The sequence below is a fragment of the Streptomyces sp. NPDC107765 genome, assembly GCF_055657085.1.
Genome location: NZ_JBVKBL010000023.1, coordinates 1 through 56474, shown reverse-complemented (window position 1 = coordinate 56474; position 56474 = coordinate 1). Strand labels below are relative to the sequence as shown.

The following is a 56474-nucleotide window of genomic DNA, read 5'->3' as shown; positions in this document are numbered from 1 at the left end:
CGGTCAATGCCTGGAACGACGAGCGGGTCCGCAAGGCCATCGAGACCACCGGCCGACGGAAGCTGATCTTCGCCGGAGTGTCTCTCGAAGTGTGCGCGGCACTTCCCGCGATCTCCGCGACGGCCGCCGGGTACGACGCGTACGTCGCCGTGGACGCCTCCGGCACCTTCAACCAGACCAAGCGCGAGGCAGGCCTGCTGCGCATGCAGCAGGCCGGTGTCATCGTGAGCGACTACGCCACTCTCCTGGTCGAGGCACTCGCCGACAATGCCCTCCCGGAGGCCGGCGACCTCTATGCCGCCCTCGACATGCCGTTCGCTGTCCTGGTCGGCCAGATCTCCGCGGCCTACCGGGCCTAGAAGCTCGTTCCGGTCGGCAGCACGGCGTGGGCGATGCCGGTGAGGTCGCCCTGTGCGACCAGGACCTCCTGCCGGTCCGATCCGTCAAGGCCGGCCACGTAGATGCTGCCGCCCAGGTCGGTCACGTACATGCGCCCGCCGTCAGTCGAGGGCGATACCGATGCCTTCGTGCCGCTCCGGACCGCTGCCCATGCGACCGCGCAGGCCGGTCTGGCGGCCGACTGCGGCCAGTGCCGTGCCGGTCTGGCGACTCGATGTTCTCGGCAAGAAGGACACCTGAGGGGAGCCCGGTTTGAACCGGACCTGGACCTCACCTCGTCGGCTTCGACAGCGCGGCCCTGCCGCGTGCGCGCTCTCGCCGACCTCATGCCTGAGGTCGTCCCATTTCGCTGTTCATCTTGTCCCGACTGGTCGCCAGAAGCTCTTGTGTCTGCCGCTCGATCTCTTCAGGATCCAGTCCCAGGGCGCGTCCCAGGTTCGTTGACCAGACCTCTGAGCGCACGCTGGCTTCGAAGTTGAGATCGGCGCGGATGGTGTCTCGTGCGGCCTGGCGATTCTGGCTGACCATGACGAATGTCGACAGGAAGATCGCCTCGAGACTGACGATCATGGTGAGCAGCCCGAATGGGAAGGGATCAAAGACCGCGGCCGGTCCGAAGATCCCCTCGTTGATCATGATCCAGCCGGCGAACCACACCAGGTGCACGTAGACGAAGCGCATCGATCCCGCGAAGGCGGTGATCGTGTCCGCAATGTGGTCCTGCACACCGCGCCCATGGGCGAAGAGTTCCTGCTCATGCGGGAGGCGGACGACGGGGTGCGGCCATTGGCCCCCTGCCGGACCGCCGCGATGCGACGTCATGCCGTCATACTGCATGCGCCGCAGGCGCCGGCCAGGCAAGAGCGCGCCCCTCGGCGCGTTGATACCCCCGGCCGGCGGACCGGGATTCCGCCGTCGACTCGTGCTCATCGGGGTGGGCAGTCCGTGCCGTGCCGATGCGGCTGCTGACCGCGAAGACCTATGGGGGAGCGCAGGCCGTGTCCGTGCTCACCGGGACTCGCGACCGCCTGGTGCCGTGGCAGGGATGTACCGCGAGGATCTGCGTCTGGACGCGGTGCAGCACATCGAGGACCGCCTGGGGATGGTCACCCCGCTCGATCCGTGCGCGCACCGAGTCGAGTGTGGCGAGACATGACAGCGGGACCTTCCGGCCTGCCTGTCAGGTCCTGGCGCATCGACCCCCACGCGGTGCGCGAAGAGGGCGTAGGCCAGAACGTGCCGATCCGACTGGGGATTCTCCATGCGCTCTGAGACCTTCGAAGCACCCTCGGCCGGTGCCACGTCAGGCAGCGTGCGGTGACTTTTTCAGCTGGCCCTTCCGGCTGATGCACCAGTCGTTCCTGGAAGCTGCCTACACAACAGCCTCAAGTGCACCGTTGAGCCAACTGCCTGAAGTACGTGCGTGGTGTCCACGCACCGTTGCCGGAAAGCAGGACTCTCAGGGCGGGCACTATTCGTTGCGTGCCCATCGTCCCGGCCACTCTCACCGGCCGGCGACCCTGTGCCCGCCCCACCCCGGGGCGCCATCGGCACAGGGCCGACGACAGCCTTAGTACTGCAACGGTGTTTGTGCTGATGGCTGGGCAGTTCTATGGGCTGTGTCCGCGTCGTGTGTAGTGACTGATGCGGGCTTGGTGTTGTCGCTTTCGGCGCCAGTGTGACCAGTGAAGGATGTGGTCGACGGGTGGGGGTTGGCGGTTGGTAGGCGGGTGATCAGTCGTCTGATCTCGGCGAGGCTGAGGTGGATGAACTGGGAGGATCCGTTTCTGCTTTCCCGGTATCGAGTTCACGGGCCCGCAGGACGGTCAGGCAGGCGTGTGCGGCCATGGCCAGGGTGATGTGGTGGTGCCAGCCCGGGTAGCGGCGTACCTGGTAGTCGTCCAGGCCGCACTCCTGCTTCGCGGTCTGGAAGCATTCCTCGACGGCCCAATGGCTGCCGGCGATATGGATCAACTCGTCCAGGGTGGTGCCGGCCGGGCAGTAGGCGACGTAGTAGGAGATCTCCTCGGGCCGCCTGACGCTGCGACGGGCAACGACCCAGTGTCGGCGGTCCTCACAGTGCCAGGGACGGTGTGCGACACAGGGTTGATCCAGTACAGTATGCGCGCATTACTAATCTATTGCGCAAAATGCCCGCTTTCCGCAAATCTGCCGCCCTGCCCAGGAGCGATGACATGCCGAACCAGAGCCTCGTCCCGGAGGCAACACTCACCTTGCGGGTCAACGGGACGACCACGCAGGTGACGTGCGATGCGCGCACGACCCTCCTCGACCTCCTGCGCGAGCGGCTTCGGCTGACCGGGACGAAAAAGGGATGCAACCGGGGCGAGTGCGGCGCCTGCACCGTCCACCTCGACGGGCGTCGGGTCAACGCCTGCATGGTGCTGGCCGCAAGCGCCGACGACTGCGAGGTGACAACCGTCGAGGGGCTCGCCCGGGACGGTGAACTACACCCTGTCCAGCAGGCCTTCATCGACGCGGACGCCTTCCAGTGCGGGTTCTGCACACCTGGTCAGATCATGTCGGCCGTCGGCTGCATTCAGGAGGGCCGTATCGGGTCGAACGAGGAGATCCGTGAATGGATGAGCGGGAACATCTGCCGTTGTTCCGCATACCCGCAGATCACCGCCGCCGTCGAGGCAGCAGCCGGAAAGGGGCGGTGACATGCGCCCGTTCACCTACGTACGGGCCGAGTCCCTGGCCGGCGCCCTGGACAGCGCGCATACCAAGGACACCATGTTCCTCGCCGGCGGCACGGAACTGCTCAACTGGGCCCGGACCGGCATCGAGTCGCCGAGCCACCTGGTCGACATCGGTCGCCTGCCGCGGCTGCACGAGATCGCCTCCGTCGGCGACGGCCTGCACATCGGCGCGCTGGCCCGGCTCAATGACGTGGCCCAGGACCCGCGTGTCGAGACCTCGTACCCGGTGCTCTCCCAGTCCATCCTCAGCGCGGCCTCCGCACAGCTGCGCAACCTGGCCACCATCGGCGGCAACCCGGTGCAGCGCACCCGGTGTCCCTACTTCCGCTCGGGCGGCCCGGTGGCCTGCAACAAGCGTGTCCCCGGCTCCGGTTGCGCGGCTCTGCACGGCGCGAACGAGCGGCTGGCCATCTTCGGGTGGACCGATGACTGCGTGGCCGTACAGCCCTCGGACCCCGCCGTCGCCCTCGCCTGCCTGGACGCGGAGATCATCACCGAGCACGTCGACGGCGGACGCAGGATTCCGGCGACCGAATTTCACACCCTGCCTGCCGAGGACCCCTCGGTGCACAACGTGCTGCGCCCCGGTGAGCTGATCACCGGCATGAAGATCGGCGCGCCCGCGCCCAAGTCGGCATACGTCAAGGTGCGCGAGCGCCAGAGCTACGAGTTCGCCCTCGTGTCGGCCGCCGCCGCCGTGGAGGTCCAGGACGGCGTTATCTCCCGCGCACGGCTGGCCCTTGGCTCCGTGGCGCTGCGTCCCTGGCGCCTGTACGACGCGGAACAGGCACTGGTCGGCGCGCGCCCCGGTAGCCCCGAGGTGATGGACGCCGTGACCTCCGGATTCTCGGCGGGCCGCCCGCTGTCCTCGAACGCGTACAAGATCCCTCTCGCCCGCAACACTGCACTGCGTGCCCTCGAACTGGCCCTGGAGGCATCATGACCGGCATGCGTGGCGTGACCAGGCAGGACGGCCCCGCCAAGGTCACTGGGGCAGCGATGTACGCGGCCGACCACAACGCCGCCGACCAGCTGTATGCGGTCCTGGTCGGCGCGACGATCACCGCAGGCCGGGTCTCCGGCTACTCCGTCGAGGAGGCGCGGCGGGAGCCGGGGGTCGTCCACGTGCTGACCGAGCTGGCGGTCGTCGACAAGGCGTTCGACGGCCTGCCGAGCCCTCCGCTCGCGACCCGTTTCCTCCCTCTGCAGGGGGATGTCGTCCACTACTGGGGCCAACCGGTGGCCATGGTCCTGGCCGAGTCCCTGGAAGCGGCAGAGGGCGCGGCGGCGCGGGTGGGGGTGTCGTACGAGGAGAAGCCATTCATCAACCCGGACACGGCCCTGGCCGTACCGCCATCGCCGGAGAGCGGTTACGGCATGCTCGACGCGCTGGAGTTCCGTAAGGGCGACGCGGCCGGCGCGTTCGCCAAGGCACCCGTGCACGCGGTCGGCACCTACACACAGCCGTCCCGGCACGGTAACCCGATGGAACCGAGCGCGGTCGTCGCCGAGTGGCACGACGGCCGACTGACCGTCCACGACTCTGTCCAGCACGTGTACGCGGTGCGGGACGCCCTGGCCGCGACCTTTGGTATCGCCTCCGACAAGGTGCGGGTGATCGCTCGGCACACCGGCGGCGGCTTCGGGACGAAGGCGTTCATCTGGCCGCACGAGATTCTCGCCGCCCAGGCTGCCAGGGCCGTCGGCCGACCGGTGAAGCTGGTGCTCACCCGCCAGGACATGTACTGCATCGTCGGCTACCAGCCGCTGATGGAGCACCGCGTCCGCCTGGGCGCCAGCGCAGACGGCGAACTCCAGGCGGTCGTCCACGAAGTCGACAACGTCACCGCCCTCACCGACGACTACGTCGAGTTCGGTTCCGTGCCTTCCAAAGCCCTGTACGCCTCCCCGCACATCTCCACCAGCCAGCGGGTGCAGCGCGGCCACATCAACCTGCCGTCGTTCATGCGCTCCCCCATCGACGGCCCCGGCACCTGGGCGCTCGGCTCCGCGATGGACGAACTGGCCCAAACCCTGTCCATGGACCCGCTGACACTGCGCCTTGTCAACTACGCCGAGAGCCACCCCGCCGACGGCACACCCTGGTCCTCGAAGAAGCTCAGGGAGGCCTACGAAGAGGGCGCTCGCCGCTTCGGCTGGTGGGACCGGCCCAGGGGCGGCAGCCGCGACGGGCACTGGCTCATCGGCTGTGGCATGGCCGACTGCACGCAGGGTCAGTTCCGGTTCACCTCCCATGCCCGGGTGCGGTTGCGGGCCGACGGCACTGCCACGGTCGAGGCCGGCTACACAGACATTGGCGCGGGTTCCACCACGATCTTCCCGCAGATCGCCGCGCAGACCCTCGGTATCGGCATCAGCTCCGTCAAGGGAATCTCCGGCGATACGGACCTGCCGTACGCCGGTCCTGCCTACGGGTCGGGCACCACGATCGCCATGGGCACCGCTGTCCACCTGGCCGCCCACGACGTCCTGCGCCAACTCGCCGACGTGATGGCCTGGCCGGCCGATGAGGTGTGCGCCGACTCCGGCGCCCTCACCTGGCACGACCGGCGCCGGTCCTACGCCGACATCCTGCGCGCGGCCGAGCGCGACGAGGTCGTCGGCAACGGCGAGATGGTGCTCCCCGGCGGCGCATCCGCCGACGCGGGAGCACCCGGTGTCGCCTCCCGCACCTTCGGCGCCATGTTCATCGAAGTAGGTGTCGACCCGGACCTCGGCCTGCTGCGGCTGCGCCGCGCGACCGGTGTCTACAGCGTCGGCGCGGTCGTCAACGAGCGCACCGCCCGATCCCAGATGATCGGCGGCCTGGTGTGGGGCTGGGGCATGGCAGCCATGGAGGCCAGCCGCTTCGAGCCGAACCTGGGCCGCTGGCTGTCCCAGGACCTCGCCGGGGTACCGCTACCGGTGAACGCCGACATCCCGCCGCACATCGACGTGTCCTTCGTCGATGAATTCGATCCGCACGCCGGGCCGCTCGGCGCCAAGGGAATCGGAGAGCTGTCCGCCACGGGTACCGCAGCGGCCGTCGCCAACGCAGTGTTCCACGCGACAGGGCGACGGGTACGGGACCTCCCCATCACACCCGAAAAACTCCTCGATCCCCGCATGTGAGCTCCCGGCACGACCCGCGTGAGACACCTGGACCGAACGAAGACCGTTGCCGCAGCAGCAGCAGGCACTGGCCTGCTGCCCCTCAGCAGACAGCAGGGCCCGGGCAGTCGCCCGTCCGGGCCCTGCACAGGTGGACTGCACTGCATCCGTCGCCCTAGAGGAACACCCCCCGTCGACTGGACGCCCAGTGTGGCCGCCGACATCCAGCGGTGGCCATACCCGTTCCCCGCCAAGTCCGCAACAAGATCACGAAGTCAGGCCGCGTACGCCCCGCCGCCGAGAAGTTCGCGCCCGGTCGGCTGCGGTACCACCCTTCCATGGCGGTGATCGGCTGGTGCATCCCCATCGCGAACCTCTTCCTGCCCAAGCAGATCGCCAACGACGTCTGGCCCGCCTCCAGCCCCGGCCACAGCCCCGCATCGGCCCGCGTGCTGAACGCCTGGTGGGCGCTGTGGCTGCCCACCTTCCTGACCTGGCCCCTCTTCTGGACCCCGTGGACAGCGCTTCTCAGTGAGCGCCCCGTGGACGCGGCCGACGGCACGAGCGATTACGCGTACGAGGCGGAGCGCAAGGCTCATCCCGCGGACGGGGTTGCGCCTGCGCCAAAGGCCGGTACATCCGCGGCGGTGAAGGGCCGGAACCCCACGAGGTGGTGAACCGGACGCCTTCCCAGGGATGACCTGGCCCGGCCGGCGCGAGCTGCGCGGCCAGCCGGCGTGCGGCGTCGGGGCGCAACGGCGTGCTCCGGCCGAGTGATGACGTTGGCCACCCACCAGTTTCCGGCCCTCATCAAGCAACTCAACGGCCACGGACAGCTGTTGAGCGACCCCAATCACTGGGACGGCCCGCTGGCGCAGAGGTTCCGGGGCGAGGTCTGGCCGCAGGTCCACTCGGACATGGAGAAGATGCGCGGTTCCCTGGAGCACCTGCAGCAGCAGGTGCAGAAGATCCTGACCGCCATCTCCCGCGCCGGCGGCGCGGGAGCCGTATCCGTATCCATGCGGCCGCGGCGCAGACCGTCCGCCGCCGCGGCCGCAGCTCCGCCCGCCCTGGGGCGGCGGAGCCGTCGCACGGTGTCTGCCGAGGGAAGTCCCATGTCTGAGCCGGAGCTGCCCCCCACCACGGCAGCGGAGTTGTCCGCCGCCGACCTCGACCGGCTCGGCGCGCAACCGTCGCGCAGGTCGGACCCCGCGGTGATCGGCCCGTACCGGGTGCTGGCCCGGTTGGGCGGCGGCGGCATGGGCCGGCTCTACCTCGCCCGGCACGAGGACGTCGGAGCGGGGCGAACCTACCGGGCCGACGGCCTGGTCGCGGTGAAGGTGATCAGGTCGGAGTACGCCGAGGACCCACGCTTCCGCCGCCGTTTCGAGCGGGAGATCGAGGCGGTGCGCCGGGTGCACGGCAAGTACACGGCCGGGCTGCTCGGTTCGGGTACCGATGCCGAGGACCGTCTGTGGATGGCGACCTCCTACGTACCCGGGGTCGGTCTGGACGAGGCGGTACGCCGCTACGGGCCGCTGCCGGCGCCCGTGGTGTGGCGGCTGGCGGGCGAGGCCGGGCAGGCGCTCGCCTCCATAGCCGCCGCCGGAATGGTCCATCGGGACGTCAAACCCTCCAATGTCCTGCTGGGCGCGGACGGTGCGCGGGTCATCGACTTCGGCGTGGCCCACACCGTCGACTCCAGCGCGCTGACCCTGACGGGCCAGCAGATCGGGACCCCCTCGTTCATGTCGCCCGAACAGGCCGACGGCAAGAAGGTGGGGATCGCCTCGGACGTGTTCGCCCTGGGGTCGGTCCTCGCCCTGGCGGCAACCGGCCGGGCGCCGTTCGGCGACGGGTCGACCGGAGAGATCATCCACCGGGTGATCTACGCCGAGCCCGAGGCCGAAGTCCTCGACCGGGTGGCCGAGAACGATCCGGCACTGGCCGCGCTGATCGCCCGCTGCCTGGCCAAGACGACGGCTGACCGTCCCACGCCCCGGGAGGTCGCCGAGGCGGCGCGCAAGCAGAGCCGGGCCCGCAAGTGGCCCGCACCCTTGGCGGAGCTGATCGAGTCCCGGGCCGGGTGGAGCGGTCGCGCGGTGGTGGTCCCGGTGACCGACCAACTCACCGTGCTGCGCCGCCGGGCCCCCAGGCCCACCCTGGAGGAGCCACCGACCCGGCCACGGCGCCGGCTCCTCGCGGGCGCCGTGGCGCTGCTCGCCGTGGCGTCCGCCGCTGTGGCCGCGGTCCTTTGGCCCGGCAGCTCCCCGCAGGCCCGGCAGGCCGCCTGGGCCCCGAACCGTCCGCACGCCTCCGCCCCGGCCGCGCCGTCCCGCACCGGGACCACGGGCCGACCGTCCGCCGCCCCGACCACGAGGGCCCCGGGCACCGGCGGCCGGGGAGACGCGGGCGAACGCGGAGGCGGAGGCGAACGAGGCGGCAAGGGCCAAGCCCCGGCCCCACCGGCGGATACCGGGCAGCGCCCTCCCGCCCCGGTGGTCACCGTCACCGCGAAGCCCCATCCGGGGCCGACGCAGACCCGGACCTCCACCACGCGAACCTGTAACGCCTACTTGGGCACTGCGCTCACTGTGTACGGCGACTCCGGGCCTCGGGTGGTGGAGGTGCAGTGCCTGCTCAGGAGCCATGGATACAGCGTTGGTTCGCACGGGATCGACGGCAGGTTCGGCAAGGACACCCGGTCGTCGGTGGAGGACTTCCAGCGTGCCCACCGCCTCAGGGTCGACGGCGAGGTGGGCGCGCACACCTGGGCGGCCCTGCGCACCTGACAGCGGTTCCTTCGTGAGCGTCCTCGCCAGGGGTGTCGCTCCTCGGCGAAGAAGCCCGGCTTGTGCAAGAACTCCAGCTTGTTCGCCGAGGACGGCACCGGCAGGTTCTTTGTCTGTTGGTGGTACAGCGCTCACAGCCGGGAAGAGATCCGGGCCGGCTGCCGGGCGGCTTGGAGCATTCGGTGTGGTTTACGGACCCGCTGGCGACCACCCTGAGTTGAGGGCGCTACAGGGACATCTCCACGATCGGCTGGACTGCTTCTGGCGCGCCGCACCGGAACGGCGTGCCGAGGCAGTGCGGTGATCGATACGGTGGGTTCAACTCAGCTGATTTTTGAGCTCTTTGTGATCCTGTGGAGGGAAGACGGCACATGTCTGAGAACAACGTCGCGGGTGGGGTGGTTTCGGTGCCGGTGGGCCGGGTGGTCGGTGGTCGGGCGGAGGTGAGGGATGACGACTGGGGCGGGGAGACGGCGATCATCCGTCTGGACGCCGGCCAGTTCGGCCCGGACGTGGTGGCGGGCCTGGATGCCTTCTCCCACCTGGAAGTCGTCTACCACTTCGACCGCGTTCCCGAGGACAAGGTGCAGACCGGGGCCCGGCATCCGCGTGGCAACACCGACTGGCCGTTGGTCGGCATCTTCGCCCAGCGCGGCAAGAACCGCCCCAACCGGCTCGGCGTCTCCCGCTGCCGCCTACTCAAGGTCGACGGCCTCGACCTGCACGTCCAGGGCCTCGACGCCGTCGACAACACCCCCGTCCTCGACGTCAAACCCTACATGGCCGAGTTCGGCCCGCAGGGCGACACCACCCAGCCCGACTGGGCCACCACCCTCATGCGCCACTACTACTGACTGGCGCCGGCGACGGAAGCTGAGCCGCAAATCCACGATGGCTGCTGTTGATTGAGACGAAAATCCCGGTGCTCTCCTTGTCGGCGGTGCGGGTCTTGACGTGGCGGGTCGATGGGTGTGGCGCCGGCCGCTGGGCGCTGCGGGCGGCGGTGGCCGGGGGTCACCACCTCAGCGTTGACCGACGATGGCGGGCCGGGATTCGCGGTACCCGGCTTACCTCCGCTCGCGCGGAGAGCACAGCGTGTGCCCGAGCTCGTGGAGCAGGATGTTCGGTTCACCTCCGCTCGCGCAGAGAGCACGCCGTCGGAGCAGCCGCCATCGCCGGCATCGGCGGTTCACCTCCGCTCGCGCAGAGAGCACGCTCCTTGGGGGAGGGGAGGGGCGGCATGTCGTGGTTCACCTCCGCTCGCGCGGAGAGCGCCCTTCGCGGCCTGCGAGGTTAGGAGTGCTTTGCCGGTTCGTGATTCAAGGAACGTGTGGTGTACACCCGTCCGAATGTACCGGAGTGTCAAGGCGTTCGTGGTTCCGGTCCGGATGGCGTTGTGGTGGCACGGGTTTCGCGCCCGTTGTTCAGTGTGGGATGGCGTGGTATCTCGGGCGGGGCGGGGGGCTGTGGGGAGCGTCGGGGTGGGCTCTTGTCCGGGGTTGGTGGGGTGTGGTGTTCGTGGGTTGGGGTGCGGATCGTCGGTGAGCAGGAGGTTCAGCAGCAGCCCGGCTGAGCGTTGTGCGGTTTGACTCTGGCCGGCACAGCGAGGTAGCGATCAGCGCTTCCACCCGCGCTCTGAACGTCCGCCTGTGAGCAGTCGTGACCGTGCTCACCACCCGGTGGCGAGGTCGTGCATGCCTTGATAGCAATGGAAGAAGGCGGACGCCGCCAGACCAGTGGCTTGGTGGACTAGTCCCGGAGCGGAAGGGGGTCGCCTACCGGCTGCAGGCGGTGTCGTTAGCCAGTCCCCTCCGACGCCACTGGGTGCTGGTATGCACGATGAACACAAAGGTCAGCGTTCTTCATAAGGCGATGAGCGATCCCCTGCACCTACGTGTCTGCCGAGAGGCATGGAGGCGCCTGCGATGGCCGGTCGCAACCGCTGTTCGGCGCATGCGCACCGGGTGGCTGCTTCGCGCAACTTCCACGAAGCGATGGTGGAACCCCTTCTGGACCACCCTCGGGATCGCCGTCCTTTGTGTTCTCGCTCTCGTGCTTTTCGTATGGGGTGGCAGAGGGCTACTGGTCGCGCTCTTCCATCGCGGCACCAAGGACTACCCAGGATGGTGGTGGGGCCCGTTCAATCCGGATAGAGGATGCAGCAATGTCGCCTCTTCCTGTGGGGCGGTCAACGGCGTCGTCCTGCCCTTGCTGCTGCTGGCAGCCTCGACCTTGCTCTTCCTGGCCTGGCGGTTGAGGTCGATCCATCGGTTTTGTACCCGCCGGTCCCGAAGAGAGCTCAGCCGGTTCGTGGCAGTGACAGGCAGTTCCACGGACGAACTGGCGGGGAGGGACGAACTGTGCAACGTGATCATGACCAGGCTGCACGACAGGACACAACGACGGGCCCAGGTGATTGTCGGGAGAGCCGGGATAGGCAAGACAGCACTACTGGTCCGCCTCGCCGAAAGACTCGCGGGCAAGGGAGCCGTACCCGTAGCGGTAAACCTGCGGGCAGCCCAAGAAGGGCTCAATTTCTCTCACCTGGCGCGCAAGTCCTTCGAGGAGATTGTGCAGCCGAAGCTTAGATCGGAAGCCGAGCTCGACAGAATCTGGCGGTGGTTGCGGCAGCGTGCAGACCGCATCGTGGTCCTCGCGGACGGTCTGGAGGACGCCCTGAGCAATGAAAACGCGAGGAGCCGGCGCGACAGCATGATCCGGGAAGCCATACGCGTGGCCGGAGAAGAGAAGCTACCGCTGGTCATCACCGCACGTCCTCATACCCCGCTGCGCTCCGCGCAGTGCACGATCACCGAGTTGCAGCCATTGCGGCTGAGCCCGGGCGTGACCCTTCACTCCCTCCTCCGAATCAGCAGTTGGCATACGGATCCGAGAAGGCTGAATTGGGTCGTAGAGAACGCGGACAGCGTGGGATCCTTGCAGTATCTTCCCATCGCCCAGGATCTTTTTAGCCACGGCCTTCTGGAGCACCTGCTATGGGAAAGCCCCGATTCCATCAGCCGTAGTGACGATGGCTGGGGGTTGTGGGCACGCCTCCTGTGCGCGTGGACCGAGGTACTGATTGAGGGCGTCTTCCACCCAGAGCTGCCCATCGACCAGGACTCCAGACAGGCGGTGGTCGAGAACCTGTCCGCCTTGGCCTGCATCGGACTGGCGTCGGGGCGTACCGAAGTCTTCCTCAGAGAACTGGACCCTCTGGCCGACCCGGGGCAAGGCAGCGCCTCGCAAGCTGCCGGCGAAGATGCTGTGCCCACCAACGCGGAGTGGAACCATCGCGTCGCCGCAGCACTCGATGAACGGATGAACCTCCTGAAGGAGGACATCACAGGCCCCCGAATCGACGTCCGAAGCGCCGCAACGTGGGGAACGCGGATGGGTCTGGTCGACGAACACGGTGAATCGGTACGGTTCCACCGCAGCGCCATGCAGGCATACCTAGGCTCCCGCTACCTCGCTAGGGTCCTCGACAACTCATACGGTGATGTCCTACCTATCTCAAGAGGGCTGCGCCTCGGGGGTCCTGATCTCCTCATGGCTCTGACCCTGCATTCCCGGTCACGCGAAGGGCGCTGCACATGTCGCCAGGGGCACCAGACCGCCGGGTGTCCGGTCCTTACTCTGCGAGAAATGCTGCTGGACGAGGCGGAAGCGGCTCTGGACGAAGCGGAACAGTCAGAGCAGGTGTCGGGGCGGCCTGCGGTCGGCCAGGTCGGGGCGCGACAGGCGAAGGGCGAGGACAGCCTACGTGTGAGAGCTCTGGAGCTTTACCGCGCTGCCGTGGAGATCGACACCGCTGACACCAACCCTGACCCACAGCGCGTGATAAGCGCCGCGCTGAGGAACTGGGGGCGTATCGGGCGCGGAGAGGAACCCGGCGAGCTGCGTGCAGCGAAGCTTGCCCTCGTGCGCCAGTGCGGAGCCGCGGCAGGCCGCATGACCGCGGCCAGTGACCGAGGCGTCCCCGCGTACGACTCGCTGTTCGGCATCGGCCGCCATGAAGCCGACCATCGAGTGCGCACCGCGATCGCGGAGCAGGTGGGAGCTGGCGGCGAGCGAGCGTTCCAGGCGCTGTACCGCCACCTCTCCAAACCCGCCACGATCAGCAGTACCGTCCTCCCACCGCAGCCCGAAAACGACAAGGCTGGGACGGAACCGCCGCTACCAGTTAACGACACAGAACGGCACCGGGAGCGCCGCCGAGGCCACCATGAGGGCGAACGGGGAAGCCGCGAGGAGCGGAGGCAGGCCCGAAACGAGGTGCTTCGGGAAGTCGAGATGTGGCGCTCCAACTCGATGGGTGCCTGGGTCCTGCCCATGCTCATCCAATCGAACAGGGCGACCCACCTCGGCAGCCCCGGCCAGGCCCTTGAGGAATGGGTTTCCTTCGCGGGCACGGAGGACACAGCCAGACGCCGCGGTGTGATGCCTGGCTACCGCCCCGCCCTGGACGTGTCCCTGGCTCAGGGATTCAAGTACGCCGCCAACCAGAAGCCCAGTGCCGACACCAACATGGACGCCCGGGAGTTCTTGAGGAAGCAAGCCGTGGAGATGTTGAAGCACAGCACCTTCTGGTACACCCGCCTCACGCTGCTGCACGCCCTTGCTTTGTGGGAGCTGCCAGACGGCGTCGCCGAGCACGAGTCGATCGTCCGCGGGCCCGATCCGGACCCCAGGGGCCAAGTCGACGCTTGGCTCGCGCTGGGCCGGCATCAGCAAGAGCACCCGCTGGTGAGGGCCGCAGCCGACCTGGCGGTCCGTGCGCTGCGGACCGGGCAGCCCGCGCGGTTCCTCTGGATCGACGACGTCGGCGTGGCCGCCGAGATCGGTACAGTGATGGAGCAGCCCCTGAAACAGGTCCGCCAGGATCTATGGATCCCCCTGTCCATCGGCTGGACCACCCTCGACGCCGATGCCCAGCAGCTACTCGCTGACGTGCTGCTATTGGTGATGCTGAGTGAGCGCGGGTACCGGCCGAAGGACCTGTTCTCTGCCCTAGCGCATTCTGCGGCGGATCCCTTCCTTCGCCTTCCGCTCTGCCTGAGCAAGGACAGGAGGCGACTGGACGTTCTGAGAGCGGTAGGTTTCGCCCAACAACCAGGCTCCAACTGCACGGACGATTGCAGGCTGATGATGTGCCCGTATCCGGCCAAGGTAGAGAATTTGCGGCTGGAGTTCAGTGAGGCCTTCTGCCTACACCAGCGCGACCTGCTCAGGACGTGGCAGCCCCGGGCATGGCTGCACATGCGGTTCCGGCGGCAGGCATGGTGGCAGCGCGAGATTCCGATCTCCAAGATGCGCCAGTTCTGGGAAGATCTGTGCTATCGCGCGCGCGACGTCGGCCAAGAGGACCACACGAATCCTTCCGATCCCCGCCAGCTGCATCGGGTGTAGCGCGGTGATGCCGTGCGGCCTTGTTAATGATCAGTGAGGTCCACTACGCGTGAGTAAGGCGGATCAGCAGTGCCGGTCACGGTGAGCCGCTGTTCGTCAAGCAGCGACGGCAGGACCGCCAGCGGGACGGTGAGCGGGCCACCAGGGCGTACGTCGGCGGCTGTCATCCCGAGAAGGGCTCAACGTCCAGATACAGACGGAGCCGGTCGGGCGCCAGGAACAGGAAACCGCACAGGCAAGTTTGTGGACGTTGCTCCGTAGAGCGGGAGGCGGCCAGGCAGCGCAGGAGTGTGAGAGTCCAGTCGTCATTGGTGAAGGGGGCCGGCTCCACGGTAGCCGGATCCACGCTGAACAAGGTCATTCCCATGACGGAGCTGACCTTGTCCCGGGGGTAAATGTCGGTGCCCGGGTGGACGGTGCGCAGCACGTGCACGCGCACGATTAGGCTGGGCCCGGGAGCGTGCTCGACATCTCTGAGACGAGCACGCTCGTGGTGCTCACGCAAGAGTAATTGTCGAATTCTGTGGATTGGTTCAGGGCGCCCTTGGGTCGGCCCAACCTGCCGTACCGATGCTTAATGGAGGTTGTGGAGGAAGGTCTGGAGGTCGGTGAGGAGGAGGGCGGGGGTCTCCAGGCCCGGGAAGTGACCGCCGCGGGTGAGTTCTTTCCAGTGGACGATGTTGTCGGTCCGTTCGGCGAGATGGCGTACGGGCACGGAGGTGTCGGCCGGGAAGGACGCCAGGCCGGTGGGGGTGGAGGAAGGCTCGGTGGCGCCTGCGAAGCCCGTACGCGCATGGGCGGTTTCGTAGTAGAGCCGGGCTGAGGATGTAGCGGTGCCGGTGAGCCAGTAGAGCATGACGTTGGTCAGCAGGGTGTCGCGGCTGATGACCTCCTCGGGGGAATCACGGCAGTCGGAGAATGCCTTGAACTTCTCGATGATCCAGGCGAGTTGGCCGACCGGGGAGTCGGTGAGGGCAAACCCGAGGGTCTGCGGGCGTGTGGACTGGAGGATGCCATAGCCCATCTCCTCACACTGGTTGTGGGCACGGCTGGCGGCCGACGCGCGCATGCGATCGATCTCCGCTTCGGTCAGACCGGCCGCCTCTTGCTCAGTCGGCTCGGTGGTGGCCGTGGCGGACAGGAGCATAGTCACGTGGACCCCGGCCTGACCGGCCGCCTCGCCTTCGGTGCCGCCTCCTTCGGAGCGGGCGCGGGCACCTGGGCCTGGTACGGCACCGCCTTCGTGCTGGGTGCCGCCGTAGCTGCCGGAGCCGTCCTCGTCCCCGCCCTGCGCGACCTGCGTACGGTGACCGTCGCCGAGACCCGCAAGGAGTCCGGTGCCCGCAGCACCAGGAACCCGTGGTGGATGCGGTACGGCCTGGACTTTGCCCTTTCGATCGGCTCCTGGCTCGTCTTCCGTGCCTCTTCTGGCAACCAGTACGCCCTCGTCCTCGCCCCGGAAGGCGTGCCCAGCATCTCCGTGTCGTACTGGGCCTTCCTGGGCCCCGCCCTCCTGTGGATCGGCGCCGCCCTGCTGCTGTGGCGACTCACCCTCCTCGCCCTCACCCACGGCCGCCCCGCCCTGGCCCGGCTGGCCCGCCCGCTGACCGCGACCCTCGCCGGCACCACCGCCGCCACCCTGTCCCGGCGCCGCCGCCCCCTGGCCCGCTCGGTGGTGCTGCTCGCCCTCGCCGTGTCCTTCGCGCTCTCCACTGCCGTCTTCAACGCCAACTACCGGCAGCAGGCCGAGGTCGACGCCCGCCTGACCAACGGTGCCGACGTCACCGTCACCGAACCACCCGGCGCCCGAGTCTCACCCAGTGCAGCCGGCTCGCTGAAAGTCCCCGGCGTACGGCACGTCGAACCCCTCCAGCACCGCTTCGCCTACGTTGGCTCCGACCTGCAGGACCTCTACGGCGTCCGTCCCGACACCATCGCCCGGGCCACCTCACTCCAGGACGCCTACTTTGCCGGCGGCACCGCCCAGCAGCTCCTGCGCAAGCTGGCCCAGCGCCCGGACAACCTGCTGGTCAGCGTCGAGACCGTCAACGACTTCCAGCTCGCTCCCGGCGACACCGTCAACCTGCGCATCCAGGACGCCCGCACCAAGGCCCTGCGCACGGTCCCCTTCCACTACGCGGGCATCGCCAAGGAGTTCCCCACGGCACCGAAGGACAGCTTCTTCGTCGCCAACGCCGCCTACATCGCCAAGGCGACCGGCAGCGACGCGGTCGGCGCCTTCCTCCTCGATACCGGCGGCACCCACCAGAAGCAGATCGCCACGCGCCTTCGTTCGCAGCTCGGCACCACTGCCATCGTCAGCGACCTCACCCAGACCCGCGGCACCGTCGGCACCAGCCTGACCTCCGTCGACCTGGCCGGACTCACCCGCATCGAACTCGCCTTCGCCGTCCTGCTCTCTGCCGGAGCCGGAGGGCTGGTCCTCGGCCTTGGCCTCGCCGAACGCCGTCGTACCTTCGCCATCGCCACCGTGCTCGGCGCACGCACACGCCAGCTGCGCGGCATGGTTCTCACCGAGGCCCTGCTGCTGGCCGCAGGTGGCCTGGCCGGGGGTGCCGTCATCGGATGGGCGCTGTCGGAAATGCTGGTCAAGGTACTTACCGGCGTGTTCGACCCGCCGCCCGCCGCCCTGGCGGTGCCCGGCGTCTACCTGACCCTGACCGGACTGGCCGCCTTGATCGCCGTACTGGCCGCAGCCCTGACCGGGATCCGCGGTGCCCGGCGCCCCGCGGTGGAGGAACTCCGCGACCTGTGAGCCCGCCTGCAGGGGAGCGACCTGTCTACTGTGTTGCCATGGGCACGCCTGCCGCACCGGACCGCAGCCGCCTGCACATCCTGGTCGTCGAGGACGACGACACCATCGGACGCCACCTGGAAACCGGCCTGCGCGTCAACGGCTACGTCCCCGCCTGGAGCCGCACCGGCGCCTCGGCTCTGACGGAGACGGACCGCACCGCCTACGACGCCGTTCTCCTGGACCTCGGCCTGCCCGACCTCGACGGCCTGGACCTCGCCCGCACCCTGCGGGCCCGCTTCCCCGACCTGCTGATCGTGATCCTCACCGCCCGTACCGACGACAGCGACGTCATCGCCGGCCTGGACGCAGGCGCCGACGACTACCTGGTCAAGCCCTTCAGCCTCACTGTTCTGCTGGCCCGCCTCCGCGCCCACCTGCGCCGACAGACCGTCACGTCGCAGCCGCAGCCCCCACTACGGCTCGGCGACCTGGTCATCGACACCACCGCACGCCGCTGCACCCTCCACGACAGGGAGATCGCCTTGCGGCCGAAGGAATTCGACCTCCTCGCCCTGCTCGCCAGGAACCCGGCACCGCCGTCTCGCGAGAAACGCTAATGGCACAGGTGTGGGACGAGAACTGGTTCGGCCCCACCAAGACCCGCGACGTCACCATGGCTGATTCTGCGGCACACAGCGCCCGCCCGGCCGGGTGGGCCGGGCGGGCGCTGTGTGGTCTGTCAGCCCATGTCCGTCAGGAGGGCGTTCAGTTCCTTCTCCTGCTGCGCGGGCGACAGCGGCGGGTTCGAGTGATCGATGCCGAACGTCTTGAGCACCTTGTCCATCTGGGCGTCGATGGAGGTCCAGCCGGTTCCGTCCAGCGGCTGCAGCGATGCCTGGTCGGCATCCCACAGGTCACGCAGCGACTGGGCGGCCGCGTGTGCGCCCTTCGCGTTCCCCGAGCGTGCGTCCTTGAGCGAGGTGGAGGCGAGCTTCTTCAGCGCGGCGACCTTGGCGGGCGGGAACTTCTTCACCGCCACACCGGGAGCCATCTGGACGGCGGAGGTGTTGTCCTCCTCCGGCGCCGGACCGGTGTGCGGCTGACCGTGGGCCCAGACCAGCAGGCCCGTGGTCGCGACGGCCAGCAGGCCGAAGCCGGCCAGCCCGACGCGCTCCCTGCGCGGTCCGCCGCTGGCGTGTGCGGCGTGGGCGGCCTCGTAGGTCTCGGTCACGTCCGAGCGCGTCACCGTCAGGTAGACCACGGTCGCCAGGATCAGGCCGAGGAAGATCAGGCTGGTGGTGAAGGTTCCCAGGTCGAGGCCGGTCGGCTCGCCCGGCTGAGCGACCTTGGGGGAGGCGAGCCAGTCGCCGATGTTGGCGCCCAGCGGGCGGGTCAGGATGTAGGCGAGCCAGAAGGACAGCACCGGGTTCGCGCCGAACTTCCACAGCGCCGTGATCGCCGCGATGAGGCCGAGCGGCAGCAGCACCGAGGCGCCCGGGCTCCAGCCGGTGAGCTCGAGGGTCCAGTCGCCGGTCGCGGTGCCGAGCGCGAAGGTGACGAGAACGGCGAGCCAGTAGAACGACTCACGCGGCAGCGTGGTGACCGAGTGGATCGAGAGGGTGCGCTCGCGCAGCCACCACACGCCGAAGACCACCGCGAGCAGCACCGAGAACACCGCGGAGCTGATCCACAGCGGCACGTTGAGCTGGTCGGTGAGGATGTCGGTGTACAGGGTGCCCGTGACGCTGACAACGACGACGGTCAGCCAGTAGGGGAACGGGACGTACCGCTTCAGCCGCAGCTGGACGGCCAGGACCACCACGAACACCGCGGTGAAGATCCAAGCCGTGTTCACCAGGCCGACGCCCAGCTTCATGTTGATCCAGTCGGCGAAGCTCTCACCGACCGTCGTGCACAGGATCTTGATCACCCAGAACCAGATGGTGACCTCGGGAACCTTGTTGAGCATGAGCCGCCCGCTGCGCGTGGGTGCTTCCGTTGTCGTTGTCATGCAGGGAGGTTTACGCGGGGAACCTGCAAGCAACCTGACTACGTGGCCGCGCGTGCGGCCGGGAGCGTCACCTCGACGTGACCACTGCCGTCCGCGATCGCGCGGACCTCCGCACCGGCCGAGGCGGCGATGCGCCGGACCACCGGCAGCCCCAGCCCGTATCCGGCGCCGCCGGTCACACCCGCTTCGAAGACCCGGTCGACCTCGTCGGGATCGAACCCTGGGCCGTCGTCCAGGACATCGACCACGATGGCCTCGCCCTGGTTGCGCGCGGTGATCCACACACGGGACTTCGCATGCCGCAGGCCGTTCTCCAGCAGGGGTGTCAGCAGCGACACGGCGACGTCGGCCGCCACGGCGACCTCGACCTTTGCCGGGAAGGCGACGTCGACCGCGCGGCCGGCGATCGCCTGCCGTGCGGCGGAGCGCAGATCGCACCGGGTCCCCTTGTCCGTCCGTGCGCGCGCGGCGCGCAGAAGGGTCGTGATCGCCGTATCGAGGCGGTCGACCTCGCTCAGCACCGCCTCCGTCGGCACCGGCTCGCCGGACAGCTGCGCCAGCTGCGCCTCGGCCCGCAGGACCGTGAGCGGTGTCCGTAGCTCGTGGGCGATCTCGTCGGTGAGCCGGCGCTCGTCCGCCAGCGCGTTGTCGACGCGCTCCAGGAGGTGGTCCAGGGTCCGCCCCAATTCCCCGAACTCGTCGCGGGGGACGCCGAGATTGAAGCGGCGCCCGGGTTCGTGCTGGCCCCAGTCGTCGGCGAGGGCGGCCATCTCGTGCACGACCCGCAGCGCGCGGCGCACCACGAGGTGTGCGACCCCGCCGGCGAGGAGGATCGTGAGGCCGCCCAGTATCAGCGACAAGGTCAGGCTGCGCTGCTCGGACGTCTCGTAGGGCGTGAGGTCCACCCGGACGATCACCATGACGTGGTGGCCGTGGATCGGGACCTGCCGCGCGTACAGGAGGTAATCGTCGACCGTCGCGGTCTGCGGTCGCCCGGAGTCCGCGAGCTCCTCGACGCGATCGACCAGGCTCGGCGGGACGTTTCCGTCGATCAGGCGGCCGTCGGCATACACCCAGGCGACCTCGTCCAGCGCCTCGCTGCTGTTCTCCGTCAGTACGACGCGGCCGCCTTTGGCGGTGACGTTCGCCGCGACCGCCTCGGCGCGAGTACGCGCCAGATCGTGCGCGTCGGCGTCGGTCACCCGGCTCAGCAGCACGTGCGAGACGACGACCAGGATCGCGACCACGGCGGTGGCGATCAGCACGGTGAGTGCGACGACCCGCTTACGGAATCCCGTCACTGCCATCGGTAGCCCACGCCGCGGACGGTCGCCAGACGCTCGGCCACACCCAGCGGACCGAGCTTGGCCCGGAGGCGGCGCACATAGGAGTCGAGGGTGTTGTCGCTGACCTGCGCCCCGTGCGGCCAGCCGGCAGCGATGAGGGCATGGCGGCGTACCGCGTCGCCCTGCGAGGTGATCAGGCGGCCCAGCAGCCGGAACTCGGTCGGGGTCAGGCTCTCGCTCACCGAATCGCAGGTCACCACGTGCTTCGCCGGATCGAGGACGACCTCGCGCGGAGCGGGCGCCACGGTGGCCCGGCGCAGCAGCGCACGGACCCGGACCAGCAGTTCCGGGATGTCGAAGGGTTTGGTCATGTAGTCGTCGGCGCCGGCCTCGAAGCCGCCCACCTTGTGGTGCAGGCCGTCCAGGGCAGTGAGCATCAGCACCGGCGCGTCGACGCCGCGAGCCCGCAGGGCCAGGCAGACGTCGCGGCCGTCGGCGTCCGGGAGCCCGAGATCCAGGACGACCAGGTGGGGCGCCGGTGCGAGCTGCCGCAGCAGGCTGTCGGCTGTGGCGGCCACGGAGACGGTGTGCCCGTCGTGCTCCAAGGCGCGCTTGAGGACGCCGCGGACCGCCGCGTCGTCTTCACACACCATGATGAAAGCCACGTGCTGACCCTAAATACTCCCGTGCCAGTTCTCCATCTGCCCTGGTCAGCCGCCTGACGGTCGGGAGCAGGCCGCTGTTGACTGCCTCACGTGCGGGCCGGCCCGCGTCGGGCCGGGACCGCGATCTTCTAGGCAATAGAACGCAACACCGTGGGAGGCCGGACCCGTACGACCCGGTTGGCGGCTGTCTTCTGGAGCAGGCCGTAGGCAAGGACCGGGAGCAGTAGATGTGGTTTGTCCGGGAGCGCGGCGGTGATCAGTACGGCGCTGGCGCTGCTGTTGTTGATGCCGCAGGCGAGGGTGAGCGAGGAAGCGGCGGGCGGGTCCAGCCGCAGCAGCCGCGCCGCGCAGCGGCCGAGCACGAACGACAGCTGGCAGACCAGTGCCGCCACGACCAGCGCGGCACCCAGCAGTAGCGGGCGTGGCCGAGCGACCAAGGAGCCGAGGGCGCCGCTGGCGTTGACGTACGTCAGGACCAGTGAGCCGGCCAGGGCCACAGGCACGACTGCGCCCAGCGCCCGGCCGAGCAACGACGCGGGCAGGGCGAGCCGGACCAGGATGCCCGCCGCGCAGGGCAGCACCACGCCGACGAAGGTGAAGCCACCGCCCACAGTGTGGACACTCGCGGCGAGCGAGCCGGCGTAGCCGTCACTGAGCAGCGGAGACAGCAGCTCGATCACCAGCGGTGTGGTGAGTGGACTGATGAGGGTGGACGCGAGGACCAGGCCGACCATGGTCGGCTGGTCGCCGTCGCCCTTGCCGGTCCACACCGTGGCGCCGGCCGCCACGGGCATCGCCACGATCAGGATCATTGCGGTGACCAGCCCGCTGCCGCCGTCGGAGTCGGGCGAGGCGTGCAGCAGGACCGCGACGAGCGGGACGACCAGCAACGGGATCGCCAGGTGCAGCGCAAGCCCGGCGAGCAGTGCACTCGGGCGCCGCAGGACTCGGGCCAGCTCACGGACGGGGACCTGAAGTCCGGATGAGAACAGCACCAGCCACAGCAGGCATGGTGCGGTGGATACCGTCAGTCGGATCAGCGGCCCGAGCGGCAGCGCGTGGGAGTGGCGCAGCCACCGGCCGGGGCCCGGCACGAGCAGGGCTGCGGCGTAGGACAGGACGACGGCCCGGCCCAGACGGCGCCGCAGCCAGGCGGTCGCGCGATCAGTGGGCGCCGGGGTGGCGGGCGGAGCGGGTGCGTGCATGGCGGTCTTCTTCCGTCGCGGGCAGGGGCGGGACGGAAGACCGCTATGCGGAGACCATGTGCGTGCGTGTGCATGGAGCCATGGTGCGCGCACGGAACGGGCGGGGCGGGTGATCCACGGCGGCAGTCAGGATGTGTTCAGGTACCCGGTGCCACGGTCGGGCGACATGGCATACGAGACATCTGAGAATCCGGTGCTTGAGGAGGTCGGCCAGGCAGCCCCTTCCCGTCACCGGCTGCGCTGGAACAAAGTGCCCGAGCTCACGGTCCACTTCTGGGTGATCAAGGTGCTGTGCACCACGGTCGGCGAGACCGCCGCCGACCTCTTGAACGAGAAGGCCGGCCTCGGGCTGACCGGAGTCTCGCTGCTGATGAGCGCGCTGCTCACCGTCGTCCTCGTGGTGCAGTTCCGCACAAAGGGCTGCCGCCCGGGCGTGTACTGGCCCGCCGTCGCCCTGATCAGCGTCGTCGGCACCCTGGTCAGCGACGCGCCCCGCCCCGGCAGCTGCGTGTCGGGGCGGGGCGCAGTACCTTCCGGTGCCCAAAGCGGGCTCGGGCGACAGCCGGAGATGCCTACCACCGCGTGATTGACCCACAGGGCTTCCTCGAAAAGACCGACGGCGGGGGCGGAGGCCGGAGGTGTTCCCGCAGAAGCGTGATGTTCGGCTGCGGGTTTCAGCCGCCGGGAAGGGGCTCGGGGTAGTGCTTGAGGACCTGGGCGGGGTGGTCTTCGTCCGTGGGCCAGAGCACCACGTGGTAGCGGTCTTCGCCGTCCAATCCGTCCTCGGAGATGGTTTGCAGGCCGTGGGAGTAAATGCGCACGGTGTAGGTGCCTGGGGTGAGGGGGATGCGTGGCAGCGCGTCGTCGAAGTCCTGCATGGAGATCAGCAGGCGTCCGGAGGGGATCGCGAGGCTGGCCTGGGTGACGTGCTCGGCCTGCTGCAGTTCTGTGTCGTCATCGGCTGGCGGCGCGCGGCGCACGTCTACGGTGACGGGAACGTCGAAGGGGCGGGCGGCTCCGATACCGATGATGCCGGGGGCGGTGTTGATCCAATTCTCAACCAGTGTTTCGAACCAGGCAGGTTCGGGTTCGCCCAGGCGCGCGTCGTCGTCCTGGATCAGCAGGGTGGAGTAATCGGCGAAGACTTCGAGTTCGTGGTGGGAGAGCAGGTCGGGGTCGCTGGGGGGTGGGGTGGACGTCATCTGGAAGTGGGCTCCGTCAGGTAGTGAGTACAGGGTCTGGGCGAGGGGGCCGCGGATGCGCATGCATTGCGCGGCTTCCTTGACGGCGAGGTTGTCGTCCTCGTAAGTACCACCGAGGGCGAAGAAGCGCAGTGGGATCAGGCGTTGGTCGTGTGCGAGGGCGCCGTGGCGGTCCTGCCAGCTGGTGGCGAAGGCGTGGGCGTCGTGCACGTCGGGGTCGACCAGGAGCCACTGTGCCCAATCTTCCAGGCTGATACCGAGGACGGTGCGTTCGGCGGATTCCGGGGCGAAGCGCACCACGTGTCCCTCGTTGTCGAGGGCGAACTGGACGCCGAAGAGGTCCTGGGCAAAGCACAGCAACCCATCGGTCAGGCCCGCGTAAGAAGCCGTTGTCGTACCAGCCATGAGGCTTGTTTGGTCGGACAGGGTCCCAGATCGCGTGATCGTGAAGCGGTCGGCGCATGAAGACAGGGCCTCTTGGCGCCTCGGGACTGTGAAGCCGGTCAAGCACTGGCGACGTCGCCGCCGCCATCGCCTTCCTCGCCGCCCCATCCGCATCGTTCATCACCGGCCAGTCGTTGCACATCGACGGCGGCTGGCTCCTCCACTGACGTCTCATACAACCCAAACCCGAAGGAGACCTACCCGATGAAGCAACGCGTCCGCGCCATCCTGATCACGCCGGACAACACCCTGCTCCTGATGAAGCGCATCCGCCCCGGCATCGACCCCTACTGGGTGATCATCGGCGGCGGCGTCGAGGACAGCGACGCCAGCCGCGAGGCCGCACTCCTGCGCGAGGTCCGCGAAGAGACCGCAGGCGAGGCCCAGATCGTGCGCCTGCTCCACCAACTCGAGACCCCCAAGGGCGAAACCGAATACTTCTACCTCGCCCACATCACGCACTGGAACTTCGACGACAAGACCGGCCCCGAATTCCAGCGCGACGACCGTGGCGAGTACCTCCTGGACGAGATCCCCCTCACCACCGAAGCCCTCACCGAAGTGAACCTGCTGCCCGAGGAGATCGCCCACGTTCTGCGCGTGGCCCTCGAACGCGGCGATCTGCTCACCACGCTGTAACCGCCTTCCTAAGGCCTGTCCGGTAACACCTCACCGCAGTTGAGATTTCTTCGGCCTGCCTCCACGACCTGCTCCTCGAAGCTGAGGTTCTGCAGGTGGTGGCGGCTGCGGTTGGGCAGAGGGCGGGTGCGGATCAGCTCAGGGCTCGGGTGAGTCCTTCGTGCTGGGCCTCCGAGAGCGATTGACACCGCTGCACGCCAAGAGCTCGGTCCCGGTGGCGTCGAAGTACAGATTGAAGAACCAGAGCCGGTCTGCTGCGTCGATGGTCCCGGTACGCAGCTGCTCGCCGCGGTGCCGCGCGAGGATCTCAACGGTCTCGTCGAGGCCGATGGTCTCGGGCAGGCCGCGCTTCAACGACCGTCTCAACCTCGTTGCGGCGATGCCGGCGACCATCCAGTGGGGCGCCTCCCTGTCCGAGACCCGTACCTCGCCACCGGCGGCGATGGCGTCGCGTGCTGGCTTGCACGCGCTCGTCTGATTGGTGAGCATCGCGGCGATGTCGGGCTGACGTGGGGGCTCGTCTTCGGTGGCCATGCGGTGACTGTAGAGATTGCACGTGGGTGTTGCTACAGGATTGCGGCGTGGCCTGGGCTGCTGGGCGGGGAGACAGAACATCGCGATGTTGTGCCGGGCATCATGGAACGATCTTGTGGTGGCTGGTGTGATCACGGCGTCGGAGTCGTCTTGGATAGCCTCTTTCAGCGGGCTGAGCCCGCGTTCCTTCAGGAAGCTGGTGACCGTGCTGCGCCACGAAGGTGCGGATCCGGTCCGCTAGGGCCGGCCGTGGTCCCTTCCGCTGGAGGACCGGATATTGCTCGTGTCGGCCTACTGGCGAACGAACTTGACGAGGCGCCAACTCGCGCCGCTCTTCGGCATCTCGGAATCCGCGGCCGACCGGATTATCGACCACCTCGGTCCCGCGCTTGCCCTGCGGCCCCACAGGCGGTTAGCCAAGGGCACCGTGCTCATCGTGGACGGCATCCTGGTCCCCACCCGGGACCACCCCGTCGCCGAGCGGTCTAAGAATTATCGGTACTCCACCAACCACCAGGTCGTCACCGACGCAGACAGCCGTCTGGTCGCCGTGGTCGGCCGGCCGCTCGCCGGCAACCGCAACGACTGCAAGGCGTGCGAGAAGTCTGGCGCCAAGGCCGCTGTCGGCAAGACCCTCACGATCGTCGACGGCAGCTACCTGGGCGCCGAACTCGTCATCCCGCACCGTTGCGAGCGTGGCCAGGCCGAACTCCCGGATTGGAAAGAGGAACACCACAAGTCCCACCGGCAGGTCCGCGCCCGCGTCGAGCACGTCTTCGCCCGAATGAAGACCTGGAGCCGTCTGGTGCCAAGTGCGAGGTGTGGTGTCTATCGGGGTGCGTGGGTGGCGTGAGGGGGAGTGGTGCTCACCGCAGGAGGGCTGGCGCGGGGGGCGGCGGGTGTCCCGTGCGGTGCGAGGTGTAGAAGGTGCATCCGGTGGGGTGCTGGCCCGCTGCCAGCGGGTGCGCAGGGCACTCAGTTCGGCCAGGGCGCGGCGGCTGCCGGTGACGAACTGATGCGGGGTGTTGGCTGGGTCGTTCGGTCAAGGCACGCAGCCGCAGGTTGACGGTGTGAGCTTGGCTGAGCAGGGCCCGTCGCAAGATCCTCTCGCCCCAGTATTCGGGGTGAGCCGACCGGATTCGACACGAGGCCCACCAGGTCGGCTGGGGCGAGGTGTGCGGTGAGCAATTGTCGGTGCTGTGCCTCCCACAGCACCGTCACTGGATCGATGGCGGCTCGGCGGTGGGCGAGGGCAGTCAGGCACTGGTAGAGCCGTCCGTGCAGCGGTAGCGCGAAGTCGTCGGGCTGGAGCCACCGCATGGTCTTGTGGGCGGTTGAGTCTGAGCGCGACAGGTCGACAACTGTGGTCACCTGTGTCCGGCCTCCTAGTTCCGGTTCCCCTGGGTCGGTCTCTGCGGGCTCAGAGAAGCGGCGTTGTCAGCGGGCTCTGCCAGGGTGTGCGTCGTGGATGAACTGGTGGAGCGTGTCGACGATCAAGATCGTGTGCTGGGTATGGTGGTCAGCCGCCGGCAGGGCATCCGGGGGGTGGCTGCACCGAGTCGCCGTGACGGGGTGTCGTGATGAGCGTGGACGCATCCTCGTCCACCGACGGTCGGAGCAGGTATCGCGCTTCGCCGGGCTCTATGAGCTCGTCACACGATCTCGATGATCGTTGCTGATGGGACGTGGCCGATGTGACGATCCGTCCGTTCGTGATGGTGTGAGCGAGAAGCCGTGGATGGTGGACGACGAGATGTGGGCGCGGATGGAGCCGTTGCTGCCGGCGTGGCCGCAGCGGTCGCCGGGCCCGCGCCCGGTGGACGACCGGCTGTGCCTGCAGGGGATCCTGTTCGTGCTGTACACCGGCATGACCTGGTAGCAGCTGCCGCTGGAGCTGGGCTTCGGCTCTGGCCAGACCTGCTGGCGGCGGCTCGGCCGCTGGCATGAGGCCGGGGCCGCGCCCCTCGCCCGGGGAGGGCGAGGGGCGCGGCCAGGGCGGGTCGTTTCGCGGCTTCGTGAGGAAGATGCCGCGAGACGTCGGTCAACGGCTCCCTGTGGCCGCCAGGTCGGCGGTCAGGCGGAGGTCGTCCACCGCTGCTCGGCGCCGCCGTAGCAGGGCCACTGGACGACCAGGGCGCCGGGTGTCGTGCTCGAGGCGCCGACCGCGGCGCACAGGCCGCTCGCCCGGTTCCACATCTGGGCGAAGCCCGTGTCCGGGTTCCGGTCGAAGTACCAGGTCTGCTCCGCCCCCTTGTCGCAGCCGTACTGGATCAGCTGGACGCCGGCGTTCGGCGAACTCGCCGGATCAGCCAGGCACTTGCCGCTGTTGTTGTTCACGATCTCGTAGCCGCCGCCGGAGTCCGGCATGGGGTAGAGGCCCCAGTACTGCTCGGCGCCGCCGTAACAGGACCACTGGATGATCCCGGCCCCGCCCGCCGTGCTCCCGGCGCCGACCGACAGGCAATGCTGGCTGTTGTAGTTCCAGAGCTCCACGATCTCCCCGTCCTTGAGCGAGGGGGACGCGATCGCGGTCGGTGCCGACGCCGAGGCCGGCGTCACGCCCGCCGCGAACGCGATCGCGGCGGCGAGCCCCACGGCTCCCGCGGTGAGCTTCCTCCGGGTACGTGCCGCTGCGTCCATGCGTGTTGCCTCCGTGTCGAGACGTGCTGTTCACCGGGCAGCGGCGCCGATGGCGTCGGAGGCGTCACGCGGTCCGGATGTCCCACCACTGCTGGGACTGGAAGTTCTTTCCCCACAGCTGGGCCCGGGCGCCGTTGCCGGGGACGTTGGTGTCGCGGTCCAGCACGGTGTTGTTGCCGTTGTTGAAGCGGACGTTGTAGATGGCCAGGTCCCCGGAGGGGTGATACCACTGCTGCTGGGTGGTGCCGTTGCACTGCCACAGCTGCACCCGGGTGCCATTGGCGCCGCCGCCGTTGGTGTCGGCGTCCAGGCACATGCCCGGGAACCGCACGCTCCGCAGGCTGCCGTCGGTGGACAGCAGCCACTCCTGCTGGGTGGTGCCGTTGCACCCCCACACCTGGACCTTGGTGCCGTTGCCGCCGGCGGTGGCGTCGGCGTCCAGGCACTGGCCCGGGGTCGCCCGGTACAGGCTGTAGATCCGGACGTAGATGCCCGCGGTGAGGGAGCCCGCCCGGGCGCCAGGCGCCTGGCCCTGCTCCCAGGTCACGTGGTGGGCGGCGGGCTCGGCGGCCTGGGCGGATGCCGCGCCTGAGGCACCGACGGTGAGGGCTGCCACGGCGGTCGCGACGGCGGCCAGCTTCTTGTGAAGGATCACGGGTCCTGGTTTCCTTTCGGGGCCGGTCTGTGCGGTGAATCCAGGAAACGCCACGCCGATTGAACGGTCGAATGATTCGATTTCTTTCGAAGGGACTGGCGAAGGGGGAACGCGTGTGATCCGGATCCGCCTGGGCGCCCGGGGGCTGGGGGGCGTGAGGTTCGCGGTCTCACCGATGGGCTCGGCCAAGGACCTGCTCCGCCTCGTCGGCTTCGGCCCAGGCACCCTGACCCCGCCCTGGCGGACCAGGGCCACGGACGCGCTGACCCGGCACCGGCTGGGGCTGCTGGCCGTGGTCGGCGGGGGAGGCCCCCTCGGTTACGCCCCGGACTTCCTGCGGCCGGAACCCCCGGCCTTCCTGACCGACATCGACACCGCGCTGCACCAGATCGCGACGACCCCGCAGGAACGGATCCGCTACGAGCTGGCCGGGGCCGTCAACGGCCACTCCTGGGACCCCGGTTCCGGCCACCCGGCGCCGCGGCAGCTCCTGCAGGCCCTCGACCGGGGGGAGGACCACTTCGCGCGCCGACTCGCCGACGAGATGGCGCGGTTCTGGCACGCGGCACTGAAGCCCTCGTGGCCGGCCATCCGGGCCCGACTGGAAGCGGACGTCACCGCCCGGGCCTCCGAGATCGCCCAGTACGGGCTCGCCGAGGCCCTCAACCGGCTGGCCCCGAACCTGGAATGGCGCGACGGCGAACTGCTCGTCCGCCTCCGCACGGACAGCATCCACCGGCTGACGCTGGACGCGGAAGCGGTGATCCTCACGCCGAGCGTCTTCGTCGACCGGGCCCTCTTCTGCGCCGGGGAACCGCCCGGGACGCCGGCGCCGCGCACTCCGCTCATCGTCTATCCCGCCGCGCAGGTCGACTGTCTTCCGCCCGCCCAGGACCACCCGCTGATCGGGGCGATGCGGCGAAAGCTCCTGGCCGAGCTGAGCCAACCGCGTTCCACGACGGAACTCGCCCAGCGGCTCTACCTGAGTCCGGCCACCGTCTCCTACCACCTGCAGATCCTCCACCGGGCCGGGCTCGTCACCCGTGCCCGACGGTCCCGGCACGTGCTCTACCAGCGGCGCGGGGGAGCGGTGTAGGCGTACCAGCCGCGCCCCTCGCCCGGGAGAGGCGGGGGGCGGGCCGCACCCGGCCGAGGGAGGGGGTACCTCTCGGGACGGCTGGTCCAGTCGACGGGGGGCATGGCCCCGTCGAAGTGCCGATCGGGGCTGACTCGTCGATACGACCGACGGACCGAGCGCCTGCGGTCGACGCTGGCCGCAGTCGGCCTCACGCTCGCCGGTCGGGCCGGCACCCGCATGGGCGGGAATCTTCGGCTTGTCCGTCAGCCGCACGTTGCTGCGGCTGGTCGGAGCCTTGCCCGACCCGGAAGTCCCAGCCCCGCGCGTCGTCGGCGTCGAGGAGTACGCGACCCGCAAAGGCCGCCACTACGGGACCGTCCTGGCCGACGTCGAAAGCCGGCGTCCAGCGGACCTGCTGCCCGACCGGGAAGCCTCCAGCCTGGCCGCTTGGCTCGCGAAGCGGCCAGGGGTCGAAGTGGTCTGCCGCGATCGGGCACCGTACTTCGCCGAAGGCGCCACCGCCGGGGCGCCCCAGGCGGTTCAGGTGGCAGACAGATGGCACCTGCGGCACAACCTGAGTGAAGCCGCCGCGCGTTGCGTCGCAGACCACCGCGGGTGCCTGCGGGTGCTGACGCCAGCTCCAGCACAGCCTGCCCCCGAGCCGGAGAAGTTCGAAGACCCGTCCGGCTCGCCGTGGCCTACCGGACATCGATTTGCCGACCGCACCCGCGCCAAGCACGCAACCGTCCACGAACTGCTGGCCGGCGGGCTGTGCTTGAGGGATGGGTGCGTCGGCGCTCGACTGCTCAGGCATTGGCCCTGCGGTCGCGAATCGTGCTGGGGTGCGCCGAGGGGCACTCGATCATGGAGGTCTCGCGACGCCTGGGCGTCGCCCCGGACACAGTCCGCACCTGGCGGCGGCGGTTCCTCGAACGCGGCTTGGACGGACTGTCCGACGAGCCCCGGCCGGGTGTCCCGCGGAAGATCACCGATGCGGATGTCGAGCGGGTCATCGTCAAAACGCTGGAGGAGAAGCCGAAGAACGCGACGCACCGGTCGACCAGGTCGATGGCGGCGGCCACGGGGATGTCGCAGTCGGCGATCTCGAGGATGTGGCGTGCATTGGCGCTGGCGCCTCATCGGACCGAAACGTTCAAGCTGTCCACGGACCCGCTGTTCATCGACAAGGTCCGTGATGTTGTCGGGCTCTATCTCGATCCGCCGGAGAGGGCCCTCGTTCTCTGCGTGGACGAGAAGTCGCAGATCCAGGCCCTCGACCGGTCCCAGCCCGTGCTGCCGATGGTGCCCGGAGTTCCTGAACGCCGCAGACACGACTACGTCCGCGCCGGCACGACCACCCTGTTCGCCGCCCTGGAGGTCGCCACCGGCAAAGTGATCGGCTCCCTCCACCGCCGCCACCGGGCGATCGAGTTCAAAGAGTTCCTCGCCAAGCTCGACAAGGAGGTACCCGCCCACCTTGAGGTCCATCTGATCCTCGACAACTACGTCACCCACAAGACACCCGCAGTCAAGAAGTGGCTGCTGGCCCACCCGCGCTTCCGCCTTCACTTCACGCCCACCAGTTCCTCCTGGCTGAACCTGGTGGAGCGGTGGTTCGCCGAGCTCACGCAGAAGAAGCTCAAGCGCGGCGTCCACCGCTCAGTCCAGGCTCTCGAACGCGACATCCGGGCGTGGCTGGCCGACTGGAACGAGCACCCCGGGCCGTTCGTCCGGACGAAAACAGCCGATGAGATCCTCGACAAAGTCGCTGCCTCCTGCCACCGAATCTCTGACTCTGGTCACGAGGTCCTGACCCACAGGACGCCCACCGGCCCGGTCGTCGTCTGCGGTTCTACGTGTTTGCGACCGCCGCTTCCCGGAGGACCTTGCCTGGTCCCGGCGCCGTCCCCAACGCCAGGTCGAGGTCGGCCCACAGGTCCTCCACGTCCTCCAACCCCACCGAGAGCCGCAGCAGCCGGTCGCTGACTCCCGCGCCGCGGCGGTCGTCGGCGTCCACGATGCGGTGGCTGATGGACGCGGGGTGCTGGATGAGGGTGTCGACGCTGCCGAGGCTCACGGCCGGGGTGATCAGTCGGACGCCCGCGATGACGTCGTGGGGGTCGCCGGCTACCTTGAAGGCGACCATGGCGCCTCCGATGCGCGGGTAGTGGACGCGGGTGACGCGGGGGTCGGCGGCGAGCCGGCCGGCCAGCTCCGCCGCGTTCGAGGACGCGGCTCGGACCCGTACGGGCAGCGTCGACAGACCACGGAGCAGCAGATAGCCGGCGAGCGGATGGAGCACTCCGCCCGTGGCGAACCGCACCTGGCGTAGCCGCCCGGCGAACTCCTCGTCGCAGGCCACCACGCCGCCCATGACGTCTCCGTGGCCGCCCAGGTATTTGGTGGCGCTGTGCAGGACTAGACGGGCTCCCTGCTCGGCGGGGCGTTGCAGCACGGGGGTGGCGAAGGTGTTGTCGGCGAGCAGCGGGACGGAACCGCAGGCGTGCGCGACGGCTCTCAGATCGAGTTCGGCGAGGGTCGGGTTGGCCGGGCTTTCGACCATCACCAGGCCGGTGTCGGGGCGCAGCGCGTCCGCGATGCCCGCCGGGTCGACCCAGGTCACCTCGGAGCCCAGCAGCCCTGCGGTGAGCAGGTGATCGCTGCATCCGTACAGCGGTCGTACGGCGACGACATGGCGCAGGCCCATCGCGCTGCGTACGAGCAGCACGGCGCTCAGCGCGGCCATCCCGGTGGCGAACGCAACCGCGCTCTCGGTGCCCTCAAGACGCGCGAGGGCGGTCTCGAAGCGGGCGACGGTCGGGTTGCCGAGGCGGCCGTAGACGGGCGGGCCCTCCGGTTCGGCACCGTCGGTTGCGAAGGCGTCTATCCGGGCGGCCTCGCCCCGGCTGTCGTGCGAGGGGTAGGTCGTGGACAGGTCGATCGGCGGGGCGTGCACCCCCTGCCGCGCGAGGTCGTCGCGCCCGGCATGCACCGCCTCGGTGGCGAGCGCCCGGGGTGCGGGCACGCCCGGGACACGACGCCCGGTGTCGTCGAGAGCATGGCCGGTTCCCTGTGGGTCGACCGGTACGTCATATGCGTCAAAGCTGCCGGAGTCCATGCCCAGGAGTCTGAACACCGAACGGGGTCGGATGGCCGGACCTCGTGCTACGTTCGAAGTATGGCCGATTCTGTCGTACTCGATCCGGTGGATCTCCATCTGCTGCGGCTGCTCCAGAACGACGCACGGATGACGTACCGCGATCTCGCCGCGCAGGTCGGTGTCGCGCCTTCGACCTGCCTGGACCGGGTGACCAGGCTGCGCCGCTCGGGAGTGATTCTCGGCCATCAGCTGCGGCTGGACCCGGCGAAGCTGGGCCGGGGCCTGGAGGCACTGCTGTCCGTGCAGGTCAGGCCGCATCGGCGGGAGTTGGTCGGGCCGTTCGTGGAGCGGATCCGGGCACTGCCGGAGTCCATTACGGTCTTCCATCTGACCGGGCCCGACGACTATCTCGTCCATGTCGCGGTCGCGGACATGGGGGATCTTCAGCGGCTGGTCCTCGACGGGTTCACCGCACGGCCCGAAGTGGCGCGCGTCGAGACCCGGTTGATCTTCCAGCAGTGGGACTGCGGCCCGCTGCTGCCACCCCGGCCCGAGGGTGCTCCCGCCCCCACGACCACCTCCGACCATCAGGCCCCGGGGAACCCCGGGGCTTGATGCGTATATCGGTCCAAGTCGGAGCCACAAGGTCGCCGCCCTGCTGTCGCTCGACCGACTCGTGGTGGTTGAAGATCACGACCGTGCCGACTATGAAGCCGTCCAACCTGACCTCCTGGGCGCGAGCGGGGGGAAACGGGCTCACGGGCGTGGCTGCGTGCGCTGAGTGGTTCGGTGAACCGGGTCGGTTGTGCTCGCCCATGTGCTCGACGCTTCTCGGGCGGCGATCGTGGTCGGGCAGATCGCGGCGAGTTCTTGCGCCCGGACGTGTAGGCACGTCCTCGACCGCGATGGGCGGTGGCGCACGGCGCCATCCCGGAACAGCCTCCCGGCCTCGCTATGGTCACAGTTCAATAACGCGCAGGCCATCGCCCAAGTGTGACATTGTACATGTCACATACTTTCTCCATGAGAAGAGTCACAGCCTTGATAGCGGCCGTCGCCGCAATCGGCGGAATGACAGCGGGTGTTACGCCTGCCTCTACCTCCCGGTCAGCACCCGAGGGCGTCGGTGAAAGGAAGCTCGCCTGGAGCTCCTGCCACGACACGACCACCCCCGCGTTGCAGTGCGCCATGCTCGAAGTGCCGTTGAACTATGCGCACCCAAACGGAACCAAGATCAAGATCAAGGTGAACCGGCTCCCGGCCACCGCCCCCAAGGACAAGCGGCAGGGCCCGATCCTGCTGAACCCCGGCGGTCCCGGCGACTCGGGCCTGTGGATGCCCGGCTACATCTCCGGAAAGATCCCGCACGACGTCGCCTCGACCTACGACTGGATCGGCTTCGACCCGCGCGGCACCAACGCCAGCACCCCACACGTCACCTGCGACGCGCACTACTTCGACGGCGAGCGGCCGGACTATCAAGTCAGCCAAGGCACCTCGAAGGTGTGGCTGGAGAAGGCGGCCAAGTACGCCGCCGACTGCGCCGCGAACTGGAGCTGGTTCCTGCCGCACATGACCACCGTCGACAACGCGCGCGACATGGACAGCATTCGTCGGGCGCTTGGCGTCCAGAAGATCAACTTCTACGGTGGCTCGTGGGGTACCTCGCTGGGCTCGACTTACGGCCAGCTCTTCCCCTCGCACGTGCGCCGGATGGTGCTGGACAGCATCGTCGGCCCGAACATCGACTGGTACGACCACAACATCCTGCAGGACAAGGAGCACCAGCGCCGATTCGACGCCTTCGCGGCGTGGACCGCCAAGGCCGACTCCGTCTACCACCTGGGCACCGACGCGGCCGCCGTCGAGAAGAAATACCTCCGGGTCGAAGCCGCGCTGCGGACCAACCCGGTGGATGCCGCCCCGGCCCCTGGCAAGATCGGCCCCGCTGAGCTCGAGGACACCTTCTACGGTGGCGGCTACAACTTCCTGCGCTGGCCGCAGATGGCGACCGTGCTGTCGGCCTACCTCACCAAGAACGACACCCGCCCGCTGAACATCGCCTACAACCGCTACGCGGCCCCGGGCGCTGACGACGGCACGTTCCCGGCGTACAACGCGGTCCAGTGCACCGAGAACAACTGGCCGCGCGACTGGGACTTCTGGAAGAGGGACCAGGCCAAGGTCAACGCCATCGCGCCCTTCTACACCTATAACAACATGTGGTACAACGCTGCCTGCATGTTCTGGCCCTACCAGGGCGACCAGGCCGGCCGACTGAAGATCACCGGTAAGGGCTTGCCGCCCGTCCTGCTCTTCCAGGCCACGGAGGACGCCGCCACCCCCTACCCGGGCGCTGTCGCGATGCACAAGGCGTTGCCCGGCTCCAAGCTGGTCGTCCAGAACGGCGGCAGCTTCCACGAGATCCTCTTCCACGGCAACGCCTGCCTGGACGACACCTTCACCGCCTACCTGCGGGACGGCAGCCTCCCAACCGGCAAGGGCTTCATCGCCAAGACCTGCGCCCCCGAACCCGACCCCACCCCGGTCTATGTGACCCCGTCCTCCTCCGCTACGAAGACCGGGCCTGCTCTTCGAGTCACCGACCCCCAAGCGATCCGCGGCACGCGGTAACAGATTCAGCGCTCACCACCGCAACTGCGTTGTGGTGTCGAGGCCGCAGCTCTATCGGCTGCGGCCTCGGCGCTTGTAGTGGCTGCGGGCTTGGTGCTGTCGGCGTGGGTGCCACGTGGGGGCCTGGAACCTCGGCGCATACAGGGCCCGGTCGATAGCCTGCTGCCTCCCGTGCATGGTCTTTGGCGCCCCACCCCGACCTCGTTCCAGCGGGACAACGTGGGCACAAGTCCACCGACGGAAATGGGCAGATGCGCATCCTCGTGGCGACAGGTAGACGCGGTAGCCGTGGTGGCTGCGCAGACCGGGCAGCGGGTGAGGTGTCCAGGTGCGGGCGTACGCGGGTGGTCGATGGCGGGGCCGGACGAGGACGGCGACGGGTTCGCTGCGGGCACTTTCGCTGAAACCACACCGGCGACACCGCCACCCTGTGCAACGACCACCGCCGCGTCGTCGATGCCGAAAGCTGGGGACGCCACGGTCATGACCGGCGGCTTCACAACATGCGGGCCGCCGAGGCAAAGGGCAACAAGGGCGGACGCCGCCCCGCCATCGGGGCCGAGAAGACCGACGCCGTGCGTACCGGATACCTGGATGGCCGGTCCATCGCCGCCCTGGCCCGCGAGCACGGCGTTAGCCGAGGTGCCATCCGCGCGGCCGTCACCGACCTCATGCCCGAGCACACTGCGGCCGCCCACGATGACACCCCGGCCCCGGAGCTGCCGGTCGCCCTCGACATGCCGGGCAAGGTCGCTGACTTCCTCCGCGCGGCCGACCTGGAGCCCGCCGAGCGGGCTGCCCTTGACCACGGGGTGACCGTACGCCGCGGCCAGGGCTACACCCTGCGCGTCAGCGCCGTCCCCGCCGTGCACCGCGGACTCCTCGCCCGCTGTCAGCCGCTCGACGGCGACCAGGGCGCCCCGGCGGTCCCCGCCCAGCGCAAGGCCCGTCGCGAGTACGAGAACCGGGTCAGCACCCTCACACCGACCGGACCATGATCGTCCTCAGCGGCGCTTTCTGTACGGCAACTACTCACGCCCGGTGTCCGAGCCTGTCCGAGCCTGTCCGGGACTGTCCCGGACAGGTCCGGACAACGCGAACCTCTTGCTCCCGTCCCGCTTGCTCTGGAGAGTCTCTGGCGGTACCTCCCGTTAGCCGGGCTCGTAGGGGCCCGGCCCGAACTCAGGAGTACGGACATGTTCCATAAGATCGAGGCACTGGGGAGCAGGCTGCTGGAGCGGCTGGTTCCCGCGGTGGAGGCATCGGCAAGCGCCCAGGATCACTGCGGTAGTTGGGGCAGTTGCCCGCGATGCAACGGGCGCCCGTGTCATGGCTGCTGTGTGACCGGCGGCGGCTGCTGGTACGTGTGCGAATGACCGAGGTCTCACCTGCGCTCGTGCCCTGACCCGGTGAGTTGTTCCGACAGGGAATGAGGACGCGGACTTCTCGTGGCGTGCACGCGGCGCCTGCGGAAAGTCCGTGTCCGCCCTGCCGCGGCAGACATCCCGTGCGGTAAATGACCGGCTTCTGACCAACTGGAGAGCTCTGATGCAGTACGCAGCGATCGGCATCCGTTGTCTCGTCGGTCTGGTCTTTCTGGCGTCAGCTCTCAGCAAGCTCGCTTCGACCAGAGCCCAGACCGCGTTCGTGATGTCGCTGCGTGACCTCCGGCTCCTGCCGACGGGCCTGGTTCGATGGGTGGCATCCGGCGTGATCATCGGTGAGCTGGCCGTGTGCGTCCTGCTGGCGACCCCCTCGGCGAGCGCGGTGATGATGGGATTCGCGCTCACAGTGGTTCTCCTTTCGGTGTTCACGGCCGGGATCACGATCGCGCTGCGGCGGGGAGTACGTGTGCCCTGCCGTTGCTTCGGCGCGTCCAGGACGCCGCTCGGCCGCTGGCACATCGGGCGGAACGCGGTGCTCGTCCTCATCACATGTGTGGGCGCGGTGGTCACGCCGGGTGCCGCGGATGCCCAACCGGCCGGGGTCGCGACAGCGGCGGCAGCCGGGGTGGCACTGGGCGCGCTGGTCACCGTACTCGACGACGTACGCGCCCTGTTCCGGCCGCTCGCTGCGCCGCCCGGCAACACGCTCGGTGGTCGTTGAACGACCACGACACTCATCCATCACCAGGAGAAGCTCATGCCCTTTCTGATCGCGGCCGTGATCCTCCTCGGCGTCCTGTGCGCGCTGGATCTCGTCCTCACCATCGGAGTGATCAAACGGCTGCGCGAGCACACGGAGCGGCTGGCCATCATGGGGGGCGGCTTCGCCACCATCGATGTGGGCGCTGAGATCAGTGCGTTCGAATCGGTCACCGTCGATGGCGTGCGCCTGGTCCGCGAGTCGCTGACCGAGGAGACGGTCGTCGCGTTCTTCTCGCCGAACTGCGAGCCGTGCAAGGAGAAGCTGCCTCAGTTCGCGGAGTACGTACGAACACGTCCCGGCGGGCGAAGCCGCGCACTCGCCGTCGTGGTCGGTGAAGGAGACGCGGGCGCCCCCTTCGTCACCGCGCTGTCGCCGATCGCGCACGTGGTGGTCGAAGGCCAGAACGGCCCGCTGAACTCCGCGTTCCGGACCACCTCGTACCCCACCGTGGTGCGCGTCGCTCCGGATGGAGGCGGCCGGCTCGTCGTCACCGCCAGCCATGTGGAGCTCGGCCGATCCGCCGTCAGCGCGGCATGAGCGGCGCTTCGGCAGAGCGGGTCTCCGCCGGGCCCGGCCACGGACCGCACCAGGCGTCGATGTCGGCACGCATACGCCTCGCCTGCGTGTTGACTGCCAGGGCAGCCCCGCGCGCCCTGATGTTCTGCACGGTACTGACGCTGGCCTACGGAGCCCTTCCGGTTGCCGGCGCCTGGCTCACCAAGACCCTGCTGGACGGATTGCTTGCGGGCGCGGACTTCGCCCACCTGGTCGAGCTGGGCGCCGGCCTGGCAGGGGTTGGGGTCGTGGCCGCGCTCACCCCCCACCTCACCCAGTACTTGCGGGCCGAGATGGGACGCGAGGTGGGACTCCTCGCCCAGGACCGGCTCTTCGCCTCTGTCGAGCGCTTCACCGGCCTGGGGCGCTTCGAGGACCCCGACTTCCTGGACCGCATGCGCCTGGCCCAGCAAGTGGGTGGCACCAGCCCCAACCAAGTGGTGGAGAGCACGCTGGGCATCGTGTGCACCAGCATCACCATCGCCGGATTCCTGGGATCCCTCCTGGTGCTCAGTCCGCTGATGACCGCACTGGTCCTGCTGGCGGGGCTGCCGACGCTGCTTGCCGAGATCGCGCTGTCACGGCGGCGCGCCCGGATGTTCTGGGACATCGGCCCGGCCCAACGCCGGGAGATCTTCTACAGCCAGTTGCTGTCCAGCATCCAGGCAGCCAAGGAAGTCCGGCTGTTCGGCACCGGAGCGTTCCTTCGAGGCCGGATGCAGTCCGAACGGCGCGCCAGCCAAGCCACGAAGCGCGCCGTGGATCGCAGGGAGGTTGTTGTGCAGGCGGCCTTGGCCGGGCTGGCAGCGGCGGTATCCGGCGGTGGACTGCTGTGGGCCGTCAGCGCGGCGCGTGCGGGTGCCCTCACCGTCGGCGACGTCACCATGTTCGTGGCCGCCGTCGCCGGTGTGCAAGCGGCGCTGGCCACGCTCGCGGGCGAAGTCGCCCGCTCCCACCAGGCGTTGCTGATGCTCGACCACTACATCGCCGTCACGACAGCCGGCCCGGACCTGCCACTGCCCGGCGAGTTCCGCAAGCTCCCCGTGCTGCGCAGGGGTATCGAGCTGCGCGACGTCTGGTTCCGCTACTCGCCGGACCATCCCTGGATACTGCGCGGCGTCGACCTGCACATTCCGCATGGGGCGGCGCTCGCTCTGGTCGGTCTCAACGGTGCCGGGAAATCCACCCTCGTGAAGTTGCTGTGCCGCTTCTACGATCCGGAGCGGGGCGCGATTCTGTGGGACGGCGTCGATCTGCGCGACATCGACCCGGTGGAGCTGCGGCGGCGGATCGGAGCTGTCTTCCAGGACTACATGGACTACGACATGACGGCTGCGGAGAACATCGGCCTCGGCGACTTGGAGTCGCTTCAGGACCCCGAACGCATCCACACGGCGGCCCGTCGTGCCGGCATCCACTACAAGCTCGCCGAGCTCCCTCACGGGTACGACACCCTGCTGTCACGGATGTTCTTCATGGAAGCCGACAAGGACAACCCCGTGACAGGTGTAATGCTCTCCGACGGGCAGTGGCAACGCCTGGCCCTGGCCCGCGCGTTTCTGCGTGCCGGACGGGACCTGATGATCCTCGACGAGCCGTCCGCCGGACTGGACGCCGAGGCCGAGCACGAGATCCATGCTTCTCTCGGTACGTTCCGCGACGGCCGCACCAGTCTGCTCATCTCGCACCGGCTCGGAGCCGTCCGTGAAGCCGACCTCATCGTGGTGCTCCAGGACGGGCGGATCGTCGAGCGGGGCAATCACACCGCACTCATGGCGGCCGACGGGGAATACGCCCGGCTGTTCACACTCCAAGGGTCCGGCTACCGCGCGACTTCGGAGGACGGTACGCCGCAGGCGACACAAGCGACGGGCCGACGATGACCCGGCCGCCGCGACTTCCGCGGGGTGCCGTACACCTCTCCCCGAGCCCGTTGCCCGGCTCGAACCGTGCCATCGCCGTCATGCACGGCGCTGCCGTCCTGACCGTGATCTCGACGGGCCTGCTCCTGACCGCTCGCGCGCTGCTCGGCCGCCGGGTCCTCGTGGTCACGGTGCGGGGGCCAAGCATGGAGCCGACGTACCGCGACGGCGACCGGGTGTTGATCCGGCGCGACATACTGCCCGCGCCCGGGCGTGTCGTGGTCGCGGAACCGCCGTGGGCAGGCACGGGACGAGGCGCGCATCCGGTTCCCGTCCGGTCCGGGACGGTGATGGCACTCTCTGAGCGGGACTGGCTGATCAAGCGAGTGGCAGCGGTGCCGGGAGATCTGGTGCCACGGTACCTCCCCTCACTCGCACAAGTGCCGGAGGAGCGCGTACCACCCGGACAAGTGGTCCTGCTTGGGGATAACGCCGAAGTCAGCCTCGACTCCCGGCAGATGGGGTACGTACCACTCGCCCGCGTGCTGGGGACGGTCGTGAGAGTGCTGGAAAGCCGGTAGTCACGTTGGGGCGCCCGGATCACGGCACCGGTTCGGACACGATCAGGAGGGTTTCGGCTGTGGTGGTGCGGGCGTAGAGGACGGAGCGGCCGGCGCGGTGGGCGCTGGCCAGACCCGCTTCGCGTGTTGCGGTGAGGTATGGGGATACCCCGGCTGGGGAGAGCCCGGTGCGGTGGGCCAGTTGTGTGGTGGAGGCCGGAATCTCCCACTCGGTCAGGCAGTTCCACCGGATACGCCGCTGCCGTCCCTGGCCTCGCCCTCTTCCCGGCAGCGGCCGGAGCAGTGACGTCGGCACTGACGACGACCCGCCGGTCGACCTCCACCCCGAAGCCTTTCGTGACACCTTCCGCGAAAGCGTCACAGCAGTTCGGGCGCACCTTTCCGACCGGGGGCCTCGGATTCCGGCTGAGCTCGGGCTGGATGTCGAGTTCGTGGGTGGAGTACTCGCCGAAGCGTTTGATGTGTTCGGTCAGGTACGGCGAGATGTGCGCCAGGTCCTCGGGGTCGATCTCCCATCCCTCCTCCAGCAACTGCCGCACGATCTCCGCGATGTCCAGGGCGTTGTGGAAGATCACCGCGTTGGTGAGCAGAGAGTTGAACTTCATCGCCTTCTCCTGCTCGACGGGGTCGTTGTCGGCGATGACGCCCTGGTTGCCGAAGCCGACCCACCGGGAGAACCGGTTGAACGACTCGACCTTGTTGGTCGCCGCGGTCACCCGGCGGCGCAGCGGCGCGTCCGTGAGGTACCGCAGGAGTTGCACGGTGCGGATGACGCGGCCGACCTCGCGGAAGGCGATGTACGTGGCGTTCTTGTGCGACCCGGACCCCAGCCGGTTGAGCAGTGTCGCCGAGGAGATGACACCTTCGTGGACGGAGAGGGCCACCCGCATCAGGTGCCGGAACTGGGACTCGATCAGGTCGAAGTCGATGGCGTTCTTCCCGGCCTCGCCGAACAGGGCGCCGATGATGTGCATGTACTCGGTCTGTTTCGACGGCCGGTAGAAGGTCAGCCCCTTCCAGTTCCTGATCCTGGGCATCAGGTCGAAGCCCAGCAGGTGCGCCAAGGTGAAGACAGGCAGCGACTGGCCCTGGGTGTCGGCGTGCACGGTGGTGGGCTTGACCTCGGAGGCGTTCTTGAGCAGGCCCTCGATGATGTAGACGGCCTCTCACACCCCGCACGGGATGAAGTGCGTGAAAAGCGCGATGTAGGTGTCCGAGATGTGGTGGTAGGCGATGCCTCCCGGCTTCCCGTACCGGACGGACGTCTCGGCGAGCAGGTTGTCGAGGTAGGTGTCCATGTGGGTGCCGTCCGCGGCCACAGCGATGCCGTCGCCCCACGCCTGCGAGATGCCCAGCCGGGCGTGCGCGTTGACCAGTCGGCGATGGCCTCGTTGAGCAGCACGAGGGAGAAGTGCCGGTTCGCCGTGTACGCCAGCTCGTGCCCGCTCACGCCGGGGATGTGGCGGGCCGCCTCGTACGGGCCCATGTTGGTGCCCTTGACGAAGGTAGTGAGCACATACCGGCCGAACGGGTCGGCGAGTTTCGGGTCGTTGCCCGAGGGAGGGCCGAAACGGCGCCACCACTCCACCCAGTACGCGGTCCGGGCACAGATCCCGATCAGCGTGCGCTCCGGCATGCGGGCCTTGATCTCCTGCTCCAGCCGCTTCGCCGACGGGCGTTGCCCCTCCGAGCGGTGCGCCTTGAGTGAGGGGATGCCGGTGGCCGGGTCGATCACCAGGCTCTCGTTGTCCGGGTACCCGGCGTCCGCGGCCGCGGCGGCGGACCGCAGCCGGTCCTCCAGCTGGCTGCGGAAGTATGCGGCGTCGAGGCCGGCGGCCTCGCCCTCCTCGGCGAGCCCGACCTCCACCAGGTGGGCGGGTAGCTTCTCCTCGACGGCCTCCCACAGCAGCAGCTGCCCCGACCAGTCGGCGTACTCCTCCGAGCCGACCACCGCCACGTCGCCGGTGCGCAGTTCCTCGGCGATATAGCTGAAGACCATCGCCTCGAAGTGCTTGCGGACGAACTGCCCCGGCCGCGTCCGGTCGAGCACGGCCTTCTGCCAGTTCTGCGTGGCGAAGGAGATGTCGATGCGCCTGCCGTCCTCGCCGATCGCGCTGATGTACTCGCCGCGGGCTGCCTCGTTGCGCCGTGCGTGCGCGAGCGCGTCCAGTACCCGCCCGTCCTCCGAGGTGGCGGTGAACTGAAGCTTCTCGGCCAGGTCGAACATCAGCGGTCGGTCGCGGCCGATCTGCCCGTACAGCAGCACCCGCACGGCCGTCGGTTGCCTCGGCGGTGCGGATTTCCCGCTCGGTGAGCACCGTGTGCCCGGCGGCCTCCAGGCCGATCCCGACGTCGGAGGTGGCCAGGCGGTGCAGCAGCCGCTCTCCCGGCCAGTTCGGCGCCGACAGGCTGCCCCCGGCGATCCTTGCTCCGCGCACGGTCGGCCACAGGACGGTGCCTGCCCACGGGGCCGCCGCGGAGCGGTGCAGCAGTCCGGCCTCGGTCATCAGCCGCGCCCGGGTTCGGGCGGTCTCCGTCTGGCCGCGCCAGCACGCCCGGGCGGCCTGTCGCAGCGTCACCGTGCTGTACCGGCAGGCCAGCCGGAGCAGCTGCTCGTCCGCGTCCGTGCGCACCCAGCCGTCGCCGCGGAGTTCACCTGTGCCCTGGCGCCGTCGCCGACGGCCCGCCCGCACCCGATATGCGCTCACCGTCTCGCTCTCCTCCACTACCAACCATCCCTGTAGTTGCCGCGCGGCACTGAGCCCTCCAGGGCTGCGAAACTGCAGCCTGATCTGGGATGCGGCCACCTCCTGGTGCGCCGGCCCGTCAACCGCGGGCCGGTCGCCACGGCGGTGAGCTCCAACGCGGGCGCGGTGGAAACCGACGGCAATGTCGCCGGACCACGACATGCCGAGACCGAATGTCGGCCCGACCTGACACAGGAGCCCTCGGTGTCGGGTTATCCCGACATAGCGATTCGCGGACAGTGCCGAGGGGGGACGCTGAGGACTGTCACGGGGCACGTCCGGCCCGGTGTCACGCTCGGGTGTCACGCTCGTGACAGCGGCCAGTTGGAATTCCCCACCGGCGGCCAGTTAGCGGGGAGCTATCTGGCCGCCGATGGTCACTGATTTTGTAGGGCTGTCTATGCGATCCGGGCGAGGTCCATGATCCAGTTTGTGCGCCAGGTGGTCCCCCCGTCGTATGAGAACGCCTGCTCCCAGCGCGGGGTATCCGGGTCATGGGTTGTCCACTGGAAGCGGACCTTGACCTCGTGCCCGCCCAGGACGTCGTCGCAGAAGAACAGGCCGACGCCGTCGGTGAAGGAACCCTCCACGTACGGGTCCAGATGCCCTGGCCGACCACTGGAGGCCCACCAGATCCGCCACACCTTGTCCTCCGGGTCGAACTGCCGCAGCGTGAACCCCTCGAAGGCATCGGTCCAGATCCGGTCCACGTGCCCCAGACCGCCGAGGATCGGCTCCGCGGCAGCCGTGGCGTCGAACTCGATCCACTCCTCGCAAGCAGGATCGGTGACGTCCACCAGCTTGCGGTTGCGCACCTGCCAGCGGCCGAAGATGAAGTCGAAGTCGGTACGCCCGTCGACGGGCACAGTAGAACTCACAGCGGCAACTCCTGGGGCGTCGCACTGCCAACCGGTTCGGGCAGTGACCGAGGCCGAAACGATACGTGCTGCCGTCAGCCACCGGGGGGACACTTGAACAAGAAATCGTCACGGTGTGTGACGCGCCAGCTGGCCGTACGTGGGGAATCTGAAGTGGCCGCCCACACGCTCGGGCTTACAACGGGCTGAACAGGGGAAATGTCCCGCCTGGAGGCAGGCCCAGAGTGGCCGCCGAGGGCCGTCGGCTCAGATCCTTCCGCCCCGTAATCCTCCACGCGCGCCCACGCGTAGGGGTGTCTCGAAACTCGCGAAATCCCCTTGCACCCCATGGATCGCGGCACTGAGCCCTCCAGCGCTTGACTGGCAGGTAGTTAGCCGCCATATTACTTCTCATGAGCGACGAGGATGCGAACCCCGGCGCTGCACCCACGCTCGAACAGGCGCGGAAGCAGATCGCGCGGTACGGGCTTGAGGCCGACCCGCAGGCGGTGCTTGTCGCGGTACGCCTGATGGCTGCCGGGGCGCGCCTGGACCGGGCGTCCGAAGTGCACTTTGCGCGTTCCGGGCTGTCGACCGGGCGCTACCGCCTCCTGGTGGATCTCGAGGACAGTGACGGGGAGAAGTCGCCGTCGCAGCTCGCAAAGAGTCTTGGCGTCTCGCGCGCCACAGTGACCGGTCTGGTCGTTGGCCTGGAGCGAGAGGGCCTGGTGGCTCGCCGCGCCTCAACGGAGGACGGGCGGGGCGTAGTAGTCGTACTCACGGCGCGCGGCAGCCAGCGGTTGCGCGATATGGCCGCGGACCACTTCGCACGGCTTGAGGCGCTGGTCGGCGGACTGGCCGCCGACGAACGCGGGCTGTTCCTCGACCTCCTGGAGCGGATCACTCAGCGGATCGACGCGTTGACTGCCGAATAGCTGCGGCATCACTTACGCGCGGGGGCGGCTGCCTCGACCGCGCGGCACCCTTTCCTGCACCCCAGTAGTTAGCTGCCTAATCAACTGGTTGGCCAGCTAATTTATTTCGGAGGAGTCACATGAGTCCCCCTCCCAGAACCGCCCAGCGCGGTTTCGCCACGCGTCCGTTCACCCTGTGGAAGGAAGTCGCGACCGCCTACCTGGCCCCTGCGCTCACCGCCGGGCTCGGCGGAATCCTCAGCGGCCGGCCCGAACTGACCAGGGCCGCCTTCACCTCCATCGGGGCCACATCGGCCTTGGTGGCCTGCATCGTCGGCGCGTGGCTGCACCGCCGTGGCCGACCCCGGCGCTGGACGGCCTCGGCGCCGCGACCGGTACTCACCTTCGGACTTGCCATTACAGCGGCCGGAATCGCCGGCCTGGCCGGATGGTTCGGATCCGACTGGCTGCCGTCGCACACACCGGTGCCCGATGCCGGATGGCTGGAGCGACTGCGGATCGACCTGCCGCTGTCGGCCGGCCTGGCCGCCGCCATCGTCACCTGGCGGTGGCACGGCACGACATCCCGGCAACAGGCCTGACCCAGCCCTTCCCACCCGATTCTCCAGACCCCTCACCCACGAAAGGCACACTGTGATCACCATCATCGGCGCCACCGGCGCCACCGGCAGCGCCCTGCTCCGGCGGCTCATCGAACTCGAAGTCCCCTGCCGCGCCGTCAGCCGTACGCCCGACATTCTGCGCGCCGCCATCGGCACAAACACGCCAGTCGAGATCGTCGGTGCGGACGCCGCAGACCCTCAGACGCTCCGCGACGCGTTCGAGGGATCCATGCAACTGTTCCTCGCCATGGCCAACAGCCCGCGTCAAGCCGAGCTGGAGACCAACGTGATAGACGCCGCGGCCCACTGCGGGGTACGGCACGTGGTCAAACTCTCCGCCCCAGCAGCCGAGCCCACCTCACCGGTGGCCATCTCGCGCAGCCACTGGCGGGTCGAGGAACACCTGGCGAAGACCGAAATGACGGCTACGCTGCTCCGGCCCTACGCATTCATGCAAAAGCTGCTCCTGAACGCCCCAGCGATCGCCGAGGGCGTACTCATCGGGGCCGTGCGCGAGGCACCCTGTAACTACATCGACGTCCGAGACATCGCCGACGTCGCCGCCGAGACCCTCCTGCGCCCCAGCCTTGCCGGCGCCACCTACACCCTGACCGGCCCGCGGGCCTTCAGCCACCCCGAGCTCGCCCGTCTACTCGGCGAGCTGACCTGCCGCCCCGTTCGCTACATCGACCTGCCGCCGAGCGAGTTCCACAGCCACCTCCTGTCCACCGCACATATGCCGCCCTGGCTCGCCAGCCACGTGGTAGAGATCCAGCAACTGGCCATCGCCCGCCCGGAATCTCCCAACGACACCATCGAGACCATCCTCGGCCGCCCCGCCAGGACACTGCACACCTTCCTCCGCGAACATCTCCACACGTTCACCAAGACCGCCTGACCGACCGCCCAACCGTCTGCGCCCGCCCCGCACCCTTCTCCGGGATACCGGTCCCGGTATCCCGGAGAAGGGTGAGGGGCGGACATCGTCCGCAGTAGTACTCGATCCGGTTCAGCAGCCGATGGATGCGGTCCGGAGCAGCGTGACCGGCCTGTTCGGCCAGTGTCCAACCGTTCTTCCGCTCCAGCGGAGCGATCAGTCCCCGCATATAGGCAAGCGCCGACTCCCGCGGCTCCGACCTGGAAAACCGATGCACGAACCGCTCGTGCACAGCGTCCAGTTCACCGGCCCACACCCCGACATCAGCAAGGTCCCCACCCATGACCAGACCAACGACCGGTCTGCCCAACCGTCACACCAAACACCGTTGCAGTACTAGGCCAGGCCTGGCCTTGAACGGATGCCCCGAACGCCACGACATGGCCGTGCAATTCTTCGACAGCCTTGCGTACTCGGTCGTTTTCCCATCGGCGTCGGCATGAGCCGAGGGGACCCGGCTCTACGACCGGTGAGCATCTAGAGGGGCACTGCCGGGCCGTGACGTGAGGAGGACCGTACGGGTTCGGTGAGTTGTGCGGAGGGAGCTTATCTGGAGTTGGCAACTCCAGATAGGGCTAGTGTGAGCTCATGGACGGAACGGATTCATCCGCGTCCCGTGGCGCACGGCGCCTGAGACGCGATGCCGAAGCCAACCGACAGCGCACGCTCCTGGCCGCTCGGGAGGTGTTCGCCGAGCGGGGGTTGGGGGTGAACCTTGACGACATCGCTCGGCATGCCGGTGTCGGAGTGGCGACTTCCTACCGGCTTTTCGGCAACAAGCAAGCGCTGATCAACGAGCTGTTCGAAGAGCGTGTCGATGCCTTGGTGGCGTTCGCGGAGAGCGCTCTGACGATTGACGACCCGTGGGAGGGGTTCGTCGGTCTGCTGACCATGGCATTGGAGGAGATGGCAGCCGATCGCGGACTGCGAGAAGTGGTGTTCTCCGAGGTCGGGGGCCGCCCCCTGGTGGCGCGGGCTCGGCGCAAGTTCGTGCCCGCAGCCGACGCGGTCATGCGTCGTGCCCAGGACGCCGGTCTGCTGCGTCCGGACCTGGCGACCACCGACCTGCCCCTGATCTTCTACATGGTGAGCTGCGCGATCCAGCACACCCAGCCGGTCTCGAACGCGGTGTGGAGGCGCTACCTGACGATCGTCCTGGACGGTCTGCGCGTGCGCCCCGGGCTGACGGACATGCCGGTGGTCGCCCTCACGACCGCCGAGGAAGAGCAGGTCGCCGGCTTGACCTCCTCCGGTTCCTGATTCCTTTCGTCCACCCGAAGTACCCCCGTTCTGATGTCTCGCCCCGCACCGGGGCCGGGCGCTGAGCGTGTCGTCAGCGCATCGGTATGAACCACCTCGTGCGGGCAAGACCCCTGCTGTCATGCCTGTTGCGCGGGCGGGCCTGTGCGCTGAGCCGGACGGCCGGATGGCTGGACGGCCGAACATCGCGCGAGCGAAAGTTCCCCGCACGCCGTGGCTGTGCCGCGGTGTGCCACCCGTCGACTTCCACAGAGGAGAAGGAGAACATCATGGCTGACCTCGACGCGGACGCTGACGCCGACGCTGAGTCCACCGCCGTCGTGCCCTTCGTGCTCCGGGTGCCCGAAGATCAACTCGAAGACCTGCGTGAGCGGTTACGCCGCGTACGGCTGCCCGAGGCGGAGACCGTGACGGACTGGTCGCAGGGCATCCCGCGCTCCTATGTCGCGGAGCTGTGCCGGTACTGGGGTGAGGACTACGACTGGCGCCGGCTGGAGGCCGAGCTGAACGGCCGTGGCCAGTGGCGTACCACGATCGACGGACTGGGGATCCACTTCCTGCATGTGCGCTCGGCCCGGCCGGACGCTCGCCCGCTGCTGATCACTCACGGGTGGCCAGGCTCGGTGGTGGAGTTCCTCGACATCCTCGACGACTTGGTCGACCCGCCCGCCGGCCTGCCCGCCTTCCACGTCGTCGCGCCCTCGCTGCCGGGCTTCGCCTTCTCCGACAAGCCCACCGGGACGGGCTGGGGCGTCGAGCGGATCGCCGACGCATGGGCCGCATTGATGTCCCGGCTCGGGTACGCGCGCTTCCTCGCCCAAGGCGGGGACTGGGGTGCCTTCGTCACCACGGCGCTCGCGGTCCGCCACCCCGGCCGCGTCGAGGCGATGCACACCACGATGCCGCCCGCCCAGCAGCCCCCCGGCGCGACCACGGACGACCTCAGCGACGCCGAGCGCGCCGTGCTGAGGGAATCGCGGAAGCGGGCCGAGGGCGAGTCGGGCTACATGAGGCAACAGGCCACCCGTCCCCAGACGCTCGGCTACGGGCTGGCCGACTCGCCCGCCGGTCAACTGGCCTGGATCGTGGAGAAGTTCCACGGCTGGACCGACTGCGACGGGCACCCGGAGAACGCGGTGTCCCGGCAGCGGCTGCTCGACAACGTCTCGCTCTATTGGTTCAGCGCCTGTGGCGCGTCGTCGGCCCGGCTGTACTGGGAGAGCCTCACCACCACGGATCTCACCGCTCCGGTGACCGTGCCCTCGGCGGTCTCGGTGTTCCCCAAGGAGCCCTTCCGGCGGCCTCGTTCCTGGGTCCAGGCCCGCTTCGGCGATCTGCGCTACTGGAACCAACTGGACAGAGGCGGGCACTTCCCCTCGCTGGAAGTGCCGCAGGCGTTCGTGGGAGAACTGAGGGCCGCGCTGGGTGCGGCTGGCTCCCCCTCTTCGAAAGGCAACCACGGAAAGGAAGACATCCGTTGACACCGACAGCTCTTGAGGTCGACTACCTGATCGTCGGCGCCGGGGCCATGGGCATGGCGTTCGCCGACACCCTCCTCGCCGAAACCGACGCGACGGTGGCCATCGTCGACCGCTACGACCAGCCCGGCGGCCACTGGACGGTCGCCTACCCCTTCGTACGCCTGCACCAGCCGTCGGCCTTCTACGGCGTCAACTCCCGCGAGCTCGGCAGCGGCGCGATAGACCAGGACGGATGGAACGCCGGCATGCACGAGCTGGCCTCGGCCAGCGAGATCCTGGCCTACTTCGACCAGGTGATGCGCAAGACATTCCTGCCGACCGGCCGGGTCTCCTACTTCCCCAAGTCCTTCTACGACGGCCCGGATCCACAGCGGCCCGACATCCAGCGCTTCCATTCCATCGTCAGCGGTGCCGAGGTCGAGGTGACCGTCAAACGGCGGACCGTGGACGCCACCTACATGAACGTCACGGTGCCGGCCATGGTGCCCCCCGCGTACGAAGTCGCTCCCGGCGTCCGCCTGATCACCCCCAACCAGCTGCCCGCCCTGCAGGACCAGCCGCCCCACTACACCGTCGTCGGCGCGGGAAAGACCGGCATAGACGCCTGCCTGTGGCTGCTCAGCCGGGGGACCGATCCGTCCGACATCACCTGGATCATGCCCCGCGACTCCTGGTTGCTCGACCGCGCCCACTGGCAGCCCGGAAATCTCGGCGGCGAAGTGGACGCGGCCCGCCTCAAGGCCGTGGCCGACGCGCACACAGTCCAAGACCTCTTCACACGGCTGGAGGACAGCGGCCTGCTGCTGCGGCTGTCGCCCGACGTCGAGCCGACCGCCTACCGCTGCGCGACCGTCGCCCGCGCCGAACTCGCGCAGCTACGCCGCATCGACGACGTCGTCCGCCACGGCAGGGTCAAGGGCATCGAAGAGAAGGCCATCGAACTCGACCAGGCCACCCTTCCCGCGCGGGACGGAACCCTCTACATCGACTGCACCGCCGACGGTTTGGAGCGACGGCCGAAGGCGCCGGTGTTCGACCAAGCGCGCATCACCTTGCAGGCGGTGATCCCCTGCCAGCAAGTGTTCAGCGCCGCATTCACCGCCCACGTCGAGGCCGGTTACGCCGACGACGACACCAAGAATGCACTGTGCCCACCCGCGCAGCACCCCGACTCCGCCCTGGACTGGATACAGTTCTTCGGCGATATCCAGGAGCGGTTCAAGCAATGGACCGCCGACCCCGCACTCATCGAATGGCTCAGCACCTGCAGGCTCATGGGCCGGCGGATCCCCGAACTCTCCCCCGAGCAGCGGACCGCACTCCTCCCCATGTTCCAGGCCCAGCAACGGAAGTTGAAGGAGCTTCTCCACCAGGCGAACGCAGTCGCGGCGGCGAATTGACCGCCTCCACGACCCGCACACCGGCCACGCTGCGGCTTCCGCTTCCGGGGGCGGTCCTGGGGCCGCCGAACTGGGGCGCGAACTCGGTGACGCCGGCGGCCCGCTGCTCGTCGCCGGTGCCGCCACGCTGACCACCCTTGCCCACGGCTACGCGGTCCTCGCTGTTCTCCTCGCGACGGGCCCGGTCATCGTGTTCACCCACCGTCGGCCACGCGGCAGCCACCCCCGCGAGTGAGGCCTCACCGGGGCCTGCGGGCCGTCCAGCTGCCTTGGTGGGGCGGACGTTCAGCAGCAGCCGGCCATGGGCGCCCGGCTGTCCGACGAGAACCAGCCCTGGGTCACTCTCGGCCGCCTGGGCCTGGATGATCCATGCGGGAGAGCCAGGCGGTGAGCAGTGTTTCGAGCGCCTCGGCTTCGGCGGGTTCCAGGAGGTCCAGCAGGCGGCGTTCGTTGCGCATGTGGTCGGTGAAGGCCCGGTCGATCAGTTCGCGCCCGGGGCGGGTGAGGGCGACGATCCGGCCGCGCTGGTCGTCGTCGGAGCGGCGGCGCGTGACGAGTCCGGCCTGCTCCAGCCGGTCGATCCGCTTCGTCATCGCTCCCGTGGTGACCATGGTGTGGGCGGCGAGCTCGCCGGGTGCCCGTTCGTAGGGTTCACCGGCGCGGCGCAGCGCGCACAGGACGTCGAACTCTCCCTCGCTGAGTCCGTAACGGCCGTAGACGAGGCAGAGTTCCGCGGTGAGCCGGTCCGCGAGACGGTGCAGTCGGCCGATCACTCCCTGCGGTGAGATGTCGACGTCCGGCCGTTCGCGGCGCCAGTCGGCCTGGATGCGGGCTACGCGGTCCAGAGGTTGCGGGTCTTCCATGGACACGATGATAGCTTCCCAGGAAGCTATATTGCCTTCCATGGAAGCTAATGCGCGGTGGGTGGCACTGACGGCGATCGCACCAGTGGCCTGGGGAGCCAACTACTTCGTCACACACGAGTTCCTCCCCGAAGGAAGTCCGCTGTACGGAGCTGCATTTCGGGCACTGCCCGCTGGCCTCGTCCTGCTGGTGCTGCGCAGGCAGTGGCCGCGTGGCGCGTGGTGGTGGCGGTCCGCGGTGCTCGGGCTGCTCAACGTGAGTGTGTTCTTCGTGCTCGTCTACGTTGCCTCTCAGCTGCTTCCGACGAGCATCGCCTCGACCGTCATGGCGGTGTCCCCGCTGACGATGATGCTCATCGCCTGGCCCGTGGTGTCCGAGCGGCCCCGGACCGCCCACCTGGCAGGTGCCGCGATCGGGGTCGCAGGGGTGTGTCTCATGGTGCTCACAGGGGCGGACGCCGTCAGCGGGACCGGAATCCTCGCCTCGGCAGGCGCCATGCTCGTGTCCTCCTTCGGCTACATCCTCACCAAGCGGTGGAGCGCCGACACCGACGTACTCGCCTCGACCGCCTGGCAGCTCACCGCCGGAGGCCTGTTCCTGCTCCCGGCCGCCGCCACCGTGGAGGGCCTGCCCCCTGCGCTCTCCCCGTCAGCGCTCCTCGCGTTCGGGTACGTCACCCTGGTCGCCACCGCGCTGGCCTTCGCTGCCTGGTTCACGGGCCTGCGGCACCTGCCCGCGGGGACAGTGGGCCTGGTCGGACTGCTCAACCCCGTCACGGGCGTCCTGCTCGGCACGGCGCTGGCCGCAGAGGCCCTGACCGTTCAGCAACTGTGCGGAGTGGCGCTGGTGCTGGCCGGGGTCCTCCTCGGCCGGCCCACGCGCGCGAGCCGACGCGGTGGCACCGGGCCCTCGGTGAACCGGCCACTGTTGGGGAGAAGCCGATCGACGGAAGAGCCTGCCGCGTCAGGCGACCGGTGCCAGGTGGTACGGGGCGACCTCACGCCGTTCGGTGGGACGGGCCGGGCGGCGCGCCAGGCGCCTCGTCATCGGGAGGACGGCAACCCAGGTGACCAGTGACTCGCCTCTCTCGGGGGCGTTGGTGGTCGCGGCGACGTGCTCGCCACGGGAGGGGCGGAAGACCTGGTAACGCTCCGCAGCCCTGGTGGACCGCCCGGCGCCGGATCCGTCCACCAGCGCGATCACGGCCGGGGCGGCCACCCCGGCCTGTCTGAGTCGTAATCTGAGCCGTAAAGGGGCCTTGACCAGGAGCTTTGTCGCCTGGGTGGAGGCTCTCACATTAGGCGACTGGGACAATGTGCGCCGTGAGGTGAGGGCCGGATCCGGCTGCGTTGCCGTGATGGCCGGATCCAGCCGCGTTGGGTGCGTGGTGCCGGGAGGAATGCCGCTCTGGGACATCGCCGTCAGGCAGGGGCGTTGTCTCCTGCTACGACAGCGTGCCGGCGACCACGGATGCCGCTTCCGCGATCAGTTTGTTGTCGTAGGGGGCATCTGCTGTGCTGCGGCGCGACATGATCGCCACGACGACCGGGGCGGCGTGGGGGCGCCACACCACGGCGATGTCGTTGCGGGTGCCGTAGGTGCTGCCCGCGCCGGTCTTGTCGCCGACCTTCCAGTTCTTGGGCATTCCGGCCCTGATGAGCTCGTCGCCGGTGGTGTTGGTCCGCAGCCACTTCGCGAGCTGGGCGCGTTCGCCCTTGCCGAGGACGTCTCCGAGGACGAACGCACGCAGGTCCTTGGCCAGCGCCCGCGGCGTGCTGGTGTCCCGTTGCTCGCCCGGTGCCCAGCGGTTCAGCTCGGGCTCGCGGCGCTCCGTCCGGGTCACGTGGTCGCCGATCCCCTTGAGCGCGGCGTTGAGGCCCTTGGGTCCGCCGAGCGCGTCGAACAGCAGGTTGCCCGCGGTGTTGTCGCTGAAGCGGACGGCGGCGTCGCACAGTTCACGCAGGGTCATCCCGGTCCCGACGTGCTTTTCGGTGATGGGGGAGTAGTCCACCAGATCGCCCTTGGAGTACCTGATCACCTTGTTCATGCCGTTCGGCGAGTGCCTGCGCAGCACGGTGCCGGCGGCCAGCGCCTTGAACGTGGAGGCGTGGGCGAACCGCTCACCGTCGTGGTAGGCCACCTCGCGTCCGGTGCCGGTGTCGATGGCGTAGACCCCCAGTCGCGCATCGAACCTCTGCTCAAGCTTCTTGAACTCACCGGCGAACGGCCGAGCAGCCGCTGCCGGCTTCGTCGTCGCGGCGGACGGAGACGACGAGGCCGAGGAGCTGCCCTGGCCGCAGGCCACGAGCGGGACGAGGGTGAGCGCGGCGAGCGCGCCGAGAACGGCCCGCCGGGCACGGGTGTGCTGCATGGTCCAAACCTCCAAGGCGCCCCGCGCGCAGGGCGCGCCAGGGGACGGAGCGACACGGCTCCGTCCGGTGTGTGGTCGTGAGTGCCGGCATCACCCTCTTCGCCGGCTGCCATGCAGTCCAATACGCTTGTGCGCTGTTCCATGCGGAACCGGCATAGGATTCGGGCTGTGGATCTGGTGGGAGCGTGTCGCGCGTTCGTCAATGTCAGCAAGCACGGCAGCTTCACCGTCGGAGCGGCCGCTGCCCGGATGTCCCAGCCGGTGGCCAGCCGTCGCGTCGCCGCCCTGGAGGAACACTTCGGTGAGCGGCTTTTCGAGCGCACCTCGCGGCGGGCCGTCCTCACCCCCTTCGGCCGGGACTTGCTGCCGGTGGCCAGACAGCTCGTGCAGGCGGCCGATGTGCTGCTGGACGAGGCCGAAGCCGCCCGGCGCAAGCCATGGCGACTCGCGGTCCCGGACATCTGCTCCACGGTCGGCCTCGCGCGCCTCGTGGCCGAAGCCCGAGGGCACGGTGTGACTCTCGATCTCCGCATCGCGCCACCGCCGCAACGCAGGGAGCTCCTCCACGGTCAGCAGGTGCGTGCCGCCCTGCTCGCGGTCCCACCGGACGAGGCGACGTGGTCCGTTCCGCTGGGGCTCGCCGGTGCCGAGGATCCCGGCGTACAGCGCGTCTACCTCGAAACGCTGTGGATGGGCCGCACCGCCACCGGCCCGGCCCGTCGCGTCTGGATCCAGCCGGAGGACGACGTACCGCACATCCGCGACCCGCTGACGCGACTGCGCGACGCCGTCGGCCTGCGTCCCGCGCAGATCGTCGCCGGGGCCGATCTGACGACCGCCGCCGCGGAAGTCCTCAGCACCCGCGATGTGTTGCTGTGCTCTCCCGCCCAGGCCGAGGAGTTCGCCCTGAACTGGCGGCCCATCGGCGAGACCACGCTCAGCCGGGGCTTCGCCCTCGCGGCCGCCGCGGACGGCAATCCCCAGCCCCTCGCCGCACGTCTGGGCGACGCCATCGCCCGCTGCCTCGGCGCGGACACCCGGGCAGGCGCCGCGGAAGAGGCGGCGGCGTGAACACCGAGGCACTCCTTCGCGACCTGCGCCGGCAGCTGCACGACGGCGGCCTGCACGGCTGCCTGCTCGTACGGGACCTCCACACCGGGGACGAGCTGGGGATCGACCCGGACACCCAGCTGCCGTCGGCCTCCCTGGTCAAGATCCCGCTCGCACTGGCAACGGCGGAACGCATCCGACGGGGCGAACTCGACGGAGCCACGAGGCTCGACGTGCAACCCGGGCGCATCGCCACACCCGGCCCCACGGGACTGAGCAGATTCCGCCACCCCGCCCGGATCGCGATCGACGACCTGCTGTACCTCAGTACCTGCGTCAGCGACGGAACGGCCGCCGACGCACTGTTCGAGCTCACCCCGACCACCCAAGTCGCCTGTCTCCTCTGCGAGTTCGGCCTCCACGGCATCACCGTGCGGCACACCACCCGCGAGCTGTCCGACACCCCGGTGGAACGCCTCGATGCCGCACAGGCCCATCTCGCCCACGCCCTGGCCATCGACGCCGGCACCAGCGGCCGCGGACACCGGGTGCCGCAGCTCGACGCCACCCGGGCCAGTACCGGAAGTGCACGAGCCTGGGTCGACCTGCTGCAAGCCCTGTGGACACCCTCGGTGATCCCCCCTGACGTGGCCGGCCGTGTGCGCGGCCTCATGGCCCACAACCTGCTCCGGCACCGGCTCGCCCCGGACTTCAGCTCCGACGCCACGACCTGGTCCTCCAAGACCGGTACGCTCCTCAACCTCCGTCACGAAATCGGTGTCGTCGAGCACGCCGACGGCCAGGCCTTCGCCGTCGCCGTCCTCACCGAGTCACTCGTCCCGGCAGTCACGCAGCCCGGCGCCGAAGCCCTCATGGCCCAGACCGCCCGCCGACTCCGGGACCACCTTCGGCAGCTCTAGTAGGGCTTTGTTAGGTGGTGTCGTAGGGCTGCCAGGGGGTGGGTTGGTGGCAGGTGGGGCACGTGCCTGTCCAGGTGGCCAGGAGGTGTTGGAGGAGGTCCAGGGCCTGGTAGAGGGTCAGGCCCTGGCAGGGGCTTTTGGGCTCCTCCGTTGTTCGGTCAGGAAGAGGTGGGCGGCGGTGACGACGGTGACGTGGCGGTGCCAGCCGGCGAAGGAGCGGCCTTCGAAGTGGTCCAGCCCGAGGGCGGTTTTCAGCTCTCGGTAGTCGTGCTCGATGCGCCACCGTAACTTCGCGATGCGGACGAGGTCGCGGGCGGGGATGTCGGCTGGCAGGTTCGAGATCCAGTACTGAACAGGCTCGTTTGCGTCCTCGGGCCACTGGGCGATCAGCCAGCTCAGCGGGATCGTGCCGTCCGTGGCAGGTTTGGGCCGACGCCCGGCAAGACGGACCCGCACGAGCACGAAGTGCGAGCTCATCGCTGCTTTGGAACCCTTGCGCCAGGTCAGGGTCCGCCCCTGGTCTCGCCCTGCGGCCAGCACGTGGTCGCGCAAGGACACCGGCCGGGTGCGGTATCGCGGCAGGGGCCTGGGCCCCAGTCCGCTGTATGCAGGCTGG

General features: G+C 68.9%; 47 protein-coding genes and 11 pseudogenes (1 of these 58 running past the window's edge). 35 read left to right on the top strand and 23 right to left on the bottom strand.

Translation table 11 applies throughout. From position 1 onward, the window contains the following. Positions 1–359, top strand: partial view of an isochorismatase family protein gene (locus ACZ7MX_RS36705; RefSeq protein ID WP_472138657.1) — the 3' portion only. The gene continues 268 nt to the left of window position 1, outside the view; 359 of the gene's 627 nt are visible here — the last part of the coding sequence; the start codon falls outside the window, past its left edge; its stop codon occupies positions 357–359. On the opposite strand, the gene ACZ7MX_RS36700 is transcribed toward ACZ7MX_RS36705, so the two are convergent. The 4 genes and pseudogenes from ACZ7MX_RS36700 to ACZ7MX_RS36685 form a co-directional block, all read right to left on the bottom strand. Further along, positions 356–490: a hypothetical protein gene (locus tag ACZ7MX_RS36700; protein WP_472138655.1), complete on the bottom strand. Its 135-nt coding sequence runs from the start codon at positions 488–490 to the stop codon at positions 356–358. The two genes, ACZ7MX_RS36705 and ACZ7MX_RS36700, sit on opposite strands and share 4 nt — an antisense overlap. Before the next feature lie 10 nt (positions 491–500). Then, positions 501–626, bottom strand: coding sequence for a hypothetical protein (locus ACZ7MX_RS36695; RefSeq protein ID WP_472138653.1), 126 nt, complete (start codon positions 624–626; stop codon positions 501–503). A gap of 97 nt (positions 627–723) precedes the next feature. Beyond that, the gene (locus tag ACZ7MX_RS36690) at positions 724–1221 is read right to left on the bottom strand and encodes a DUF1003 domain-containing protein (protein WP_472138652.1); all 498 of its coding nucleotides are present in this window, start codon (positions 1219–1221) and stop codon (positions 724–726) included. Between the two features lie 912 nt (positions 1222–2133). Then, a pseudogene (locus ACZ7MX_RS36685) lies at positions 2134–2499 on the bottom strand (IS701 family transposase); the annotation flags it as partial. A 95-nt stretch (positions 2500–2594) separates the two neighbouring features. Here ACZ7MX_RS36685 and ACZ7MX_RS36680 point away from each other — a divergent pair. The 7 genes from ACZ7MX_RS36680 to ACZ7MX_RS36650 all read left to right on the top strand — a co-directional run bounded on the left by ACZ7MX_RS36680 (position 2595) and on the right by ACZ7MX_RS36650 (position 14437). Beyond that, entirely contained in the window at positions 2595–3083 is a 489-nt protein-coding gene (locus ACZ7MX_RS36680) for a (2Fe-2S)-binding protein (protein WP_472138650.1), read from the top strand. A gap of 1 nt (position 3084) precedes the next feature. Further along, positions 3085–4065 carry an FAD binding domain-containing protein gene (locus tag ACZ7MX_RS36675; protein ID WP_472138649.1) on the top strand — a complete coding sequence of 327 codons (981 nt, stop codon included), beginning with the start codon at positions 3085–3087 and terminating at the stop codon, positions 4063–4065. Beyond that, positions 4062–6254, top strand: coding sequence for a xanthine dehydrogenase family protein molybdopterin-binding subunit (locus ACZ7MX_RS36670; RefSeq protein WP_472138647.1), 2193 nt, complete (start codon positions 4062–4064; stop codon positions 6252–6254). Before ACZ7MX_RS36675 ends, ACZ7MX_RS36670 begins: the two co-directional genes overlap by 4 nt. Before the next feature lie 209 nt (positions 6255–6463). Beyond that, positions 6464–6910: a DUF4328 domain-containing protein gene (locus ACZ7MX_RS36665; RefSeq protein WP_472138645.1), complete on the top strand. Its 447-nt coding sequence runs from the start codon at positions 6464–6466 to the stop codon at positions 6908–6910. 99 nt (positions 6911–7009) lie between these two features. Then, positions 7010–9025 (top strand): protein kinase domain-containing protein, encoded by a 2016-nt coding sequence (locus ACZ7MX_RS36660; RefSeq protein ID WP_472138644.1) that lies wholly within the window; start codon positions 7010–7012, stop codon positions 9023–9025. A gap of 371 nt (positions 9026–9396) precedes the next feature. Then, the gene (locus ACZ7MX_RS36655) at positions 9397–9879 is read left to right on the top strand and encodes an SAM-dependent methyltransferase (protein WP_472138642.1); all 483 of its coding nucleotides are present in this window, start codon (positions 9397–9399) and stop codon (positions 9877–9879) included. 1519 nt (positions 9880–11398) lie between these two features. Then, positions 11399–14437 carry an NACHT domain-containing protein gene (locus ACZ7MX_RS36650; protein WP_472138640.1) on the top strand — a complete coding sequence of 1013 codons (3039 nt, stop codon included), beginning with the start codon at positions 11399–11401 and terminating at the stop codon, positions 14435–14437. 163 nt (positions 14438–14600) lie between these two features. Here the strand turns inward: ACZ7MX_RS36650 and ACZ7MX_RS36645 are convergent, their stop codons facing one another. Both ACZ7MX_RS36645 and ACZ7MX_RS36640 read right to left on the bottom strand, forming a co-directional pair. Continuing rightward, complete coding sequence (locus tag ACZ7MX_RS36645; RefSeq protein ID WP_472138638.1) at positions 14601–14870, bottom strand: hypothetical protein; 270 nt, start codon at positions 14868–14870, stop codon at positions 14601–14603. 141 nt (positions 14871–15011) lie between these two features. Beyond that, positions 15012–15590 (bottom strand): hypothetical protein, encoded by a 579-nt coding sequence (locus ACZ7MX_RS36640; RefSeq protein WP_472138637.1) that lies wholly within the window; start codon positions 15588–15590, stop codon positions 15012–15014. Between ACZ7MX_RS36640 and ACZ7MX_RS36635 the strand changes: the two genes are divergently transcribed. Continuing rightward, on the top strand, positions 15591–17213 hold the full coding sequence (locus tag ACZ7MX_RS36635) for an FtsX-like permease family protein (RefSeq protein ID WP_472138635.1): 1623 nt from the start codon (positions 15591–15593) through the stop codon (positions 17211–17213). A gap of 38 nt (positions 17214–17251) precedes the next feature. Further along, entirely contained in the window at positions 17252–17812 is a 561-nt protein-coding gene (locus ACZ7MX_RS36630) for a response regulator transcription factor (RefSeq protein ID WP_472138633.1), read from the top strand. Positions 17813–17934: 122 nt separating this feature from the next. Here ACZ7MX_RS36630 and ACZ7MX_RS36625 read toward each other — a convergent pair whose 3' ends face one another. The 4 genes from ACZ7MX_RS36625 to ACZ7MX_RS36610 all read right to left on the bottom strand — a co-directional run bounded on the left by ACZ7MX_RS36625 (position 17935) and on the right by ACZ7MX_RS36610 (position 22362). Beyond that, a complete protein-coding gene (locus tag ACZ7MX_RS36625; RefSeq protein WP_472138632.1) occupies positions 17935–19206 on the bottom strand; it encodes a COG4705 family protein in 1272 nt (423 codons plus the stop codon). Between the two features lie 38 nt (positions 19207–19244). Continuing rightward, complete coding sequence (locus ACZ7MX_RS36620; protein ID WP_472138630.1) at positions 19245–20513, bottom strand: sensor histidine kinase; 1269 nt, start codon at positions 20511–20513, stop codon at positions 19245–19247. Further along, entirely contained in the window at positions 20504–21157 is a 654-nt protein-coding gene (locus ACZ7MX_RS36615; RefSeq protein ID WP_472138628.1) for a response regulator transcription factor, read from the bottom strand. Before ACZ7MX_RS36615 ends, ACZ7MX_RS36620 begins: the two co-directional genes overlap by 10 nt. A gap of 128 nt (positions 21158–21285) precedes the next feature. Then, positions 21286–22362: a bile acid:sodium symporter family protein gene (locus ACZ7MX_RS36610; protein ID WP_472138626.1), complete on the bottom strand. Its 1077-nt coding sequence runs from the start codon at positions 22360–22362 to the stop codon at positions 21286–21288. Between the two features lie 166 nt (positions 22363–22528). Between ACZ7MX_RS36610 and ACZ7MX_RS36605 the strand changes: the two are divergent. Next, a pseudogene (locus ACZ7MX_RS36605) lies at positions 22529–22849 on the top strand (COG4705 family protein); the annotation flags it as partial. 187 nt (positions 22850–23036) lie between these two features. On the opposite strand, the gene ACZ7MX_RS36600 reads toward ACZ7MX_RS36605, so the two are convergent. After that, positions 23037–23969 (bottom strand): hypothetical protein, encoded by a 933-nt coding sequence (locus ACZ7MX_RS36600; protein WP_472138624.1) that lies wholly within the window; start codon positions 23967–23969, stop codon positions 23037–23039. A 116-nt stretch (positions 23970–24085) separates the two neighbouring features. Here ACZ7MX_RS36600 and ACZ7MX_RS36595 point away from each other — a divergent pair. Further along, positions 24086–24175, top strand: a pseudogene (locus ACZ7MX_RS36595) (SDR family oxidoreductase); the annotation flags it as partial. Between the two features lie 37 nt (positions 24176–24212). Next, positions 24213–24647, top strand: a complete 435-nt coding sequence (locus ACZ7MX_RS36590; RefSeq protein ID WP_472138622.1) for an NUDIX hydrolase — start codon at positions 24213–24215, stop codon at positions 24645–24647. A gap of 138 nt (positions 24648–24785) precedes the next feature. Here the strand turns inward: ACZ7MX_RS36590 and ACZ7MX_RS36585 are convergent, their stop codons facing one another. Continuing rightward, positions 24786–25181: a hypothetical protein gene (locus ACZ7MX_RS36585; protein WP_472138620.1), complete on the bottom strand. Its 396-nt coding sequence runs from the start codon at positions 25179–25181 to the stop codon at positions 24786–24788. 118 nt (positions 25182–25299) lie between these two features. Between ACZ7MX_RS36585 and ACZ7MX_RS36580 the strand changes: the two are divergent. Continuing rightward, positions 25300–25986: pseudogene (locus ACZ7MX_RS36580) on the top strand (transposase family protein); the annotation flags it as partial. 170 nt (positions 25987–26156) lie between these two features. Here the strand turns inward: ACZ7MX_RS36580 and ACZ7MX_RS36575 are convergent. Further along, complete coding sequence (locus tag ACZ7MX_RS36575) at positions 26157–26501, bottom strand: DnaB-like helicase N-terminal domain-containing protein (protein WP_472138759.1); 345 nt, start codon at positions 26499–26501, stop codon at positions 26157–26159. 156 nt (positions 26502–26657) lie between these two features. Here ACZ7MX_RS36575 and ACZ7MX_RS36570 point away from each other — a divergent pair. Together ACZ7MX_RS36570 and ACZ7MX_RS36565 are read left to right on the top strand one after the other, a co-directional pair. After that, positions 26658–26832, top strand: a pseudogene (locus tag ACZ7MX_RS36570) (NUDIX hydrolase); the annotation flags it as partial. 87 nt (positions 26833–26919) lie between these two features. Beyond that, positions 26920–27135: pseudogene (locus tag ACZ7MX_RS36565) on the top strand (transposase); the annotation flags it as partial. 119 nt (positions 27136–27254) lie between these two features. Here the strand turns inward: ACZ7MX_RS36565 and ACZ7MX_RS36560 are convergent. Together ACZ7MX_RS36560 and ACZ7MX_RS36555 are read right to left on the bottom strand one after the other, a co-directional pair. Continuing rightward, positions 27255–27821, bottom strand: coding sequence for an RICIN domain-containing protein (locus ACZ7MX_RS36560; protein ID WP_472138618.1), 567 nt, complete (start codon positions 27819–27821; stop codon positions 27255–27257). A gap of 64 nt (positions 27822–27885) precedes the next feature. Next, a complete protein-coding gene (locus ACZ7MX_RS36555) occupies positions 27886–28476 on the bottom strand; it encodes a ricin-type beta-trefoil lectin domain protein (protein WP_472138616.1) in 591 nt (196 codons plus the stop codon). 115 nt (positions 28477–28591) lie between these two features. Here ACZ7MX_RS36555 and ACZ7MX_RS36550 point away from each other — a divergent pair, with 115 nt between their 5' ends. From ACZ7MX_RS36550 to ACZ7MX_RS36540, 3 genes and pseudogenes are all read left to right on the top strand, one after another. Next, complete coding sequence (locus ACZ7MX_RS36550) at positions 28592–29572, top strand: ArsR/SmtB family transcription factor (RefSeq protein ID WP_472138614.1); 981 nt, start codon at positions 28592–28594, stop codon at positions 29570–29572. A gap of 238 nt (positions 29573–29810) precedes the next feature. After that, positions 29811–30092 (top strand): annotated as a pseudogene (locus ACZ7MX_RS36545) (transposase); the annotation flags it as partial. 233 nt (positions 30093–30325) lie between these two features. Then, positions 30326–31339: pseudogene (locus tag ACZ7MX_RS36540) on the top strand (IS630 family transposase); the annotation flags it as partial. Between the two features lie 67 nt (positions 31340–31406). On the opposite strand, the gene ACZ7MX_RS36535 reads toward ACZ7MX_RS36540, so the two are convergent. Continuing rightward, on the bottom strand, positions 31407–32672 hold the full coding sequence (locus ACZ7MX_RS36535) for a trans-sulfuration enzyme family protein (protein WP_472138612.1): 1266 nt from the start codon (positions 32670–32672) through the stop codon (positions 31407–31409). Positions 32673–32732: 60 nt separating this feature from the next. Here ACZ7MX_RS36535 and ACZ7MX_RS36530 point away from each other — a divergent pair, with 60 nt between their 5' ends. The 7 genes from ACZ7MX_RS36530 (at position 32733) to ACZ7MX_RS36500 (ending at position 40434) form a co-directional block, all read left to right on the top strand. Continuing rightward, on the top strand, positions 32733–33269 hold the full coding sequence (locus tag ACZ7MX_RS36530; RefSeq protein WP_472138610.1) for an Lrp/AsnC family transcriptional regulator: 537 nt from the start codon (positions 32733–32735) through the stop codon (positions 33267–33269). Positions 33270–33899: 630 nt separating this feature from the next. Next, entirely contained in the window at positions 33900–35288 is a 1389-nt protein-coding gene (locus tag ACZ7MX_RS36525; protein ID WP_472138608.1) for an alpha/beta hydrolase, read from the top strand. Between the two features lie 503 nt (positions 35289–35791). After that, positions 35792–36286 carry a resolvase gene (locus ACZ7MX_RS36520; RefSeq protein WP_472138606.1) on the top strand — a complete coding sequence of 165 codons (495 nt, stop codon included), beginning with the start codon at positions 35792–35794 and terminating at the stop codon, positions 36284–36286. Positions 36287–36767: 481 nt separating this feature from the next. Continuing rightward, positions 36768–37394 carry a MauE/DoxX family redox-associated membrane protein gene (locus ACZ7MX_RS36515; protein ID WP_472138605.1) on the top strand — a complete coding sequence of 209 codons (627 nt, stop codon included), beginning with the start codon at positions 36768–36770 and terminating at the stop codon, positions 37392–37394. 36 nt (positions 37395–37430) lie between these two features. Continuing rightward, positions 37431–37973, top strand: a complete 543-nt coding sequence (locus tag ACZ7MX_RS36510) for a TlpA family protein disulfide reductase (RefSeq protein WP_472138603.1) — start codon at positions 37431–37433, stop codon at positions 37971–37973. Positions 37974–38032: 59 nt separating this feature from the next. Next, positions 38033–39874: an ABC transporter ATP-binding protein gene (locus ACZ7MX_RS36505; RefSeq protein WP_472138602.1), complete on the top strand. Its 1842-nt coding sequence runs from the start codon at positions 38033–38035 to the stop codon at positions 39872–39874. After that, positions 39871–40434, top strand: coding sequence for a S26 family signal peptidase (locus ACZ7MX_RS36500; RefSeq protein WP_472138757.1), 564 nt, complete (start codon positions 39871–39873; stop codon positions 40432–40434). The genes ACZ7MX_RS36505 and ACZ7MX_RS36500 overlap by 4 nt, the downstream gene beginning before the upstream one ends. 19 nt (positions 40435–40453) lie before the next feature. On the opposite strand, the pseudogene ACZ7MX_RS36495 reads toward ACZ7MX_RS36500, so the two are convergent. The 3 genes and pseudogenes from ACZ7MX_RS36495 to ACZ7MX_RS36485 all read right to left on the bottom strand — a co-directional run. Then, positions 40454–40669 (bottom strand): annotated as a pseudogene (locus ACZ7MX_RS36495) (winged helix-turn-helix domain-containing protein); the annotation flags it as partial. Between the two features lie 265 nt (positions 40670–40934). Beyond that, a pseudogene (locus tag ACZ7MX_RS36490) lies at positions 40935–42070 on the bottom strand (transposase); the annotation flags it as partial. A gap of 1509 nt (positions 42071–43579) precedes the next feature. Further along, positions 43580–44059, bottom strand: a complete 480-nt coding sequence (locus ACZ7MX_RS36485) for a hypothetical protein (protein ID WP_472138600.1) — start codon at positions 44057–44059, stop codon at positions 43580–43582. 392 nt (positions 44060–44451) lie between these two features. On the opposite strand from ACZ7MX_RS36485, the gene ACZ7MX_RS36480 reads away from it, so the two are divergent. The 3 genes from ACZ7MX_RS36480 (at position 44452) to ACZ7MX_RS36470 (ending at position 46473) form a co-directional block, all read left to right on the top strand. Next, positions 44452–44973, top strand: coding sequence for a MarR family winged helix-turn-helix transcriptional regulator (locus ACZ7MX_RS36480; protein ID WP_472138598.1), 522 nt, complete (start codon positions 44452–44454; stop codon positions 44971–44973). A 119-nt stretch (positions 44974–45092) separates the two neighbouring features. Beyond that, positions 45093–45554: a hypothetical protein gene (locus ACZ7MX_RS36475; RefSeq protein ID WP_472138596.1), complete on the top strand. Its 462-nt coding sequence runs from the start codon at positions 45093–45095 to the stop codon at positions 45552–45554. Between the two features lie 52 nt (positions 45555–45606). Further along, positions 45607–46473 (top strand): NmrA family NAD(P)-binding protein, encoded by an 867-nt coding sequence (locus tag ACZ7MX_RS36470; protein ID WP_472138594.1) that lies wholly within the window; start codon positions 45607–45609, stop codon positions 46471–46473. Positions 46474–46570: 97 nt separating this feature from the next. On the opposite strand, the pseudogene ACZ7MX_RS36465 reads toward ACZ7MX_RS36470, so the two are convergent. Beyond that, positions 46571–46795 (bottom strand): annotated as a pseudogene (locus tag ACZ7MX_RS36465) (IS701 family transposase); the annotation flags it as partial. Between the two features lie 305 nt (positions 46796–47100). Here ACZ7MX_RS36465 and ACZ7MX_RS36460 point away from each other — a divergent pair. The 3 genes from ACZ7MX_RS36460 (at position 47101) to ACZ7MX_RS36450 (ending at position 50653) form a co-directional block, all read left to right on the top strand. Beyond that, positions 47101–47772, top strand: coding sequence for a TetR/AcrR family transcriptional regulator (locus ACZ7MX_RS36460; RefSeq protein ID WP_472138592.1), 672 nt, complete (start codon positions 47101–47103; stop codon positions 47770–47772). 269 nt (positions 47773–48041) lie between these two features. Next, positions 48042–49253 carry an epoxide hydrolase family protein gene (locus tag ACZ7MX_RS36455; RefSeq protein ID WP_472138591.1) on the top strand — a complete coding sequence of 404 codons (1212 nt, stop codon included), beginning with the start codon at positions 48042–48044 and terminating at the stop codon, positions 49251–49253. Next, complete coding sequence (locus ACZ7MX_RS36450) at positions 49250–50653, top strand: NAD(P)-binding protein (RefSeq protein ID WP_472138589.1); 1404 nt, start codon at positions 49250–49252, stop codon at positions 50651–50653. The genes ACZ7MX_RS36455 and ACZ7MX_RS36450 overlap by 4 nt, the downstream gene beginning before the upstream one ends. Positions 50654–50991: 338 nt before the next feature. Here the strand turns inward: ACZ7MX_RS36450 and ACZ7MX_RS36445 are convergent, their stop codons facing one another. Then, positions 50992–51516, bottom strand: a complete 525-nt coding sequence (locus ACZ7MX_RS36445; RefSeq protein ID WP_472138587.1) for a MarR family winged helix-turn-helix transcriptional regulator — start codon at positions 51514–51516, stop codon at positions 50992–50994. 40 nt (positions 51517–51556) lie between these two features. Here ACZ7MX_RS36445 and ACZ7MX_RS36440 point away from each other — a divergent pair, with 40 nt between their 5' ends. After that, positions 51557–52594 (top strand): DMT family transporter, encoded by a 1038-nt coding sequence (locus ACZ7MX_RS36440; protein ID WP_472138585.1) that lies wholly within the window; start codon positions 51557–51559, stop codon positions 52592–52594. A gap of 367 nt (positions 52595–52961) precedes the next feature. On the opposite strand, the gene bla is transcribed toward ACZ7MX_RS36440, so the two are convergent. Beyond that, positions 52962–53888: a class A beta-lactamase gene (gene bla / locus ACZ7MX_RS36435; protein ID WP_472138583.1), complete on the bottom strand. Its 927-nt coding sequence runs from the start codon at positions 53886–53888 to the stop codon at positions 52962–52964. Between the two features lie 168 nt (positions 53889–54056). Between bla and ACZ7MX_RS36430 the strand changes: the two genes are divergently transcribed. Together ACZ7MX_RS36430 and ACZ7MX_RS36425 are read left to right on the top strand one after the other, a co-directional pair. Then, on the top strand, positions 54057–54959 hold the full coding sequence (locus tag ACZ7MX_RS36430; RefSeq protein WP_472138581.1) for a LysR family transcriptional regulator: 903 nt from the start codon (positions 54057–54059) through the stop codon (positions 54957–54959). After that, positions 54956–55858 carry a serine hydrolase gene (locus ACZ7MX_RS36425; protein ID WP_472138579.1) on the top strand — a complete coding sequence of 301 codons (903 nt, stop codon included), beginning with the start codon at positions 54956–54958 and terminating at the stop codon, positions 55856–55858. Before ACZ7MX_RS36430 ends, ACZ7MX_RS36425 begins: the two co-directional genes overlap by 4 nt. A gap of 117 nt (positions 55859–55975) precedes the next feature. Here the strand turns inward: ACZ7MX_RS36425 and ACZ7MX_RS36420 are convergent. Further along, a partial coding sequence (locus ACZ7MX_RS36420; RefSeq protein ID WP_472138577.1) for a transposase occupies positions 55976–56474 on the bottom strand: 499 nt, incomplete at its 5' end.

Coding starts and splice junctions, on each gene's coding strand:
- ACZ7MX_RS36585 (WP_472138620.1), bottom strand. CDS start 25,181: ATGGCCACCGAAGACGAGCCCCCACGTCAGCCCGACATCGCCGCGATG.
- ACZ7MX_RS36535 (WP_472138612.1), bottom strand. CDS start 32,672: ATGGACTCCGGCAGCTTTGACGCATATGACGTACCGGTCGACCCACAG.
- ACZ7MX_RS36660 (WP_472138644.1), top strand. CDS start 7,010: ATGACGTTGGCCACCCACCAGTTTCCGGCCCTCATCAAGCAACTCAAC.
- ACZ7MX_RS36480 (WP_472138598.1), top strand. CDS start 44,452: ATGAGCGACGAGGATGCGAACCCCGGCGCTGCACCCACGCTCGAACAG.
- ACZ7MX_RS36655 (WP_472138642.1), top strand. CDS start 9,397: ATGTCTGAGAACAACGTCGCGGGTGGGGTGGTTTCGGTGCCGGTGGGC.
- ACZ7MX_RS36460 (WP_472138592.1), top strand. CDS start 47,101: ATGGACGGAACGGATTCATCCGCGTCCCGTGGCGCACGGCGCCTGAGA.
- ACZ7MX_RS36690 (WP_472138652.1), bottom strand. CDS start 1,221: ATGACGTCGCATCGCGGCGGTCCGGCAGGGGGCCAATGGCCGCACCCC.
- ACZ7MX_RS36530 (WP_472138610.1), top strand. CDS start 32,733: ATGGCCGATTCTGTCGTACTCGATCCGGTGGATCTCCATCTGCTGCGG.
- ACZ7MX_RS36680 (WP_472138650.1), top strand. CDS start 2,595: ATGCCGAACCAGAGCCTCGTCCCGGAGGCAACACTCACCTTGCGGGTC.
- ACZ7MX_RS36575 (WP_472138759.1), bottom strand. CDS start 26,501: ATGCGGTGGCTCCAGCCCGACGACTTCGCGCTACCGCTGCACGGACGG.
- ACZ7MX_RS36630 (WP_472138633.1), top strand. CDS start 17,252: ATGGGCACGCCTGCCGCACCGGACCGCAGCCGCCTGCACATCCTGGTC.
- ACZ7MX_RS36675 (WP_472138649.1), top strand. CDS start 3,085: ATGCGCCCGTTCACCTACGTACGGGCCGAGTCCCTGGCCGGCGCCCTG.
- ACZ7MX_RS36445 (WP_472138587.1), bottom strand. CDS start 51,516: ATGGAAGACCCGCAACCTCTGGACCGCGTAGCCCGCATCCAGGCCGAC.
- ACZ7MX_RS36700 (WP_472138655.1), bottom strand. CDS start 490: ATGTACGTGACCGACCTGGGCGGCAGCATCTACGTGGCCGGCCTTGAC.
- ACZ7MX_RS36560 (WP_472138618.1), bottom strand. CDS start 27,821: ATGGACGCAGCGGCACGTACCCGGAGGAAGCTCACCGCGGGAGCCGTG.
- bla (WP_472138583.1), bottom strand. CDS start 53,888: ATGCAGCACACCCGTGCCCGGCGGGCCGTTCTCGGCGCGCTCGCCGCG.
- ACZ7MX_RS36505 (WP_472138602.1), top strand. CDS start 38,033: ATGTCGGCACGCATACGCCTCGCCTGCGTGTTGACTGCCAGGGCAGCC.
- ACZ7MX_RS36625 (WP_472138632.1), bottom strand. CDS start 19,206: ATGACAACGACAACGGAAGCACCCACGCGCAGCGGGCGGCTCATGCTC.
- ACZ7MX_RS36440 (WP_472138585.1), top strand. CDS start 51,557: ATGGAAGCTAATGCGCGGTGGGTGGCACTGACGGCGATCGCACCAGTG.
- ACZ7MX_RS36620 (WP_472138630.1), bottom strand. CDS start 20,513: ATGGCAGTGACGGGATTCCGTAAGCGGGTCGTCGCACTCACCGTGCTG.
- ACZ7MX_RS36650 (WP_472138640.1), top strand. CDS start 11,399: ATGACCAGGCTGCACGACAGGACACAACGACGGGCCCAGGTGATTGTC.
- ACZ7MX_RS36610 (WP_472138626.1), bottom strand. CDS start 22,362: ATGCACGCACCCGCTCCGCCCGCCACCCCGGCGCCCACTGATCGCGCG.
- ACZ7MX_RS36670 (WP_472138647.1), top strand. CDS start 4,062: ATGACCGGCATGCGTGGCGTGACCAGGCAGGACGGCCCCGCCAAGGTC.
- ACZ7MX_RS36520 (WP_472138606.1), top strand. CDS start 35,792: ATGCGGGCCGCCGAGGCAAAGGGCAACAAGGGCGGACGCCGCCCCGCC.
- ACZ7MX_RS36500 (WP_472138757.1), top strand. CDS start 39,871: ATGACCCGGCCGCCGCGACTTCCGCGGGGTGCCGTACACCTCTCCCCG.
- ACZ7MX_RS36455 (WP_472138591.1), top strand. CDS start 48,042: ATGGCTGACCTCGACGCGGACGCTGACGCCGACGCTGAGTCCACCGCC.
- ACZ7MX_RS36590 (WP_472138622.1), top strand. CDS start 24,213: ATGAAGCAACGCGTCCGCGCCATCCTGATCACGCCGGACAACACCCTG.
- ACZ7MX_RS36475 (WP_472138596.1), top strand. CDS start 45,093: ATGAGTCCCCCTCCCAGAACCGCCCAGCGCGGTTTCGCCACGCGTCCG.
- ACZ7MX_RS36600 (WP_472138624.1), bottom strand. CDS start 23,969: ATGGCTGGTACGACAACGGCTTCTTACGCGGGCCTGACCGATGGGTTG.
- ACZ7MX_RS36510 (WP_472138603.1), top strand. CDS start 37,431: ATGCCCTTTCTGATCGCGGCCGTGATCCTCCTCGGCGTCCTGTGCGCG.